Origin of the sequence: Sphingobium sp. 22B, from assembly GCF_001580035.1 — a bacterium.
Classification (GTDB): Bacteria; Pseudomonadota; Alphaproteobacteria; order Sphingomonadales; family Sphingomonadaceae; genus Sphingobium; species Sphingobium fuliginis.
Map to the genome: position 1 here is coordinate 1 of NZ_LTAB01000033.1, position 47,659 is coordinate 47,659.

53 protein-coding genes and 4 pseudogenes are annotated in these 47,659 nt (G+C 62.0%); 25 read left to right on the plus strand and 32 right to left on the minus strand.

Annotated elements, in window-relative coordinates; genetic code table 11:
- Window positions 1-179: 179 nt before the first annotated feature.
- From A0J57_RS21265 to A0J57_RS21285, 5 genes are all read left to right on the plus strand, one after another.
- Window positions 180-1,598, plus strand: coding sequence for an ISNCY family transposase (locus A0J57_RS21265; RefSeq protein WP_061939481.1), 1,419 nt, complete (start codon window positions 180-182; stop codon window positions 1,596-1,598).
- Between the two features lie 518 nt (window positions 1,599-2,116).
- Window positions 2,117-2,374 carry a type II toxin-antitoxin system ParD family antitoxin gene (locus A0J57_RS21270; protein WP_061939483.1) on the plus strand — a complete coding sequence of 86 codons (258 nt, stop codon included), beginning with the start codon at window positions 2,117-2,119 and terminating at the stop codon, window positions 2,372-2,374.
- Window positions 2,371-2,667 (plus strand): type II toxin-antitoxin system RelE/ParE family toxin, encoded by a 297-nt coding sequence (locus A0J57_RS21275; RefSeq protein WP_061939485.1) that lies wholly within the window; start codon window positions 2,371-2,373, stop codon window positions 2,665-2,667. The genes A0J57_RS21270 and A0J57_RS21275 overlap by 4 nt, the downstream gene beginning before the upstream one ends.
- A 119-nt stretch (window positions 2,668-2,786) precedes the next feature.
- Window positions 2,787-4,124 (plus strand): anti-phage deoxyguanosine triphosphatase, encoded by a 1,338-nt coding sequence (locus A0J57_RS21280; RefSeq protein WP_061939487.1) that lies wholly within the window; start codon window positions 2,787-2,789, stop codon window positions 4,122-4,124.
- Between the two features lie 54 nt (window positions 4,125-4,178).
- Window positions 4,179-4,427, plus strand: coding sequence for a DUF5818 domain-containing protein (locus tag A0J57_RS21285; protein ID WP_062733589.1), 249 nt, complete (start codon window positions 4,179-4,181; stop codon window positions 4,425-4,427).
- Between the two features lie 9 nt (window positions 4,428-4,436).
- Here the strand turns inward: A0J57_RS21285 and A0J57_RS21290 are convergent, their stop codons facing one another.
- Window positions 4,437-5,024 (minus strand): hypothetical protein, encoded by a 588-nt coding sequence (locus A0J57_RS21290; RefSeq protein WP_061939491.1) that lies wholly within the window; start codon window positions 5,022-5,024, stop codon window positions 4,437-4,439.
- A 174-nt stretch (window positions 5,025-5,198) separates the two neighbouring features.
- Between A0J57_RS21290 and A0J57_RS21295 the strand changes: the two are divergent.
- The 3 genes and pseudogenes from A0J57_RS21295 to A0J57_RS25550 all read left to right on the plus strand — a co-directional run.
- Window positions 5,199-5,354, plus strand: a pseudogene (locus A0J57_RS21295) (HU family DNA-binding protein); the annotation flags it as partial.
- Between the two features lie 620 nt (window positions 5,355-5,974).
- Window positions 5,975-7,447 carry a group II intron reverse transcriptase/maturase gene (gene ltrA / locus A0J57_RS21300; protein WP_061939493.1) on the plus strand — a complete coding sequence of 491 codons (1,473 nt, stop codon included), beginning with the start codon at window positions 5,975-5,977 and terminating at the stop codon, window positions 7,445-7,447.
- 138 nt (window positions 7,448-7,585) lie between these two features.
- A pseudogene (locus A0J57_RS25550) lies at window positions 7,586-7,705 on the plus strand (HU family DNA-binding protein); the annotation flags it as partial.
- A 121-nt stretch (window positions 7,706-7,826) separates the two neighbouring features.
- Here A0J57_RS25550 and A0J57_RS21305 read toward each other — a convergent pair.
- From A0J57_RS21305 to A0J57_RS21320, 4 genes are all read right to left on the minus strand, one after another.
- Complete coding sequence (locus tag A0J57_RS21305; protein WP_061939495.1) at window positions 7,827-8,159, minus strand: hypothetical protein; 333 nt, start codon at window positions 8,157-8,159, stop codon at window positions 7,827-7,829.
- A 277-nt stretch (window positions 8,160-8,436) separates the two neighbouring features.
- On the minus strand, window positions 8,437-11,469 hold the full coding sequence (mobF, locus tag A0J57_RS21310; RefSeq protein ID WP_061939498.1) for a MobF family relaxase: 3,033 nt from the start codon (window positions 11,467-11,469) through the stop codon (window positions 8,437-8,439).
- A gap of 3 nt (window positions 11,470-11,472) precedes the next feature.
- Window positions 11,473-13,767 carry a type IV secretion system DNA-binding domain-containing protein gene (locus tag A0J57_RS21315; RefSeq protein ID WP_061939499.1) on the minus strand — a complete coding sequence of 765 codons (2,295 nt, stop codon included), beginning with the start codon at window positions 13,765-13,767 and terminating at the stop codon, window positions 11,473-11,475.
- Window positions 13,757-14,047, minus strand: a complete 291-nt coding sequence (locus A0J57_RS21320) for a hypothetical protein (protein WP_061939501.1) — start codon at window positions 14,045-14,047, stop codon at window positions 13,757-13,759. Before A0J57_RS21320 ends, A0J57_RS21315 begins: the two co-directional genes overlap by 11 nt.
- A gap of 882 nt (window positions 14,048-14,929) precedes the next feature.
- On the opposite strand from A0J57_RS21320, the gene A0J57_RS21325 reads away from it, so the two are divergent.
- Window positions 14,930-15,148, plus strand: a complete 219-nt coding sequence (locus A0J57_RS21325; protein ID WP_061939539.1) for a hypothetical protein — start codon at window positions 14,930-14,932, stop codon at window positions 15,146-15,148.
- A 112-nt stretch (window positions 15,149-15,260) separates the two neighbouring features.
- On the opposite strand, the gene A0J57_RS21330 is transcribed toward A0J57_RS21325, so the two are convergent.
- From A0J57_RS21330 to A0J57_RS21355, 6 genes are all read right to left on the minus strand, one after another.
- Window positions 15,261-15,482 (minus strand): hypothetical protein, encoded by a 222-nt coding sequence (locus A0J57_RS21330; protein WP_061939503.1) that lies wholly within the window; start codon window positions 15,480-15,482, stop codon window positions 15,261-15,263.
- A gap of 365 nt (window positions 15,483-15,847) precedes the next feature.
- On the minus strand, window positions 15,848-16,486 hold the full coding sequence (locus A0J57_RS21335; RefSeq protein ID WP_061939541.1) for a hypothetical protein: 639 nt from the start codon (window positions 16,484-16,486) through the stop codon (window positions 15,848-15,850).
- Between the two features lie 576 nt (window positions 16,487-17,062).
- Window positions 17,063-17,362 carry a type II toxin-antitoxin system RelE/ParE family toxin gene (locus A0J57_RS21340; protein WP_061939505.1) on the minus strand — a complete coding sequence of 100 codons (300 nt, stop codon included), beginning with the start codon at window positions 17,360-17,362 and terminating at the stop codon, window positions 17,063-17,065.
- A complete protein-coding gene (locus A0J57_RS21345; RefSeq protein WP_061939507.1) occupies window positions 17,359-17,619 on the minus strand; it encodes a CopG family ribbon-helix-helix protein in 261 nt (86 codons plus the stop codon). Before A0J57_RS21345 ends, A0J57_RS21340 begins: the two co-directional genes overlap by 4 nt.
- A 61-nt stretch (window positions 17,620-17,680) precedes the next feature.
- A complete protein-coding gene (locus A0J57_RS21350; RefSeq protein WP_061939509.1) occupies window positions 17,681-18,259 on the minus strand; it encodes a hypothetical protein in 579 nt (192 codons plus the stop codon).
- 212 nt (window positions 18,260-18,471) lie between these two features.
- Window positions 18,472-19,482: a DUF2493 domain-containing protein gene (locus A0J57_RS21355; RefSeq protein WP_061939511.1), complete on the minus strand. Its 1,011-nt coding sequence runs from the start codon at window positions 19,480-19,482 to the stop codon at window positions 18,472-18,474.
- A gap of 484 nt (window positions 19,483-19,966) precedes the next feature.
- On the opposite strand from A0J57_RS21355, the gene A0J57_RS21360 reads away from it, so the two are divergent.
- Window positions 19,967-20,503: a hypothetical protein gene (locus A0J57_RS21360; protein ID WP_061939513.1), complete on the plus strand. Its 537-nt coding sequence runs from the start codon at window positions 19,967-19,969 to the stop codon at window positions 20,501-20,503.
- Window positions 20,504-20,567: 64 nt separating this feature from the next.
- On the opposite strand, the gene A0J57_RS21365 is transcribed toward A0J57_RS21360, so the two are convergent.
- The 19 genes and pseudogenes from A0J57_RS21365 to A0J57_RS21455 form a co-directional block, all read right to left on the minus strand.
- Window positions 20,568-20,774 (minus strand): hypothetical protein, encoded by a 207-nt coding sequence (locus tag A0J57_RS21365; RefSeq protein ID WP_061939515.1) that lies wholly within the window; start codon window positions 20,772-20,774, stop codon window positions 20,568-20,570.
- A gap of 73 nt (window positions 20,775-20,847) precedes the next feature.
- On the minus strand, window positions 20,848-21,177 hold the full coding sequence (locus A0J57_RS21370; RefSeq protein WP_061939517.1) for a hypothetical protein: 330 nt from the start codon (window positions 21,175-21,177) through the stop codon (window positions 20,848-20,850).
- Complete coding sequence (locus A0J57_RS21375) at window positions 21,178-21,558, minus strand: single-stranded DNA-binding protein (protein WP_061939519.1); 381 nt, start codon at window positions 21,556-21,558, stop codon at window positions 21,178-21,180.
- Window positions 21,559-22,110: 552 nt separating this feature from the next.
- Window positions 22,111-22,524 (minus strand): type II toxin-antitoxin system VapC family toxin, encoded by a 414-nt coding sequence (locus tag A0J57_RS21380; protein WP_061939521.1) that lies wholly within the window; start codon window positions 22,522-22,524, stop codon window positions 22,111-22,113.
- Window positions 22,521-22,787, minus strand: a complete 267-nt coding sequence (locus tag A0J57_RS21385; protein ID WP_061939523.1) for an antitoxin — start codon at window positions 22,785-22,787, stop codon at window positions 22,521-22,523. Before A0J57_RS21385 ends, A0J57_RS21380 begins: the two co-directional genes overlap by 4 nt.
- A 153-nt stretch (window positions 22,788-22,940) precedes the next feature.
- On the minus strand, window positions 22,941-23,135 hold the full coding sequence (locus A0J57_RS21390; protein ID WP_061939526.1) for a hypothetical protein: 195 nt from the start codon (window positions 23,133-23,135) through the stop codon (window positions 22,941-22,943).
- A gap of 46 nt (window positions 23,136-23,181) precedes the next feature.
- Window positions 23,182-23,490 carry a hypothetical protein gene (locus A0J57_RS21395; RefSeq protein WP_061939528.1) on the minus strand — a complete coding sequence of 103 codons (309 nt, stop codon included), beginning with the start codon at window positions 23,488-23,490 and terminating at the stop codon, window positions 23,182-23,184.
- A gap of 32 nt (window positions 23,491-23,522) precedes the next feature.
- Window positions 23,523-23,735, minus strand: a pseudogene (locus tag A0J57_RS27020) (hypothetical protein); the annotation flags it as partial.
- A 101-nt stretch (window positions 23,736-23,836) separates the two neighbouring features.
- Window positions 23,837-24,309: pseudogene (locus A0J57_RS21400) on the minus strand (DUF736 domain-containing protein).
- Window positions 24,310-24,456: 147 nt separating this feature from the next.
- Window positions 24,457-24,783, minus strand: coding sequence for a hypothetical protein (locus A0J57_RS21405; protein ID WP_061939530.1), 327 nt, complete (start codon window positions 24,781-24,783; stop codon window positions 24,457-24,459).
- Entirely contained in the window at window positions 24,780-24,965 is a 186-nt protein-coding gene (locus A0J57_RS21410) for a hypothetical protein (protein WP_062017400.1), read from the minus strand. The genes A0J57_RS21405 and A0J57_RS21410 overlap by 4 nt, the downstream gene beginning before the upstream one ends.
- On the minus strand, window positions 24,958-26,643 hold the full coding sequence (locus tag A0J57_RS21415; protein WP_061939532.1) for an ATP-binding protein: 1,686 nt from the start codon (window positions 26,641-26,643) through the stop codon (window positions 24,958-24,960). Before A0J57_RS21415 ends, A0J57_RS21410 begins: the two co-directional genes overlap by 8 nt.
- 56 nt (window positions 26,644-26,699) lie before the next feature.
- Complete coding sequence (locus A0J57_RS21420) at window positions 26,700-27,131, minus strand: antirestriction protein (protein WP_061939533.1); 432 nt, start codon at window positions 27,129-27,131, stop codon at window positions 26,700-26,702.
- Between the two features lie 127 nt (window positions 27,132-27,258).
- Window positions 27,259-27,495, minus strand: coding sequence for a hypothetical protein (locus A0J57_RS21425; protein ID WP_139111421.1), 237 nt, complete (start codon window positions 27,493-27,495; stop codon window positions 27,259-27,261).
- A gap of 15 nt (window positions 27,496-27,510) precedes the next feature.
- Window positions 27,511-28,128, minus strand: coding sequence for a hypothetical protein (locus tag A0J57_RS21430; protein ID WP_062017402.1), 618 nt, complete (start codon window positions 28,126-28,128; stop codon window positions 27,511-27,513).
- 362 nt (window positions 28,129-28,490) lie between these two features.
- On the minus strand, window positions 28,491-29,495 hold the full coding sequence (locus tag A0J57_RS21440) for a tyrosine-type recombinase/integrase (RefSeq protein WP_048578765.1): 1,005 nt from the start codon (window positions 29,493-29,495) through the stop codon (window positions 28,491-28,493).
- Window positions 29,492-30,850, minus strand: a complete 1,359-nt coding sequence (locus tag A0J57_RS21445; protein WP_048578766.1) for a tyrosine-type recombinase/integrase — start codon at window positions 30,848-30,850, stop codon at window positions 29,492-29,494. Before A0J57_RS21445 ends, A0J57_RS21440 begins: the two co-directional genes overlap by 4 nt.
- Window positions 30,847-32,079, minus strand: coding sequence for a site-specific integrase (locus A0J57_RS21450; RefSeq protein ID WP_048578767.1), 1,233 nt, complete (start codon window positions 32,077-32,079; stop codon window positions 30,847-30,849). Before A0J57_RS21450 ends, A0J57_RS21445 begins: the two co-directional genes overlap by 4 nt.
- Window positions 32,080-32,628: 549 nt before the next feature.
- Window positions 32,629-33,291 carry a hypothetical protein gene (locus tag A0J57_RS21455; RefSeq protein ID WP_235600929.1) on the minus strand — a complete coding sequence of 221 codons (663 nt, stop codon included), beginning with the start codon at window positions 33,289-33,291 and terminating at the stop codon, window positions 32,629-32,631.
- A gap of 307 nt (window positions 33,292-33,598) precedes the next feature.
- On the opposite strand from A0J57_RS21455, the gene A0J57_RS21460 reads away from it, so the two are divergent.
- From A0J57_RS21460 to A0J57_RS21480, 5 genes are all read left to right on the plus strand, one after another.
- The gene (locus A0J57_RS21460; protein ID WP_017183728.1) at window positions 33,599-34,903 is read left to right on the plus strand and encodes an SLC13 family permease; all 1,305 of its coding nucleotides are present in this window, start codon (window positions 33,599-33,601) and stop codon (window positions 34,901-34,903) included.
- A 167-nt stretch (window positions 34,904-35,070) separates the two neighbouring features.
- Window positions 35,071-36,255 (plus strand): Na+/H+ antiporter NhaA, encoded by a 1,185-nt coding sequence (gene nhaA / locus A0J57_RS21465; RefSeq protein ID WP_021245275.1) that lies wholly within the window; start codon window positions 35,071-35,073, stop codon window positions 36,253-36,255.
- Window positions 36,256-36,812: 557 nt separating this feature from the next.
- The gene (locus tag A0J57_RS21470) at window positions 36,813-37,754 is read left to right on the plus strand and encodes a DUF2493 domain-containing protein (protein ID WP_017182157.1); all 942 of its coding nucleotides are present in this window, start codon (window positions 36,813-36,815) and stop codon (window positions 37,752-37,754) included.
- 110 nt (window positions 37,755-37,864) lie between these two features.
- Window positions 37,865-38,500, plus strand: a complete 636-nt coding sequence (locus A0J57_RS21475; protein WP_017182158.1) for a hypothetical protein — start codon at window positions 37,865-37,867, stop codon at window positions 38,498-38,500.
- A gap of 432 nt (window positions 38,501-38,932) precedes the next feature.
- Window positions 38,933-39,340, plus strand: a complete 408-nt coding sequence (locus A0J57_RS21480; RefSeq protein WP_007682669.1) for a single-stranded DNA-binding protein — start codon at window positions 38,933-38,935, stop codon at window positions 39,338-39,340.
- 75 nt (window positions 39,341-39,415) lie between these two features.
- Here the strand turns inward: A0J57_RS21480 and A0J57_RS21485 are convergent, their stop codons facing one another.
- On the minus strand, window positions 39,416-39,850 hold the full coding sequence (locus tag A0J57_RS21485) for a thermonuclease family protein (RefSeq protein WP_025546704.1): 435 nt from the start codon (window positions 39,848-39,850) through the stop codon (window positions 39,416-39,418).
- 306 nt (window positions 39,851-40,156) lie between these two features.
- On the opposite strand from A0J57_RS21485, the gene A0J57_RS21490 reads away from it, so the two are divergent.
- From A0J57_RS21490 to A0J57_RS21525, 9 genes are all read left to right on the plus strand, one after another.
- Window positions 40,157-40,321 carry a hypothetical protein gene (locus A0J57_RS21490; protein ID WP_007682673.1) on the plus strand — a complete coding sequence of 55 codons (165 nt, stop codon included), beginning with the start codon at window positions 40,157-40,159 and terminating at the stop codon, window positions 40,319-40,321.
- Between the two features lie 93 nt (window positions 40,322-40,414).
- Window positions 40,415-40,936, plus strand: a complete 522-nt coding sequence (locus A0J57_RS21495) for a hypothetical protein (protein ID WP_017182161.1) — start codon at window positions 40,415-40,417, stop codon at window positions 40,934-40,936.
- 423 nt (window positions 40,937-41,359) lie between these two features.
- Window positions 41,360-41,752: a DUF3768 domain-containing protein gene (locus A0J57_RS21500; RefSeq protein ID WP_021245272.1), complete on the plus strand. Its 393-nt coding sequence runs from the start codon at window positions 41,360-41,362 to the stop codon at window positions 41,750-41,752.
- Between the two features lie 183 nt (window positions 41,753-41,935).
- Window positions 41,936-42,112, plus strand: a complete 177-nt coding sequence (locus A0J57_RS26695; protein ID WP_017182162.1) for a hypothetical protein — start codon at window positions 41,936-41,938, stop codon at window positions 42,110-42,112.
- A 13-nt stretch (window positions 42,113-42,125) separates the two neighbouring features.
- A complete protein-coding gene (locus A0J57_RS21505) occupies window positions 42,126-42,890 on the plus strand; it encodes a ParA family protein (RefSeq protein WP_021245271.1) in 765 nt (254 codons plus the stop codon).
- The gene (locus A0J57_RS21510) at window positions 42,890-43,822 is read left to right on the plus strand and encodes a ParB/RepB/Spo0J family partition protein (RefSeq protein ID WP_015449366.1); all 933 of its coding nucleotides are present in this window, start codon (window positions 42,890-42,892) and stop codon (window positions 43,820-43,822) included. Before A0J57_RS21505 ends, A0J57_RS21510 begins: the two co-directional genes overlap by 1 nt.
- Before the next feature lie 251 nt (window positions 43,823-44,073).
- On the plus strand, window positions 44,074-44,610 hold the full coding sequence (locus A0J57_RS21515) for a plasmid mobilization relaxosome protein MobC (protein WP_017182164.1): 537 nt from the start codon (window positions 44,074-44,076) through the stop codon (window positions 44,608-44,610).
- Window positions 44,603-45,709, plus strand: coding sequence for a relaxase/mobilization nuclease domain-containing protein (locus tag A0J57_RS21520; protein ID WP_017182165.1), 1,107 nt, complete (start codon window positions 44,603-44,605; stop codon window positions 45,707-45,709). The genes A0J57_RS21515 and A0J57_RS21520 overlap by 8 nt, the downstream gene beginning before the upstream one ends.
- A gap of 138 nt (window positions 45,710-45,847) precedes the next feature.
- Window positions 45,848-46,480 (plus strand): DUF6088 family protein, encoded by a 633-nt coding sequence (locus A0J57_RS21525; RefSeq protein ID WP_017182166.1) that lies wholly within the window; start codon window positions 45,848-45,850, stop codon window positions 46,478-46,480.
- Here the strand turns inward: A0J57_RS21525 and A0J57_RS21530 are convergent.
- Window positions 46,460-47,137 carry a hypothetical protein gene (locus A0J57_RS21530; RefSeq protein WP_007684587.1) on the minus strand — a complete coding sequence of 226 codons (678 nt, stop codon included), beginning with the start codon at window positions 47,135-47,137 and terminating at the stop codon, window positions 46,460-46,462. The two genes, A0J57_RS21525 and A0J57_RS21530, sit on opposite strands and share 21 nt — an antisense overlap.
- Before the next feature lie 122 nt (window positions 47,138-47,259).
- Between A0J57_RS21530 and A0J57_RS21535 the strand changes: the two genes are divergently transcribed.
- Window positions 47,260-47,529 (plus strand): hypothetical protein, encoded by a 270-nt coding sequence (locus A0J57_RS21535; protein WP_017182168.1) that lies wholly within the window; start codon window positions 47,260-47,262, stop codon window positions 47,527-47,529.
- Window positions 47,530-47,659 lie beyond the last annotated feature (130 nt).

Consider the following 47,659-nt stretch of genomic DNA (forward strand, 5'->3'; position numbering starts at 1 on the left):
AGGCCGGATAAATTTTGCCATCCGGGGTGGGGCTCGCCCCACCCCGGATGAAATGCTACGCATCACCTCGGGTGTCGCGCTTCAAATGGAAACCGCCAGCGCCRKWTAGAAATGTCACCCTCTGCAAAATAGAGATGTCACTGGTGGCATGGTGCTCCCTGGATGCAGGGAGTGCGCGGATGATGGTGGTGTCCATGAGCCATGGCGAGCTTACACGCTTTGATACTCTGCTACGTGTTGAACGCCGGGAGTTGCGGGCCGAGGATGCAGCAACGCTGCTCGGTTTGTCGCGTCGGCAGGTTTATCGATTGCTGATACGGATGCGCGCGGACGGTGCGTCGGGCCTGGTTTCCCGACGTCGTGGACGCCGTAGCAACCGCTGGCTCGGCGACGGAATTCGCGATCATGCGATTGCGTTGGTTCGGGAGCATTACCATGATTTTGGGCCGACGCTGGCTGCCGAGTATCTGGCGGAGCGGCATGATGTGCATATTTCCCGTGAGACGCTGCGCAAGCTGATGATCGAGGCTGGTTTGTGGAAGGACCGTGCGGCGCGTCGTCCGCGCCCCTATCAGCCGCGCTACCGCCGGGACTGCCGCGGCGAACTGGTCCAGATCGATGGCTCGAAGCATTGGTGGTTCGAAGATCGTGGTCCGCAATGCACCCTGCTCGTCTATATTGACGACGCGACCAGTGAACTGATGCATCTTCAGATGGTCGAGAGTGAGAGCACCTTTTCCTACATGGAAGCGACGCGCGAATATATCGAGCGGCATGGCAAGCCGGTGGCCTTCTACTCCGATCAGCACAGCGTCTTCCGTAATTCCCGCGCCAGCGCGGCGCGCGGGGATGGCATGACTCATTTCGGCCGCGCGCTGGACGCGCTGAACATCGAGATCATCTGCGCCAACTCGCCGCAGGCCAAGGGCCGGGTCGAGCGGGCCAACGGCACGTTGCAGGATCGGCTGGTCAAGGCGATGCGGCTGGAGGGCATATCTTCGATCGAAGAAGCGAACGCCTTTCTGCCGGGCTATATGGTCCGCCACAATGCCCGCTTCGCTCGTCCCGCTTTCGATAGTCGCGATCTCCACCGTCCGCTCGCCCTCCATGACGATCTGCGCGCGATCATGGTGTGGCGCGAACAACGGACAGTCACGGCGGCGCTGACACTCCATTACAACAAGGCGATGTTCATCCTGGAACCGACCGAGATCGCCAGGGAGCTGGTGCGCAAGCGAGTGATGGTGTGCGAATATCCTGATGGCCGGCTGGAGATCCAGCATGAAGGCCATGTGTTGCCCTATCGCCAGTTCGACAAGATGCGGCAGGTGAAGCAGCCGGCGATCGTGGAGAACCGCCATCTCGACGCGGCCTTGCTGCTGGCGAAGCAGATCCAGGCGATCGCCCCGCATCACCGGCAGCGCAACAACAATGCTCCTGCCCGTCGTGACCAGCCCACACATCTGTTCCCGGAACCGGAGGTGCCGGCGAAGATCGATGGGCGCCGGTTGGGCGGGGCCAAGCTCAAACGCGGYCCCCGKCTCAGCCAGGCGGAGTTACGGGCGCGCGGCACGCTCGAGTTCGTGAAAGCGCGCTAAGGCCGCGCTGACCGRGCCCGCTGCSTGCGCAGCGGGTCCATGCCCTTCCCCAYCWMWGTCRCGCYWCCAGCAGGGTCTGCGCTGCGCTATCYCGAGGGCTCCACGCAGCCCCTGCTGATCGAAAGAGTGTCATTTCTATTTGGCAGAGATTGTGACTTCTCTAAGTAGCAGGAACATTTTATGTACGCGTTGTCAACATGTTATATGGCTTCTTAGCCTTTGCGATTTACACTGCGTTCGCCGAACCCCTGTTTGGGCGGTATCACATCCCCCAGCCATTTCCTCGATCCGAACAGGAAAATCGCTCGGTTGCGGTCAGCTACGGCATTTCGGTAGCATGCTGCGGATCCATCCTTGAATGGCAAGCTCCGTTTTCCAGCGGTGCGGTAATTACCTCGGATGACGGTATTTTTTCGGCGCTGTGAGAAATGCCAGAGGTAGGCACAGCTACCGAAGCTGTCGAAGATCGCTTTATCAACTGTTGATAAGATGCTATCCTCGGGTCAGGAGGTATTTGGATGATCAGCGCGGATCTTGGACAGCAGCTTGAAACGTTCGTGACCAGCTTGGTCGCGAACGGTCGATACAATTCGAAAAGTGAGGTGCTCCGCGAGGGAGTGCGCATGATTCAGGACCGAGAAACCCGCCTTGCAGCGCTCGATGCTTCGATCGCGCGCGGGCTCGCCGACGCTGATACAGGGAACACAACTCCCGCAGAAGCGGTGTTTGATCGCCTTGAAGACAAATATCGCGCCATGGATACCGGCTCTCAATGATCGTCCACCTTTCGGCCGAGGCCGAGCATGACCTTGAGACGATCGGTGATTATATTGCGCAGGACAACCCCGCCCGGGCGATAAGCTTTTTGCGCGAGCTGCGCGAGAAATGCCTGGACCTGTCGAATCATCCTGAACGTTTCCCGCTCGTGCCACGCTTCGAAGGACTGGGCGTGCGGCGCCGCGGGCATGGAAATTATCTGATCTTCTATCGCGTGGAAGCGGACAAGGTCGTCATTGTTCACATCCTGCATGGCGCTCAGGATTACGGAGCGATGCTTTTTCCAGACTGACTATTAACTGCTTCAATGCCCCTCTCTTTTTACCAACTGTCTTTGGACCTGGACCACATCATGAGCCCACCGATGACGACCATCACCAGCGCCGCAGCAGGCATGGCCTGCCGCCGCCCATGAGCTGGTCAGCGCGCCGCGAGGGCTGGAATCCACAGAGTGAAGATGCCCGCGATGACGGGGATGTCTATTACTCTCGCGTCATCCACTCGGCCGCGTTCCGCCGACTGCAAGGCAAGACGCAGATTTTGAATCTCGGCGACAGCGACTTCTACCGGACGCGCCTGACCCACTCGCTAGAAGTCGCGCAGATTGCAGGCGGAATAGCCCGCCAACTCGGCAAGAGCATCCCCGATCACCCCGCCGCCTCGCTCCTGCCCGACCGCGGGACCATCCATTCGATCGGTTGCACCCATGATTTCGGCCATCCTCCCTTCGGCCATGGCGGTGAGATCGCGCTCAACTATTGCATGCGCGATGCAGGCGGGTTCGAGGGGAATGGCCAGACGTTGAGAATATTGGGCCGACTGGAGCATTTCTCCTCCCATGCCGGGGCGAACCTGACGCGCCGGACCATGCTCGGCATCCTGAAATATCCCGTCGCCTTCAGCCGAGTGAGCAATCCGGCGATCATCCCTGCCCTCGTCACCGGCCCGACCACCATCAAGATACTCGACGGCAAGGCGTGCAAGCCCCCCAAGTGCTATCATGATAGCGAGCAGGACGTTGTCGACTGGATTCTTGCGCCGCTGGACAATGAGGATCGCGAAACATTCCAGACGTTCGCGCCCCAGCCCGGCAAGCATGGTCGGTCCATCCACAAATCGCTCGATTGCTCCATCATGGATACGGCCGACGACATCGCTTATGGCGTCCATGATCTGGAAGATGCGATCGCCCTTGACCTCGTCACGCGGGAGCGTTTTGCCGCCGCGCTGCAGGATCGCTGCCCGACTTTTCTCGACGCCCTCAAGGAAAAATATCCGGGCGAGAGCGCCAATGACGTCTTCTCGCAGATGATAGACGGTTTATTCGGCGGCGCTGCCTCGCGCAAGCGCTTCATCGGACGGCTGGTCCACCATTTTCTCACCGCCGTGGAATATGTCGAACTGGACGCCTTTGCCGAGCCATTGCTGCGTTACCGCGTCCGGGTACGGGAAGGCGAGCGTCAGTTCCTCGACGTCCTGCAAAATTTCGTCGTGCGGGAAGTCATCACCAGCCCCGGGGTCCAGCATCTGGAGTTCAAGGGTCAGGGGATGGTCATCGCCGTTTTTGAAGCCATGCAGGCCGACCCGGTCCGGCTTCTCCCCCGCGAAGAGCTTTTGAAGTTTGAGGCAGCGGGCGGCGACCTGCGCATCATCTGCGATTATGTTGCAGCGATGACCGACACGCATCTGCTCAAAACATATGAGCGGTTGTTTTCCCCACGCTTGGGTTCGGTGTTCGACCGTCTCTGACAGGAGCGGTGTGCCTCGCTCCGTCCGCTTATTTGCACGCGCCGGGGATGCGTCATGGCGATGTCACAGGAGGCAGGCTACCTGCGCCACATGAATATCGGTTCATATTTCCGCCTCGAAGGCGTCCTCGTCGCAGGTGCGGTCAATCCCTATGTCCAAGCGCGCAATGGTGCGCTTTGGGAGGTCGGCCTTCTTAAAAATGTCGTTCATCTTCTTCAATCGAACGTGGTGGTCGAAGGCATCAGGACGGGCGCGGAAGCGATCGCGGTCAACTGGATTGAAGCGAACGGGCCGTTTCAATGAACCCTTTCCTCACCCGCCATGTAGCGGTATCGCTCGGTGTCGCCGAAGCGTCCGCCTAACCTCGGCGGTGATCGTGTAGACCGCTTCTCGCTGCGCACCGCGATTGGGATGATCGACGCGGTAGCCCTGATAATGCCGCCGCAGCAGGCCGGCCTTCACCAGATCCGAAACCGCCCGGCTCACACTGGTTCGACCGGAACGGATGATGCGCTCCTGAATCTGCGCCTCACATGCGCGCTCCAGCTCGGCTGGATCAGCGCCATCCTGCGCCATGCCTAGCACCTCTCCCCGCACGGCTTCCACCATGGCGATGCGCCGGCAATCGCGTTTCGCCAGCGGAGCCAAGGCCTGGCAGAGCCAATCGCGAACAGGCACCCTCCCCTCCTCGGTCCTCACATAAGGCCCGAGGCTTCCATTGGGTCCGGCTTCTCGTGCGATGAGTTCCAGTACCAGCAGCGCATAGCGCGGTCGGCGCGTGACGGCCGCAATACGATCGACCAGTTCCGGCTGCGTTGCGCTCGCTGGCGCGAGCGTCGGCCGTACAGGCTTCTTCGCAGACGGCAGAGGTTGCTCGAAACGGTCGGCCTGATAGAACATATCAGGAATCTAGCAGATGATGAGTCGCTGTGAATCCCCTTTTCTGCGCCGGTGCCAGATAAAACCCATGTGTCACTTTGCCCGGCTACGCCCCGTGTTCTGGGGCAATTCCCCTCTTCCGGTCGGCCATCTTCCAGCTTATGCCCTTGCGCATCATCAACGGGAGAATGCCCAATGAACAACACCGATCTCGCCGAAGCCCTGGCTGCCGACCAGGGCCTCACCAAGGCCGATGCCCGCAAATATGTCGACGCCGTTTTCAGCTCGATCGCCAATGCGGCTGCCAAGGGGCAGGAGGTGTCGCTGAACGGCTTCGGCAAGTTCAAGGTGAGTGCGACGTGAAAGTCGTCTAAATAATTGTTTGCGCATGAATAATCTCATGGATCAAACCTGATGTTCCGTCATCAGTAGCCTACCGGCACATGCGGGACTGGTAACGGTCCGGTATGAAGCTGCTGGGACAATGTAGCCGGGCCTTCGGGCCGTGCCGATGCCGTGAGGTGGCGGTATCTTCTGCAAGCATCAGAGCGGATGGGGCGCTAGGCTGGGTGGTATGACTAATTGAAGTGAACTGCTGATAAACGTCGTGAAATTTGACAAGCCAAAGATGCTGATAGGCTTGAACCAAAAGGTGCGCGGTCGGATGTCTCTCTTTACTTTGGAGACACACGGACAAGATAGACCGCCGGCGAATAGGCAGGGTCTAACCCACCCCCGTTATTTAGATGAAACACGGTAAGCCCGTATCTCCGCCCGGCAGTGGGCAGGCCAACCGCAAGGAAAGCTGTCGGTGGTGCGGGTAAAGGATGTCGGAGAAAGCGAAGGCCGGGCTGTAATGGTCTGGACAGGGGTTGCGGCTTGCCAACATCACCCCGCCTGAAAAGGAGCAGACTTCCGACGGGTCTCTCATCGCGAGAAAATATGCAGAACCCTCAAAGGAGGACAGGCAAATGACGGTCATAGCGACTGGTGCGGCCTCCCGCGAAACGGCGGACTGGAGCCAGATTGACTGGTCCTCGGTGCGTCGAACCGTGCGACGGCTGCAAATGCGTATCGCGAAGGCAGTTCGGGAAGGTCGCTGGGGTAAGGTGCAAGCCTTACAGCGGCTGCTGACCCATTCGTTCAGCGGCAAGGCTCTTGCCGTAAAACGAGTTACCGAAAATCGAGGTAAGAGGACGCCCGGAGTCGACCGGATCATCTGGGACACGCCGGGCAAATGCGTCAGAGGAGTATTGTCGCTCAGACGGCGGGGCTATCGGCCACTACCGCTGAGGCGGGTGTATATCCCGAAGGCAAATAGCAAAAAGCTGCGTCCGCTTGGTATTCCGACGATGAAAGACAGGGCCATGCAGGCACTTCACCTGCTTGCGCTACTGCCTGTCGCGGAAACCACGGCAGACCCTAACTCATACGGCTTCCGTCCCTTTCGCGCCGCGCGTGATGCGGCTCGCCAGTGCTTCATTGCACTGCGGGGACGGGGGACGGCGGGATGGGTTCTGGACGCTGACATTGCTGGCTGCTTCGACGAAATCAGCAAGGACTGGCTCACCGCCAACATCTCCATGGACAGGGCGGTGCTCCGGAAGTGGCTGGACTCCGGTTATATGCAGGACGGCGAATGGCACGCAACTCGAGCGGGAACTCCGCAAGGCGGAATAATCTCGCCAACACTTGCCAACATGGCCTTGGACGGAATGGAAACGATGTTAAAGGCTCATTACGGCCCCAAACATCGAAACATACGCACCAAGGTCAATATGATACGTTACGCCGATGACTTTGTCATTACTGGTGCATCGAGAGAAGTGCTGGAGGAGGCAAGGACTTTGGTAGAGGAATTTCTATCTGCACGGGGTCTATCCCTGTCTGAAGAAAAGACTCGCCTCGTGCGGGTCGAGGAAGGCTTCGACTTCCTCGGCTGGAACGTGCGCAGATATGATGGGCACACCCACATCAAACCCGCCAAGAAGAACGTGGCGGCGTTCATGCGCAAAATCCGAACGATTATCAAATCCGCCGCCAGCATAAGGCAGGAGCATCTGATATGGCGACTCAACCCTGTCATACGGGGTTGGACCAATTATCATCACAACCAGGTGGCGAAGGAAACCTTCCGAAAGGTCGATCACCTCATCTGGAAGTGTCTCTGGCAGTGGGCCTGTCGTAGGCACCCGAACAAACCGCGTCGTTGGGTGAAGGGGCGTTACTTCATTCGGGAAGGCACGCGCGACTGGGTGTTCCGCGCAGGCGTGAAGGACGACGGAGGAAACGTCACGTTCACACGGTTGCTGAATGCAGCCGACGTTCCCATCCGTCGCCATTGCAAAATCCGGGCTGCTGCCAATCCGTTTGATCCGGTCTGGGACGGTTACTTCGCCGCAAGGCGCAGCCGACCCACGGATCTACCGGCAGACCTCGGATGACCCGCATCCGCCCCTTGATCGAGGGGACTGGTGGCTCTGGTCACACAGGGCTTCGTGGAGGCTTGAGCTGCATGCAGGGAAACTTGCACGTGCAGTTCTAAGGGGGGAGCGGTCCGGTAACGGGTCGCTCCTACCCGACAGGACAGCCCGGCCCGCGAAGGCCGCAATCCTTCGACCGGTGCGACGATCCAGATCGCTGCGTCGAAGAAGCTGACCTTCACGCCTGGCAAGGCGCTCAAGGACCAAGTGAACGGGTAAGCCGTGAAGGGCCGCCGAACGACGGTTCAACGGCCCTTCCCATCACAAAATTGCATGTCACTTTTTCAACGCAGGTAAAGTGACACATGGGTCACTCAAGGCCAGACGTCGATCGCACTGATCAGAAGAAGTGCCACTCCAGCATCATGGCATCGACCAGAGCCCAGTCGATCTCCCCAAGCTCGAATTTCGTTCGATCAAAAATCCCGCCCGGATCGCCCGGCACGGAAATGTGACCCGGGGCATTAAGGTAGCGATTGACGAACTCCAGCTCGGTTTTCACCACTGCCTTGCGCCCTTCCAGGCACATATCCACCACGTAGCGTAACGCCGGCTCTTCGGCTCTGTCGATGACGCTCCTCAATTCCGGTGCATCGAGCTCGTCAGCGATGACGCGCGCATATTGGTTCGCGCCATGCTCAAGAATGAGGATGCGCTCGAGCGTCTCCTCCATGGTTTCGGGCCGATCATGCTCTGCGCCGATGAGCTGGGCGACTTCCGACCTGTTCTTTCGCGCATACCCGGCGGCAGTTGATCATCGAGCGCCGGCACCTTGTCTTCCACGAGCGCCACCGTACCCAAAGGCTGCGCGCATTGCGGGAGGCTGGATGTCTCATCGACGTGCCACCCTTGCCCAGCTTTTGCGCAGCGAGCGGGGAGGTCGCGAGGGAAAGGACAGCGAGCGCGGGAAATGCATATTTCATGACGATGCTCCTTCGTGAGAATCAAGGTCACAAATCTAGGCCCAGGCCGCGCTCGGGCAGCGGCGGCAGGAGGTCGGCGCGATCCTGGCCTTGTGCTGGCGGACCATGCCCGTCTCTGGGGTCGACTGGCTTGCCGCAATTGTCCGGCAGCGGCGGAAGATCGGCGGGGAAGTCCGCGGGATGGGAACCAGCGCCCGTGGTCACCCCTTCAACCGGACCAGGGTCGAACTTGGCAGGGCCTCGCGCCTGGGGTCCGTCAATTGCAAGCCGCCCCAGGGTCTCCAGCGCGGAGGTCTTGTTTCCCGGATTATGGTCGAGCTGGCGCGCCAGCTTTTCCTTGTCGTCGACGATCATGGTCAGTTCGTCACGCACGCGCGTGACCCCCACATTGAACAGGCGCTGGTTCGAGAGGTTGCGCTCATGGCTCGCCATGACCGTGATCGCCTTGTCGGTCGTGATCCCCTGGGCCATGTGCATGTTGAGGCTATAGGCAAGGTCAAGGCGCGAGAGCATCGGATCGCCCACCGCCAGGGTCAGCTGTTTGTCCTGCCCGAGATTGACGGTAACGCCGGTGGCGTCGACGCGGACAACGCGCGCGATGGCGGCGTTCCACAGTTCTCGCGGCTTGTCCTTCGCCGTCCAGCGGATCGTGTCGCCTTCTCGGAGATGCAGGCCCTTCTTTTCGGAAAGTTGCAACCGGTCGCGCTGCTCGGTGGGGGACAGCCGGGCGGGATCGAACCGGATCTTGCGGCGGCCATCGGTGAGATCGACCCGGCCATTGGCATGAACCTTGAGGACATCATAGCGTCCGGCCTTGAGCCCGACATCGTTCGCGCCGCCCCGCCCAACCTCCAGCACCTGTCCGGCACGGTAATTGGCGGCATAGCGCAATTCTTCGCGAGTCATGTTGACGCGCTCGAAGATGGTAAGGTGGATGCCCTCGCCCTTGAGGGTGCCCTCTGCGGAAAGGCCCGCCTGGATGCACTCATTGATCGCCTGCCGGGTTTCGCGTCCCGAGGCGAACACTGCCGTCGCGGCGCGCTCCTGTGGCGACAAAGACAGCCAGCGATCGGCGGCTTCGTCCGCTGGGGCAGCGCTCTCAACCACCTTGTCGCCCAGCACTTTCATGGCCTGGCTGGCCTTGCCGAGATTGGCCAGCGCCGCGACGGCGCGCAGTTCGTCGGTGCGCTGGCGGATATTCTGGTCCATGCGCGCCATCGTGCCGCCGCCTGCCTGGATCATGGCGAAGGCCTTGCCGGCATCGATCGAAGAGAGTTGCTGGCGATCACCGACCAGAACCAACTGCTCGATCCCCAGCGCCGCGACAATCTGGTGTAGGCTCAGCATGTCGCGGGACGACACCATCGAGGTCTCGTCCACCACCAGCATGGCGCCCTCCATACGCTCGCGGGCCACCTCATAGGCAGGACCCTCGCGCCGCGCCACGAAGCGTTCATGGGCGAGAACAAAGGAGGCGATCGTCTGTGCCTCGATGCCTGCGCCTTCCTTCATGTCGGCGACCATCTTGTTCTGAACGGCGAGGCCGAGAATCTTGCGCCCCTCCCCTTCCGCAACCCGTGCGACCGCCGAGAGCATCGTTGATTTGCCGGCGCCCGCGACGCCCTGGATCGAGATCGTCCGATCGGAGGAACTGACGATCAGCGTGGCGGAGCCCAGCTGACCAGGGTTGAGCGGATGACTGCTTGCCTGCTGCAGGCGCTGCGGCGCCTCGGCAGGATCGAGCATGGGCGCTGCCTGCCCCTTGCTCGCCTCCACCAGGGCCAGGATATTCTCTTCGGTCGCGAGCGCCTCCCTCGTGGTTAACATAGGGGCGGCGCGCTCCACCCCGCGGAGCAACAGTCCCTTGTCGACGAGCTGCCCGATCCGCCGTTCGACATGCTCGATGGTCACGCCCTTCAACCCGAGGTCGAGCGCGGTCTTGGCAAGCTTATGCTGTTCGAACGCGGCTTCCCGCTCGCCATGGATCCGCACCGCCGAGGCGACCGCCAGCTGCGCGCGGCCCGCCGCGGGGCTTTGCACGATGCGGGCGATCCGGCGATCGACCAGCGGATCATCATGGGACAACACGGCGCCCACCGCATGCCATGCTCCGGCAACCGCGTCGCGGATGGCGCGATAGCCGGTTTCCAGACGCCCGGCTGCTTCGTGGCCCGCGCTCCGCAGGATCGCTGCCTCCCGCAATTCCTGCCCGGTAAAGCCAAGGCCTTCACCCTTGTCCTTCCAGCCCTGAAGCAGGGCCGCGCGATCCTCGACGTTGAGCTTGGGATCACGGGTGCGCGTGGTAATTTCGCGCAGCGCCTCGGGAGATTTAAGGCCCAGTTCCGTCGCCTTCTCCAATATGTCCTGCCGCCGCTGGCTGTACGCGTCGATCACCGGTTGCGGGACACCGGTAATCTCGAAGGTGCCGTGCTTTCCCTTCAGGTCGACGCCATAGCCGAGCTTCTCGATCTCGCCGCGCAGATAGGCATGATAGATGGCGCCGATCACGCTGTTGTTGCTCCAGATCCTGTCGGCATGGAGCGCCTGCCATTTGCCATCCAGCATCTTGGTGAGGTTCGCGATGACGGCGTGGATATGCCCCTGCGGATCAAGCGCCCGGCTGGTATCATGCTCGAACAGGGCATAGACGAGATTGCCGGTCGGGATCGGAACCTTGCGCCCCTCCTGGTCCTTGCGGCCTTCCGCCAAATTCTTCTCGACCCAGGCCATGGTCGCCTTCACCGCGGACATATTGGCGGCGAGAATGCGGCGGTCGCCCGCGACATAGGCCATGACCGAGGCGGACTTGGGCATGGAGAAGGTGAGGTCATAGCCGGCGCGTCGGTTCTCGACCTGCCCGACCTGTTCGCCCGAGGGCAATTCTCCCTTGAGGATTGCCTCGAACGCATCCTTGCCAACCTCGCCCGCCAGGCCCAGGTCGCGGGCGCCCTCCCCTTCCCAGAGGCTGAGTTCCGACGAGCCCTCGACGGTGTAATAATTGTCCTGCGCGAAATAGTTGGCGGCGCCCGATGCGGAGCGGACAGAGGCGATCGACAGCATGGATCATATCCCCCAATCCGCGCTGTCGCCAAGATCCTTGCCGCCCGAAAAATCCTGCCGCATCTCAATGAGCGACTGATCCTCCGCCGGCGCGCGCGGGGATGGCTGACTGCTCCCCTGCCCTGCCCGTCCGACGGGCTGACCCGTTGCCGGATCGGCGCGGTCTGCGAGCGCCCGGTCCGCCGCATGACGAGGGGCCACTCTGCTAGGTTCGGGCTGGTCGCGATCGGCAGCCCGCCGGGCTGCTTCATGCTCTTCATTTCTCTCTCCGAACAGGATGCGGGCGGCCATCTCCTTGGCAAGATTGACTTCGGGATCGGGCACCTCCTCGACAATCTGCGCCGCGCCATCCCGGCCGCCTGCCTCACCCCCCTCTTCCGCGAACAGGGCGTCGGTTCGCTTCGAGCGAACCGGGTTCACATGGGCACAGCGGACGAACCCTTGCGCCACCTGCGGATAGTCCTTCCACTGGAGGAGAATCCGGGCCGCGGGAAATCCGTCGGGGAATTTCACAAAGCCGTGCATGGACGGCAGGTTGGTGATGTCGTCGGCGATGACGAGCGGCTCGACCTGCTTGCGCGGTGTCAGGGTGGAGGCATCGCGCGTCTGGTTGTAGCCGTAGCTATAGGCCTCATCCATCTGCCGTACTTCTCGATTGCCGATATAGCGCGCGCACTGCTCGGCCGTGTCGAGATCCGCCGTGGCGAGGATCAACTTGGTGCGCGCCAGAGATGCCAGATTACGGGCGCCCTGCTCGCCATACACTTCGACCAATTTCTCGAAACTGTGGATGCCGAGGATCATTGCTCCGCCAAAGGCGCGGGCGGTCTGAAGCCCGTTTTCGATCGCGGGCAACCGGTGCAGCGCGCCCAGCTCATCGAACATGAACCAAGTGCGTAAATTGCGCGTGCGTGGCATGGTCATGAGCGTGTTGATGGCAAGGTCCATCCACAGCGTCAGCAGCGCCTTGTTCATCGGCAGATCGACATAGTTGGAGGTGATGAACAGGATCGAGCCCGGACGCTTTTCCTGGGTCATCCATTGCCGGATCGAGAAGGCTTCCCCCTCTTCCGGCAAGAAGCGCAACACCTGCGCATTGGTGTTGAAAACCGCGCGGATGGACTCCGCCATGCGAGCCGCCTCCGGCGCGGTGAGAGGATCGGCGATGGTGTTGGTGAGGAAGCGATGGACGCGTTTCAGATCAGCGGTCATCAGATTTTCGGCCAGGGCCAGATTGGTGGCCTGGCCGCGCTCGATGAGGCGCACGCACATCTCAATGAAGAGGGTCCGTGCCGCCAGTGCCCAGAAGGGTTCGGAGGAGCCGCCGTCGGACGGGATCAGCGCGGCGGCGGCGGCGGTAAATTCGCTATGGGTGGCGCAGTCGTTGAAGATCGACCAGGCCGGGCATCGCGCATCCATGGGGTTGAGGATCGTGTCCCGCTCAGGTTCATAGAAGGCCTCGACATAGGCGCCGGTCAGGTCGAAAATCACTGCGCTGTCGGCGCGCGCCCGCATCTGCGAGACGAGGCTGCGCAGCTCCGTGGTCTTGCCCGATCCAGTGGTGCCGATCAGCATGGTGTGCGACTGTTCCATCCGGTGCGGATAGGGAACACCGGCGAGACTATAGGGGTGGTGGATGCCCCTGCCCTTCCGCTCGGCAAAGGGAAGTCGCAATACTTGGCCCGGCGACAGACCCCGGCACAGCGCTGCGACGTCCTCCTCATATTTCGTCAGATTATGCTGATTGATCTCGCCACGCAGCAGGTCGACATCGACCAGCATGGCACCGCGTTCATGCCGCTCCTGAAGGATCGATTTCCCGCGTCGGCGCGACAGGTCGACGAACCAGATCGAGAGCGGCGCGACGATAAACAGCGAGATGAAAAAGGAGCCGAGCAGACCCCGCATGGCGATCGCCCAAGCGGTCTTCACCGCCGGTATGGCCGGCACCATCGGCATGATCGTGCGTAGCATCTCGCCATTGGGCAGGGTGACATTGACCCGCTTCGTGGGATCGAGACCAACCCAGTTCCAGAGCGCTGAATAAAGCTTCATGCAGATGAGCTGGAAGCCATGCTCATCGAGCCGGATCGACATGATGGCGAACCAGGCCGCGACGAACACGAAGAACCAGATGATGAAGGGCAGTCTGACCCCGGAAAACCACATCAGCATCTCGTGGGTGAGAAGCTGGCTGCCGCGAGTGAAATTGCCTGAATTGCGCTGCACCCGGCCGCGTGCCGAATGATGGGTGAGCGGGATGTTCTGGCCGTTCGACCTTATGTCCTTATGCGCCATGATATTGCTCCAGGCGCTTGTCGGTTTCCGCGATCATCCGCTCCCACAATTCGGGATATTGTTCCAGGATGATGACGTCCAGGGCGAGGTTCTGAAACTCGGCCAACCGGGCCAGACGACGACGGCTGGAACCATGGTCATGGGCGCCGGCGAGATAGGCGTCGATGGCCCAGCGCACCACCTGCGAGGGCGACACATTCTGCTTGCGCGCGACATCCTCGATGAGCGTCAAATGGCGCGGATCGATGCGAACCGAAAGTCTTGGGGATGTGCCTGTCACGTCCAGCCTCCATTATGGTGGCTGGTGGGGATTAAAAAGGCAGGGCAAGGCATAGCGGATTTGCTTGCCTGAGGCAAGTCATTGAGCAATTTGCAGAAAATGCCGTCCGCAAATGTCTGACGCTCAAACCACTGAAATGCGTGGTTTTCTACGGCTTTCAAAACTGTCAGACACTGTCCGACCCATTATTTTGAGATTTATAGTTTATTTTCAATGACTTCTTGCACCAGCCGGTGCGTTCGGTGTGCTTAAATCCTTGGGCTTGAATCTGGTGCCTTGGGACGCTTTGATCGGTGATGTCATGGGAGGGTCAGCCGTTCCGGCGGGGGACTGGACCGCCCATCGGGCGGCCAGAAATGCGGCGTGGAGAAGGCGATCTTCGAGCCCTGGGGGCGGGCCTGAAACTGGCCTGCAAGTGGGCGGAGCAGGACCAATGTTCGGAAAATCCCACGCGGCCCTGGCCGCGTCGAGCCGGCAGGGGATCGTGACCCGAACGGGCGGCGACGGGGCATCGCCCCGGCGCCGTGAGCTCGGGGAGGCGACAGCCCTGCCAAGGGGTGTCTGCGGCCCGGCGAATAGAGCCCCGGTCGGCGGTGAGGAACGATCCGCCGAGCCGCCAAACTTGTCGCAGAGCGCCAAGGGCCGATGCCCATCCACGGTCCTGTTCATCATCATCCAGCCCCTCCGCCGCTGCCCCTGGCAGCGGCCCGGAGATGAGGGTTCGATGCCCTCATCTCCGGCATGACCTCACCCAGAAAGATGCCCCCCGATGACCGCTCATCCCGGGCCACGCAACCAAGGCCGGCATGGCTTCCTTTGCTCGTTCAGGTTGGATATAGAGAGGCTTGTCCGGAGCCCTATCTCATGGACAAGGAATACCCCATGGCAAAGACTGTGGAACAGGAACGCGCGGCGATTGAAGCCGAGCAAACAAGGCTCCAGGAGCGGTTGAAAGCGCTGGAGGAAAAAGAGCGGCAGATGGCGATCGCCGCCGTTGAAAAATCGGGATTGCTAAAGGCTGAGCCAAAGAAGCTGACGACCATTCTCAGCCGGATCAAGACGCTGGGCATCGATGAGGTTCAAAAGCGCCTGGCAGCGTGAAACCGATCGGCGCGGTCGCAGGCAGCACATGGACAGGCCGGGCTCGATGCCCGGTCTGTCCACATCTCGAAACATAAAATTGGGGGGAGAGCCATGAGGCCCTCCCCTGTCTTCAATATTCGTCTGTCATGGCGCTGGGCACTGTATGGACCACCCGGTCGATGATCGTCATCGGCAGGGCGTCATAATCCCCTTCGTCGATGGTGATGTAGGCGCCTTCTTCCTCTATAACGTGCTGGTCGAAGAAGCTGTGGAGCGCGCGGCGCTGCGCATTGGCAACAGCGGCGGTGAAGGCGGCGTGATCGGCAAGCGCATAGGTCGATGTGATCTGCATGGCGTCCTCCTGTCGTCTTGAATGACAGGGCATGGGCGTCGTGCGGGTCGGGGTCGGGTCAAGGACGCGGGGCACAGCCCCGCGCCGCGCAGCGGGGAGTGGGGGTGCCGATTTTGTCGGGGGTGGAGCGCAGCGAAGCGGAGCGTAGGCCGCGGCAAAATTGGGGGCACCGCTCATCCTTGCACGCGGCGCCGGCCCGCACGACATAATAGGAAGTCTGTGAGAGATTTTCCTTTCCTGTGGAAGCTCCGGCAAGGCGTAGCGCCGCGCGGTCCAAAGGGACCGTGCGACACGCGAGCGAGCAGGAAATAGGTCCGCGTTGAAGAAGGAATTGGACCGAGCGCGAAGCCCGGTCCCCGCTGCCGTCAGGGGTGACGTCCGCAGTGGCAATATTGTTCGTCGATGCCGGTGAGGGAGCATAGATCGGCACCAAAGTCGGCGTAACGCTCTTCTTCGTCCTCGACGTAACCGTGGTCATTCGCAATCACGACGGCATAGCGCTGGAGGTTCGGATCAAGCCGGTCGATGTAGCGCGCACATTGCTCACTGAACTGGCGGGCGTAGAGTTCAAAGGTAGCGCCTGCGGTGGCCCGCATCTCCGCCTCGGCGAGGCGCTCGGCGTCCGCTCGGAACTTCTCCAAAGCGATAAATTGCGGTGTGTCCTCGAAGCGCGAATCCGTGGACAGTAGGATGTGTTGGCGTTGTATGACCACGCGGTATGCCGGGCTGTCGACGGCGAGCGCTCGTAAGATTGTATAGCCGTTCGAGCGGGCGACCTGGTGTGCGATACGGCCGCTTAAGCGGTAGAGCCGGTCATATTCGGCCCTGAAGAAATCCCGTTCGATGCAAGTTCTGGCGACGCCGATTGAGCGTGCACAGGTCTGGGATAGGGCGAGATATTTTTCGAGGAGACGAATAAGGCGGAAGCCGGTAGCTTGCGCCGGCCAGTAGCCCGGTTCGTGTGAAGCGACGATGCGAACGCTTTGGGATTTTGTATTGGTCATGTGAGCCTCCATTACGTAGGTGCTCCCCATCTCCATCGGATGAGGATGAAGGCATCTGGGACGCGGTGTTGAGGCGGTCAGGGACGACGAAGTCGCCGCGAAGCGGGCAGCGGGGGAGCCGATTTTGTTGCTGCAGAGCGCAGCGAGGCGGCGGCAAAATTGGGGGGACCGCTGATCCTTGACGGCCGATCGACACCCAGCGTCATGCTTTGGCGATGAAGTCTCGTCTGATGCCGAGATGTGAGAGCCTGCTGCTTTGCCCCCGAACACCCTGCGGGGTTCGGGGTTAACAGCAAAGCACCGCATAATGGAAGTCTGTGAGAGATCCTCTTTAGCTGTGGAAGCGCCGGCAAGGCGGTTCGGCGCGGGGTTCGCAGGGACCGTGCAACATGCGCGCGAGCCGGTCTGACGATGACGGTCGCATTAGCCACAACCCGGTATCTGCGCCCCCGCTAGTGCCTTCCGTAGCTATAGCGATAGCGGTGACAAATCACAGATCGACATGGTGATCTGCGTTCGCGCTCGAGCGGGGATTCATAGCCAACATGCGCGGCTGCTCGACTATGCTCGGTCGCCCTATTCTGGCCAGCGTTCGTCCTGCCAGTCGCGCGAGGCGTGAATGACATGAAGGATTGAGACCACGGTCTGATCATTGGTCAGGGCATAGGCGATAATATATCGATAGCCGGTCACGCTTTTCTCGTAGGTGCCGGCAACGCGGCCTGGATGACCGGTTGCGAAATCACCGAGCGCAGCGCCTGTTTCACGGATACGCCGCGCGACCTTGGCGGCAGCGTCGGGATCATCGGCGGCAATATGGGCGATCTGCCGCCGAAAGTCTTCCAGCGCGGCAAGCGACCATTGGACACGCCTCACTGCTTAGGCGACCGCATACCCTCGATCATGGCATCGAGCTGGTCCATGGCTTCGTCGTGCGGAATGGTTCGCCCGTTTTCGACGTCAGCCAGGCCGCGCTGAATGCCCTCGATGATCTGGAGTTCGCGTTCGACATAAGCGGTCAGGGCTTCTGCCGCCAGAAAGGACCGGCTCCGTCGCATTCCACTGGCAAGACGGTCAAGTTTTGCGCGGGTTTCTTCGCTTACGCGGATCGTCATCGTCGTGGTTGCAGTCATGCGGTTTTCTCCGTTGTACACAAGCTAGCACAAACGCATCACTTTGTCATCTCTTGGGCGATTATGCCCATTCCAGGCGCGCCGTTTCATCCATGTCGGCAAGGACAAGGAGGTGCGTCAGGCGTTCGGCATTGGCGGCGACACCCGTCTCCAGGCAGCGCCGACGCACCGCCGGATGGGCGAGCCGCTCCCTGATCGGTTCGATGCCAATTTCACCAACATCATCGGGCGAAAGGCCAAGGCTTGCGAGCAGCGCGTGGGCATCGGTGGAAGCCAGATCGAGTTCCAGCCCGGCGTCGGAGGTCAGGGACACGCGCACCCGAATGTCGCGCGAATGGAGGCCGGGATAGATGGTCACGCGGCGCTGCCGAAATTGGGCCTCTTCCATCACCGCGACCACATCGGGATCATGGTCGAACAGAGTGCAGATGGTGGCGAGCGCGATGGGGCAGATGCACGCATCGAACTGGTAGGAGAGGAAATTATGCTGCCCGTTTTCCGGGTCGAGCAGCACGGTTCCGAGACGATCGCCTTGCTCTCGAAGCAACTGTCGAAAGGCCGCGAGCTGCCGCGCGGAGATCGTGGCGTGCCGAAAGGCGCCGTCATCGGAATTGGTAGCGATGCGGAATCTGATGGACATCTTGTCCTCCCTTGTTGGTCCGCTTTGCCGCGCCCCCTTTTCTCTTTGCTCTGGGAAAGCCGTTCATGGTGCCCACCAGAAGCAAAACCGTCGGACGGGGTGCCGCCTCGAAGCGGCGTCGAAGGGGTTCGATGCCCCTGAGCGCCGCATGATCAAGCAAGGAGAGGGACAAGAGGCCCCGGCCTTGGCCGGAGCCTCTCGGAACCGAGGCGTCAGCGCCCCTGGCGAACCCGAGCGGCCATGCGCTGCGGCGTCGGGCGGACGGTCTGATGGGCGAGCTTCACGACATGCAAAGGGACACCTGCCTGCCGCAGCTTCTGTGCGAGGTTCATCTGGATGCCGCTGCCTTCGCAGACCACGGCTTCAACCGGCTTGAGGGCCAACAGGCGATCGTTGCGCACGAACGCGGCCTTGGCGCCCAACCTTCGATCCAGTCGGAACATGATGACCTTCACGCCTCGCGCTGCCGCCCATGCCTGAGCGATGGCGTCGCAGCCTTTCGCCTGCGCGGTTGTTGCGAGCACCATCTCCGGAATTCGGGCTTTGATAGAGTCCAGACCCTTCCAGAGCAGGTCATGATCTTCCCACTGCTGGCCGCCCGAGAAGGCGACGATGGGGCCTTCGGGACTGAACTGCTCGCGGCGTTCCCGGCCACGCGCTGCAAGGAAGTCGCGGGCTTCGATCATCGATGCGGTGACGCCCTTCGAAACCCGGCTGCCACGCGTCGGCGCGTAGGGGCGTCCGGTCTCCACACGGTAGACCTCTGCCGCATGGTCGCGCATGCATTCCATGGCGTCGCGGCACCCTTGAAGGGTCTGGCAGAGCATCTGCGCTTCTTCGATCTGGGAAGCGTAGATTTCGCTGGGATCGAAGCTGCGCGCGAGGTCGCCGAGTTCCTTGGCGGCATCGTCTTCGCGGTCGTTGATGCGCTTCGCCACGACATGGAAGCTGTTGACGAAGCCCCAGGCGAGGTCGCCCGCGAAGGGTTCGAGACGGGTATCGCGGAACACGTCGAACAACGTCGCCATCACCATCTCGACTGCCGCGCGGGCTTGGTCAGGATCTGGCATTTCGAGCTGCTCGCTCTCGTCGACCGGCGAGAGCTTCGCGCGCTCGTCATGCTCGAGAAAGGCGTCGGCGTAGAGCGAACTGCGTTCGTCCGTACCCGTTTCGGTGGCGATGTGGCTGGCGAGATCGGCGAAGTTCGAGAAACTGTTGGTCATTTGAGCCTCCAAGGATTGGATGTCTCATCCGTTCGATGAGGCTTGCCTCAGGGCATGCGGTGGTCAGGGAGGTCAGGCACGGCGACCGGCTTGCCGTCGCCGCCGCCACGCGGGGAGCGGGGGAGCCGATTTTCTGACGGAGCCGCGCCAGCGGCATCGGGCTGAAAATTGGGGGGACCGCTCATGCTTGACGGACCGCCAACCCCGCATGCCACACTAGGCAGACACAAGAGAGGAATAGGGGTGTATAACCTCACCCTGCGTCACCATCCCGCAAGGGGATCGTGACCCGGATGGGCGGAGACGCGCTCGCGCGGCTCCGTGAGGTTAGCCGGGGTCGGCCACAGGCCGGCGGCGGCTTAGCGAATAGAGCCCCGGTCCCGTCCGGCGCGCTGCGCGGGGCGGGATGCGCCGAACGCGCAGACGGCTATTTCTGCGTCGGAACATCGTTGGAACTTTTCAGCGTCGATCATAGACTGAGGTGATGCAGGGGGAATCGAAAGCCTATCCAGGCGAAGTCGCGACACCGAACGATATCAGGCAGCTCGCCGACGAGTATCGCGGCGTGGCACATGATCTGATGGGCCGAGGCAAGCGCGGCAATCCTTCGAGCTGGGCGCCCGCGCGGATGACGGCAATCCAGGCAATCGAGCTTTACCTCAACGCGTTGCTGCTGGCGCGCGGCGTGAAGCCAGCCGAGATCAGAGGCTACCAGCATGACCTGCGCAAGCGCACAGCGAACCCCGCGGTATCCGCCCTGCGGCTGCGCCAACGCACGCTCGACCATCTCGGCAAACTAAGCGAAGGCCGAGAATATCTCTCGATCCGCTATGGCCCCGAACTGAGCGGCGACTTGTCCCAGCTCAATCGCCTGATGGCGACGCTCGACGAGGTCGCCATCAAGGTCGCAGGCGCGCTCGACAAGGCGAACGCTGCGCCGGCAACGGCCGCTCCACCGGCGAGGCCGGGACCGTCAACGGTCCCGGCCCGCGGGGCGGCGCCTGTCGTCACATCGGCCTGATCCAGTCGATGGCTTCGCGTCCCGATGCTGTCGCTGGCGGGGTCAGGCGCGTGGCTAAACGCTGCTATGCTTCCCGCGCGGCCGCGGCGCGTTCCGCCCGTTCATAGGCGCGCTTGAGATTGTAAGGATGATTGCCGGCGCGAACGCTCAGTTTGTGTTCGCCTATGGTGAGGTCAAGGCCAATGCCGAGGCGATTGCACAGCTTGGCGGCTTCGTCACAGACGTTTTCGATAACGACCGGACCTTCGACGTGGGCGGACAGGATGATCATGGCATGATCCTCAACACGGGCAATGCAGGAACGGCGAGCCCAGGGGTGGACTCGCCGGGAGGCGTGTGACGGGTCAGTGGACCGACCCGTCGTAGGAGAGGAGGAGATCGGGGCAGACGAGCTGATGTTCGGCGGCCACCAGCGACCAGGCGGCGGCGAGCTCGTCATGATATTCACAATCAACGATCGCATCGGCGCTGGCTTCGCCGAACTGGGCTTCCTCGAACGACCGGATATGGGCGGCGTCCGCAGCCTCGGTGATCGCGCCGGCGAGATGCGCGGCGATTTCATGACGGTTGAGCTGGTCGGCAGCCCGGCGGATGCGGGCGACCAGATGGGGGTTGAGGATTTCGATCCGGTGGGCGACCCCGGCGATCTCTTCAAAGCTGGCAAGCTGAAACATCTATCGTCTCCGTGAAGATGAGGGGGCGGCCCGAGGGCCGCCCGTCCGGGGCCAGAAGAACTCGATTTCCTCAGCGACGATGTCGGTGTTGTAGAAGGTACGGCCGTCCCGCTCGTTGCGGCTGTAGCGGATTTCGCCGACGACCATGAGCTTGTCGCCCTTCTTCTTGTGGTTGGCGACCGACTTGCCTAGGCCGTTGAACGCTTTGACGGTGTGGAATTCGTCGTAGGTTTCGGTGTAGCCGTTGTCGCCTTTTTGGACCTGGCCGTCCTTGATGACGGGCTTGCTGGTGACGAGGGAGAAGCTTACGCCGCCCTTGCTGTCGGTGCCGAAGCGGCTGATGTCCGAGGTGATCCGGCCTGAGAGAAAAACCTTGTTCATGATGCTGTCCTTCCTTTGCGCCAGCGGGCCGATCCCGCTGGGATGAAAAGACGACGAAGCCCGGGCATGAGGGGCTGGCGCACCGAAGCGTCAGCGCAGGGGAACCTGCGATCTTCCGGGTGGTGCGGGCAGAGGCCGTCAGGCCTCAACACGGCCGGAAGATCGCGGGTTGCGCCGGCCCCGCACGGGCGTAGTGTTCATCCCTTCAAGCGGGTGGCCGGATGGCCCATCGGGACAGGACTGACGGGAACGAGAGGTATGAGGAAGACGGCCGGATTTTGGACGGCCGCGACCAGGCGCCGATGCGGTTAGTCGCTGCCTCTTCGTTGCACAACCCGCGCAAGGCGCGCGTGGCAAGGCGGGAACAGGCTGGCCGGGTGCCGCGATGTTCTACCAAGGCGGGCGGTCTCCGGTATTGCAGCAAGGCGCGCGGAAGGCGCACGCGGCGTGACCGTCGGCCGCGAAAGCCCTCGCGGCCTCGGTGGTCCAAAATGAGCAGTGCAGATCACAGGCTGTAGACGCCCAGCACGGCGACGCATCGGCTCGCTGCGATCAATGTGGGTCTGTGATCCAGTTCTCCACTTTGAGCGCGCGTACGCGCGAGAACTCGCCCATGTTGGCTGTCACGAGCGTTGCGTCCAAAGCATAGGCGTGCGCGGCGATGAAGAGATCGTTGGGTCCAATGGGCTTCCCGGCAGCTTCGAGCTCAGCGCGAATTCCGCCATATTCTGTATCGGCCGGCACATCGAGGGCGAGAATTTGGACGCTGTCGAGAATGGCGTCGATTTGCGCGAGCAGCCTCGGCGACCCCTTTTTGGCGCAACCGTAGCGCAGTTCCGCCGCGGTAACGATGCTGACGCAAATGGCATCCGGCCCAACCTCGGCAATGCGCTTTGCGACACCGCCGTGAGGATTGCGAGCCAGTTCGGAGATGATATTGGTGTCGAGCATATAGAGGCTGCTCACAGGTCGATCGCCTTGGCCGGCAACAGCGTGTCGTCGATATCGGGGAATTGATCGTCAGGTCCCAGCGGTTCGAGACTGGCGAGAACCTCCAGGATATTCTTCCGGCGGATCGGCTCGATGATAAGGCGGGCGCCGTCGCGATAAATCATGACACTTGTCCCGGGGAGTTCGAAATCCGCAGGAATACGCACAGCCTGGCTCTTGTTGTTGCGAAACAGCTTTGCCTCACGTGCGGGCGTGGGATCGGAACGTCGGGGATCCATGAAGCCTCCTTTGCATATACATCAACATATACATAAATGATAAGCCGTTCAAGGCCGACGCTGACCATCGGCGCAGTCGGGGCGCCGACATTCTGAGTCCAACCTGGGCGAGGTAGGGAAGACAATCGGTCCGCGCGCCAAGCGCGGGGGGCGTTAGATCGTCTTGCGGCGCCGGGTCCGGCCGACATGGTCGGCTGATGCCTCGATATCGATGGCGAGCTGGGTCAAGGTGCGATGGGCGCCGAGGCGCTGCAGCCCGTCCATACGCGGGTCGCGATGGAGGTTGGCGATGCGTAAGCGGATGAGCGATGCAGCCACCCGCAATGTGTGGGGATCAAGCTCGGCCATGAGTCGCGTAATAGCAGAAATGCTGCTCTACCGGGAGCCAGGCGTGCTAATCGCCGTCAAATTGCCGCCAGCGCTGGACGAGCTCGACCATGTCGGTTTTTCGCCCGAAGGCATCTGGATAGATCGCGCCTTCGTGTTGGCCGAGAAAGCCGATGATCGTCGTCATATGGGTCGCGATCGTGGCATCGACACCAAAAAGGTCGGCGATGGGAAAATGTCCACAATCATCGCCGTTCCACCAGGCCAGGAGGAAATTGGCGACCCGGCGGGACTGCCCGGTGTCACACCGGGCAATCTCGATCAACCGATCAAGGGCCGCGGTCGCGGCTCGTTTGCCAAAGGGACCTTCTTCCATCGACCTTACACTCCATCATATTGCCAGGAGGATCATGCCTTAGCCGTCCTTTGCAAGGAAGAATCGAGGCCGGGCGAGCGGGCGGGATTGCCGCGAAGGATCCAGGGCAGCGGCTGTATGAGCCGGACCCAATCGGCGAACGAGGGAATGCGGCCCAGATCTTCAACCACATGTTGTTCGCCGATAAGGCGCACCGGCACCTCGGGCTGGTCACTGTTCGTGATGGTGACCCCGAATACCGTCTCGGCCTTTATATGCCCTCCCCTCGTCGGCCGGGGGCCGCGCGGAAACGAGAAAAGGCCCCCGCCCCTATGCGGAGCGAGGGCCCTATTGAGGGTGCGAAGGATCAGCCCGCGAAAGCGTGTTCGCTCGACGACTGGCCGAGGCCGGCCTCGGTGCGTTCGCGCGCCGCCTCGCCCACGCTGGCTTCGGCGCCTTCACCGGGCAGTGGCGGCAGGCTGTCGTCCGCCTTGGCCGCCATTTCGGCCGCGAGATCGCGGCGGCGGGTCGGGCGGGACCAGACGATGTTGTAGCTGCCGTCGTCTTTCGGAACGCTGAGATGTAGAGCGGCGCGGCCAGGCTCGGATCCTCGATCTTGCCGTTGAGGAAGGCCTCGCCGGTGCCGTTCGAGAAGAGTTCGAAGAGCGCGCCGACCTGCACCCATGCCCGTGAGGCGGAAAGCGCCAGCACTTCGTACTTGGGCGCCTTGGGATTGGAGGAGTGGAGCTCACGCAGTGCAATGGTCATGGCGATCGTGAGCGTCGCGATCTTGCCGACGTGGATGCCGGCGTCATTCTGCTTGATGGAACCGATGTTCATGGGGATTCTCCTGGATGATGGCTCGAACTCCCGTGTCCGAGACACCTTCCTCCCTCCCCCTCCTCTCCTCGGCCGTTCGGCCGAGCAGGCGCGTTAGCGCCCCAATCCGAGGTCCGCACTTCGCGGCCTCGGGGTCGAGGTTCCCGGTCAGTGGAGCGAGCCGAATAAACCGCGCTTGGCCTCAGCCTGGTACGCACCGTCTTTTACGCCGATGCTTGCGCGCATGTCGGCTTCGAGTTCGGCCGCGAGACCATTGGGTATCTCCGTGTAGGGGGCAATAATGGCGATCGCGGCCTCGGGCGTCGACAATTCTCCCGGTTCCGTGCCGAGCCAGATCGTTGCCTCACCCTCGTCCGGCTCGTTCTCGGTCGGAGTGAAGACTTGGGCGAAGAAGGTTTGGAGCGGTCGGTCCCATCCGACGACGACGCGACACGCGCCGCTGCCGGCCTTGGGCTTGAGGTCGTATCGGCTCATGATGGACTCCTGCGTAGGCGTTGATCGATATGGCGCACCGCACCGTCGGGGCTTTTGCGGACGGCTGCTGCGGCGCGCGGGAGCCCCGCCTCGACGAGCAGCTTACGTGCGAGCCGCAGATACATGGTTCCGGCGAGGACAGCGTCCCGGTCGGCAGGCGTCGCGGATTTGATGTCAGGCATTGGCGTCCCCAGCCACTGTCCGCTTGTTCTCTTGTGCAGGCTCGAGGCCGATATTGATCGTGTCGCGGGCAAGCACAATCGCAAAACGCCGGCCCTCCGGCACAAACCATTGCGCGCGATAGGCGAGAATGGCGTGGAGGCGCTCGATCAGCGCCGCGTCGTCGCCCAGGAGCAACCGGGTCGCCATCTCCTGGGCATCAAGCAGGAACCGGCTGTGCTGGGTGTCCCAGCTGTCGGCATCACGATCGTCGCTTGGGCTGAAGCAGGCCCCTTCAAGAAGGTCGACAAGTTCGGCCGGTGTAAGGGCATCGCGTGACGCGAGCAGAATGCGGGCTTCCTCAAAGCTCCAGTGCGTACGTTCGTCATATTCGATGGCGACCGGCGCGGGGATCCGGATCTGGTCCGCCTCTTCACCGCTAAACTCGAGCACCAGAGTGAGGCGATTGACGGTGCCACTGTCGAGGCCGGGAAATTCACCGGGATCAAGTATTGCCGTCGCGCCGTCCCGCTCTATCTCGAACCGCAACACCGCGATGTGCGGCAAGCAATTGTACCAGCTATAGCCCGCCATCGTGTCGTCGGGCTCTGCCAGTCGACCCTCGTAGCCGCCGTGCTTGCCGAGTGCAAAAGCCGCGCATTGCTCGAAGGCCGGTTCGAAACTGTCGACAATGATGTGGTCTTCACTTGCAATGCGCTCGCCGCTGGCTGCGGAACAATTGTGAGGGTCGGCGGTCGCGGGCGACCAGGGTCGAAGTAGCGGCTCGGCCTCGGGAAGCGCGATGCCGAGTGCTGCGGCCTCGCGCCATTGTTCGTGGGCTAGGCGATGGGTGCCGAGCGATTGAATATGGCGATAGATGACGCAACGAACCCTGTCGCGCAGCGCGTCAAGCGCGGCGTTCTCGACCATCTCCTTGCGCGCCGGCAGAACAAGCTGAAGGTCAGGCGCATCGACGATATCGACACGGGCCCACCAGTTGCGCCGCTTTTCGCCGACCGATGGCAAAGCGGTCGCGACGATGACTCCATGGAAATTGACGCAGGGACTGAACCGCGTCGCGCGCAGGTCGTTGAACAGGCCAATGCGCACGCCGGCCTCCTCGACCACAACCTCGGCGCCGGCAAGCCAGTCCTCCTGATGGAGCGAAATGCCGCGAAGGCGCACCGGCAATGGACAATAGAGTGCAGCTGACTTCGCTGCCGCGTCGAGCGATTCCTTCCAACGCATATCGAGCTGAAACCGGATCGTGGTGCCGCGCGATCGGTTGAGCGAAGCAACGGCGACCGGAGAGCGGGCTTCCCACGCGTCGGCGGCGACACGCACTATCCAGCCCGCCCCTTCGTCATTCGCGCAGGACTGGACCTCGACATCGCGGCCCGCGAGGCTGAACACGCCCATGCCGGCCGGATCCTCACGCTTTGCAATGTCGTCGTTCCAGCCCGAGCGGCCCAGCGCGAGTATTACGGCGGGATCAGCTATGCCGGCACCATCGTCATTCACCGAAAGCCAGACATCGTCGCCGATGGTATGAACCTCGAGGTCGACAACTGTGGCACCCGCGCGGCGGGCGTTCTGCAAAAGCTCGGCGAGCACATCGCCGAGCGTGTTGTTGAACAGACGCGTGACCTTGGCGATCGCCGCAGGGTCGATCTCGCTGCGGATGATAGCGGGAAGGGACATGGGAACTCCTCGGAGCGGATTTGCTCCCGGCCCCTGTTCCCACTCCCCTTTTCGCCTTAGTCGATCGCGCTGAAGATCTCCGCCGCCTCGGGATGGTCGAGCGCATGATCGCGCAGCCGGTGGAAGGCCTGTGCAATGTGGTCGTCGTCATCGTCGAATTCGAACGAGAGATAGGAGAAGGTGAAAAGCGTTGCGATGATCCCGGCTGCGTCTGCAGAGACCTCGCCATCATAGCCGTTGCTGCCGCATCGGATCCGGAACCGATCCCGACCGTTCGGAGCGAGATAGAGCGGTTGGTGACCGACCTCGAAGAACTGCCAATATCCGCCGCTATAATCGGGCGAAAGCGACTGCATGAAAGTGTAGAGCAGCGTTTCGCCCTTGAAGAAATGACGTCGGCCAAACAGCGTCGGGATGAAGTTGATGCGCCTCTCGTCGGGCACGAGGCTGGCAGCGCGGAAGGCGGCATTCGGGGCGATATCGGACATGAGGGTTCTCCAGAGGAAAGGTTCAGCGCCGAGCACCTTTCCCGGCCTCGAAACCGCCTGTCCCGTTCCCCCTCCTCTTGAATCGGATGCCCGACGGACTGGCGCCCTCTCCTTTGCCGATTACCGCTCAGTGAGACTCCGAGGATTTGAGGACGGCAATCACGGCTTTGACATTGTCGATGGCCACTTCGAGCCGCCGGACGGCCTCGTCACGGCTGTCACAATCTTCTGGGGAAGAGAGTTCGATCATCAGGAACGCGAACAGCGTGTCGCCGCAGGCGCCAGCCTCATCGAGATTTTCGACATGCGCAAAATCGCCGCCGTCATAGGTTTGCGCGCAGATGCGCTGGAATTGGTTCAGCATCGCATGGATTTCCATTCATAGGAGTGAGGGCTGGATGCAGGGCAGCCGGGTCGAGGCGGCAAATGACCGCAGCAACGCAGCCATTTCGGCGCGAAGCCGGGCTCGATTGCTGATCACGGCCTCGGGATCGAGCGGTTGACCCTGGACATCGAAATAGCCGGTCGCCGGACGACCACCATCGACCTCGATGACGATGCGGTGTCCTCGCGGCTGGGCAGGCCCAGCATAGCGCGCCGTAAATTCACCCAGCCGGCCGGTAAGCCCGCTGATAGCCTTGCCCCACCGGATATGCCCTGCGCCCGCGACCTGTCCCACCTCAAGGCCTCGGGCGATCCAGGTCCGCAATTGCGCGCGCTGGAGAAGCCTGGTGTGGCGCAAGCGTTCCATGGTTCGACACAGAGGCAGCGCGCCGGCATGGGCGTCGGCAACGGCCAGGTCGTGATCCTGCGCGGCGATCAGGATGTCCTCAAATTCACGGCCTCGGAGGAGGTCTCCAAGCGACCCAGCTTGCGCCGCATCGTTCGCATTGCGGAATCCCCGCGTCGGACAGATCATGATGATGGTCGCTTGATGCGCGCCTGGCGCCCGGCGGATCGTGTCGACCAGACCCTCCTCGGCCTCGCGGGCGCTCATCAGCACAAGCCGCTTTGACCAGGGCGTCGGCCGGGCCGCATCGGAAGGCTGTGGCCAGGTCGAGGGTAGTGGCCGGGATGCATGACCCTTCCTGGCCGGCGCTTCACTGCCATTATGGTGAACGGCAAGATTGGCGCGCCGCGCAGTATCGAACAGATCGTCGATATTGCCGCCGCCTTCGCGGAAGCCCTTATGATAGGCCGAAACGAACCGTGGATCAGGACAACCAACCAACGGTTTGACGGGACCGCGCACATCCCAACCGGCCTGCGCTGCATATTATCGCGAGGTTGTAATAATGCGAAGGAGCGCGGGACATAAGTGCAAAACCGCCATATTTTGCCACGCTCCTTCGCATTAATTTACAGGGTGTCCAGCCACTCCATCAAACTGGCCTCTCGTTTCCACGAAGGAGTAGCGGTGCCTGTTACTGGAACGCCAACCCGCTCCAGCGCCTTGCGCTTCGTTTCCAAATCGGCCTGGGCGTAGTGGTTAGTCGTGTCGAGGCTGACGTGGCCAAGCCAACTGCGGATGACAGTGATATCGACCCCGGCAGCAACAAGATGAACTGCCGTCGCGTGCCGAAAACTGTGCGGGGTTATATGCTTCGATCGCAGGGTCGGTACGGTTTTCGCTGCTTCCTTCACATAGGCGGCGAGCTTGAACCGCACCCCTGAGGCGCCCAAGGGCTCGCCATAGCGGTTGACGAAGATACGTTCATGGGGCGCTCGAGGCTGCCTTGCCAGCAGCGTTTCGAGCAGCATGACCGTTTCCGGCCAAAGCGGGCAGATGCGTTCCTTCTGGCCCTTCCCATAGAGCCGCACGAAATTAGGGGCGTCCAACCGGATTGCGTCTGGGCATAGGTCCAGCGCCTCCTGGATACGCGCTCCCGTGTTATAAAGAAACGAAAGCAGCACATGGTCGCGAAGCCCCGCGAGAGTTGACCGGTCAGGCTGTGCAAGAATGGCCTCGACCTCGTTAGGTTCGAGGTAGAACGGGGCAGAGGTGGGTTCCCGTTTCACCGGCACCGCAAGAACTTCCGCACAATGAACAATCAACTCGGGGTCCTTGCCCGATACGAAGCTGAAAAAGCTACGGATTGCGGAGAGCCGGCAATTGCGTGTGCCGATCGTGCCTTTGCGTTCATTCTCGGCATGATTGAGAAACGCCCGCACCTCGCTGGCTGAAATATCAGCCAAGGTCAGCCGCGCGACCACGCTCTTCTTTCGTTCTGCAACGAATCGGAGCAACAGCCTCCAGGTATCCCGATAAGACCGGATCGTGTGGATCGATGCGTTGCGTTGCTCAGCCAGCCACTCCTGGAAGAACGCTCGCAACAACGTCGGAAAGGGATCGCCCTTTTTCATGACGCCACCTCCAGGTTAAGGCATCGGATGCCAATGGCGCGGAAGCGCTCGTTCGCTTCGTGCAGGAGATCGCGCGTGACGGTTATGTAGACCAGCGTGGAATTGATGTCGCGGTGGCCCATATAGGTGGAAAGGAAGCGCAGCCTTTCCTGAGGATTTACGCCGGTTCTGTACCATTCGAGAATCCGGTTCACGACCATTGAGTGCCGAAGATCATGAACGCGTGGCCCCGCCCTCCCAGAAAGAGGTTTAAGCCCGGCTTGGCGCATGACTTCGGTGATCATTTTGGAGACCATATACGAGCTGTGGCGGCCACTCGGATGATCATGCCAGAACAGCGCAGACTGCGGATCTTGCGAGGCGCCGGCGCCTCGTCTCGCGTCGACAAAAGCGCCCAGCTCGCTCAAGGCGCTGTCGGACAAAGGTAGAATTCTGGTCTTGTAGAACTTCGTGTCCCGGATCGTGATCGTCCCGGAATTGAAGTCCACGTCGCCGAGATTCAGCCTGGCAATCTCCCCGCGGCGCAATCCAGCACAATAGGCCAGAATTATCATGTGCCGCGCACATAGCGGACGGTAGGAAAACGTCCGCGTCGAGTAGGAGCGTGACACGTCGAGCATCAACCGTACGTCACCAGGGCTGAGAATATGAGGTTTCCGATAAATCCGCGCGACCTGTTGCCCAACTCGCGGATCGCACGGTCTTGGGAGCATCTTTGCATCGATGCGATATCGGGCCTTGGTGAGCATCCGCTCCGCTTTTTGGCATTGTGCAGCGTGATGCGGTGTGCGCTTGGCGGCCGCCCATGCGGCTACCATCTTCTCAATACTCTCTCCCGCCAAATGCGGACTAGCCTGAAGAAAGCGATCAAATCTGAGCAGAAGGTCCGCCTCTGTCGTGTATTTGTAACCACGATTGCGCATCAGCGTCACATGGTTCTGCATAAAATCGCCCAAGAAGCTCCCGAAGGGAGCCGGCCGACGAAGCGCCACGAGGGCATCATCCGGATTTGGAGACGCAATAGCCCGCCACACTGGTCTATTGCCCCTTGCACCATGTTTTAACCGAAGGTCAGCAATGGGATTTTTGTCAATCAGGCCACGTTTAAGCAGATAATCGATGAAGTCGTCGACGATATGTATTTCCTGTACCTGGGACGACTTCGGCCAAAAGTTTACCTTACGCTCCCTCATCCATTCGGAGAGCATCTCGCGGCTTAACGCCTGATGCCTTTGAGATACTCGCTCAAAGCTGCGGATAACGGACCGATAAGCTCTGAAGCGCTTCTCCGTCAATTTGCGCGTCTTCAGAAATTCCTCGGCCACTGTATCGTCGGTATCCAGCCACGCGCTCATGACCGCACCCCCGATCCCGGTACTTCAAGCGCCACCCCCCTGAGATCCTCAGTCGCAAGCTTGAGGTAGGTATTTGAGGATTCGACCGACCGATGCCCAAGCAGATCCCCAATGATCTTTTGCGGAACCGAAGCGCGAAGCAACTCGGTCGCGCGCGCGTGCCGAAAGACATGCGGCCCTCGCCTGCCGGGCAGATGGACGCCTGCCGCCGCCAATCGCCTCGACGCCACGTTGTAAACAGTCGTCATCGGGGTGTAGGGCGCCAACGCCAGAACAAATATATTGCGTGATTCTACTTGCGGGCGTCCATGCCGCAGATATTCGATTAAAGCCTCTCCGACCGCATCGGATAGTGGGAGAATAGAAAATGTTCCTGTTTTCCGGTGGCTAACGCGCAATGTCGCCGCTCGCCAATCCAAGTCATCTATTGAGATTCTAACAATTTCACGATCCCTGAGCCCATATGTGGCCAGGATTTGGAGTATGGCATAATCGCGCAAACCCCGGGGCGACTTGTCCTTCGCAGTTTCTTCCAGGACGGCCCTGATCTGGGTGCTATCGATTATCGAAGGTACGCCCTCATAGGCATAGATGCTCGGCCCGATGACAAGGGGAGCAAGATCGGTCAAAACAAGCCTTGCTTGATACAGGTATCGGAGCAACGAGCGGAGCCGCGCCGCAATTCCTGAAATCGATTTACGGCTCATATTGGAGCTACGCATGTCCATATATGCGTCTATGTCACTTACACTCAACGATAAGACGCTATTATCCGACCCCCGGTCCAATTGCCATTTAAGGAAGGTTCTTGCTTCCCACATATTTCCTCGAACGGTTTGATCGGTAAATCCTCGTTCGTCTTCCATCCATCTTCTGTAGCCATTAGCTAAATCACCGTGCAGCTTGGCGGACTCCTCCGCAACTTCTGACTGCGGCGGCCATTGCCCCTGTGCAAGGCTGAGGATTTTACAAATCGCTGTTCGGGGAAGCCTATCCCATCGTGGCGAAGGATACCGACCATATTTGGCTTCGAAGCACTCAGTCGCATACCGAATATACTGATCGACATGTGACGGGGTCACAACCTCAATCGGCAGATCAATCTCCGAAAGATAAATCAGAAATTCGGACGCGTAGAGAACATTGTTCTGGGCAGCCACTGGATTGTAGCGCTTCTCGGTCAAAGATCTGGACAGGTCAGCGATCAGCTCATCATGGATATTCAGCACGTTTGTCTCCTCGGTCGTTTCAGACACCGGAGACGTTCGCAACAAAAATAATGCGCAGCAACGCGGTTAGAAAACGGCGTAATTCTCGTGCATAGCTGACTTCCTTCGCATTATTCCAACCTCGCGATAACTTTCGATCCTGCGCAGGGATAATCGTGCTCTGCTCACGGCGGCGGCGCGGGCAGAGGAGGCCGCAGGCTACTTGCTGCGCGCAACGGGTCTTGCCCGCGAGGATGTGGATGAGCAGGCCGCCGCTTGAGCCGGTCGATAGTATTGCCTGTTCATGTGATCATCGCGATGACGGATCCAATGACCACAGTCCGCGTCTTTCCGGGAGGGGTCGGCAAACGCCAGATGTCTGCTCCCGACCAAACTCAGTCATCCACTCGAACCGGCGCGAACGCCTGAGTCGGAGCGGAGCCGCCATTCGGCGAAAGCATGCCCATGCGCGGAAATAAGCGATGGCGCGGTGGGCGATAGGGAGAGGCAGCGTTCTGTTTTGGGATGAGCGAGTCAGAACTGCGTTTTGGAGAAACGGTGCAATCTGTCTCAATCGCGTTGGGTGGTCCCGCTGATCGACCACACGGCGAGCACATCGCCCGTCTTTGGATTTTCGACGCGCAACTCAGCAAAGTCGCCGACGATCATACATTGTGGTCTTTGCTGCCATCCCGTTCGCTGAAGACATTGTACCGGCCCGCCCGCCTCGACCGACTGCATGCGTCCGATGATCCTCAGCGCAAAGCCGCGCGCCGGATCAAAATCACCCGGCTCCATCCGCTTGACGATCTCGAGCCTGCGCGCACTTTTATCCGCGTCGCCTTCAATGAAGCGCGCGATCGCAACCTCGCCTTGAGACTGGCTGGGTACGGCGACGTGCGCCGCACCGCCCGGCGCGGACGCCGGACAATGTGTTGCCTTCGACCAGGGCCTGGCGATCCAGAAGCCTTCGAGCGCGGCCTTGTCTGCCTCGGTCTCTGCCGACAACCATGCGCTGCGTGCCCATCGCGTGGGATTAATCCACACGCGTAGCGTGGTCTTTGCTGCGTCATATTGCCATCCGAACGGCGCCGTCCGGTCGCTATCGACGAGCCCCTCGCAGCCGAACGGGAGCACCAGATCGAAGCGCCGGCCCGCCGCTGATCGTACTGCCTCCGGCAGAGGACGTGAAGCACTGGCAGCATCTACTGCGTCGGCGACTAGGTCGATCAAGCCTGCGCGTTCCAGAGTCGGTGGCGGCGCTATGGCTGCTGGCGGCGGCGGCGGTGCGGGCTGGGGCGTCGTAGCGGTCGACGTTGGAGCGGGGGGCTTAGGCGCCGTTGTGCGGCCGATCAAAAAGCCACCGCCGCCCACGAGCAGCAGCGCGATGAGCCCGCCGGCCAACGCCAATCGACTGGAATGAGGGGTCGGCTCCTGCATAGGACCCTCCTAGCAAAGCATCCGCTGCTCTCCCACCCCGAAGACCTGTTGGCGCGTCTTCCGTTGACAGACGGCGACCTTGGACCGAGGCAGAGACGCAATGACGCTCGATCAACTTCTTACTCTCCTGGTTCTGGCCACGGTCGTTGCCGCGCTCATCTGGGACAAGGTGCGTGCGGACGTAGTAGCGCTGAGCGGCGCGGCCTTTTTGCTGATTACCGGGGTGGTGAGGCCGGTCGAGGTGCAGAGCGCTTTCGCCAGCCCAGCAATCATGGCGCTCGCCTCGCTCTTTGTCATCGCTTACGCGCTGGAGCTTAGCGGCCTGCTCGACCGGGCGATCGCTTTAGGGGTGAGCCTGTGCAAGCGCATGGGGTCTAAGGGGATCTGGCTGCTCCTGAGCATGATTGGCTGCGCCTCATGCTTTCTTAACTCGACGCCCATTGTTGTGCTGGGCGCTCCTGTTATCCGCGATATCGCCCAGTCGCTGGGTCAGTCGCCCAAGCGCTATCTGATGCCGCTTTCCTATATCACCGTGCTGACCGGTTGCTGCACGTTGATTGGTACCTCCACCAACCTGCTTGTCGACGACATGGCGCGCGTCGCGGGACAGCCGCGCTTCGGCTTCTTCGAGATCACCCCTGTGGGACTGCCCGTTGCGATCGTCGGCGGTCTCTATCTTCTCCTGGTGAGCGGGCGCATGCTTGCCCGGCCCGAAGAGGAAACGCCGATACGCCCCAAGGCGATCGACCCGCATGCGATCCACAGCGCGCAGATCGGAGACGCCACTCTATTCGCAGAGCCGCGCGCCTTGCAACCACGCAAGGCCGCACTGGCGGCCGGTATATTCGTAGCCGTGATCACGCTTGCGGCCTTCAACATTGCACCGATCGCCGCAACGGCGCTTACAGGCGCTGTCGCGCTCATCCTGCTTCGCGTGATCAGCCCGGATGAAGCCTATGCTGGTCTCAAACCGGAAATCCTTATCCTGATCGCCGGGATGGTCGTGCTGGGCATAGCCATGGACCAGAGCGGATTGGCATCGCAGGCCTCGCGACTGCTTATCGCCAGCGTTGAGGGGCTGAGCCCGCTCGTTGCACTCATCGTGCTCTACGGCGTCACCATGGTGCTGACCGAACTGCTCTCCAACGCCACGGTCGCGGTGTTGGTGACGCCTGTTGCTGTTGCGCTGGCCGACAGTCTGGGGGTCAGTCCACGTCCGTTTCTTATTGCCGTCATGATGGCGGCCAGCGCGGCGTTCGCGACACCCTTTGGTTATCAGACCAATGTCATCGTCTACCAGATGGCGGGCTACCGCTATATGGACTTCGTCCGCGTCGGGCTACCGCTCAATCTGATCACGTTTGCAGTGGCGATCCTAGCGATCCAGGCGGCCTTTCCTTTTTAATGCCGCTCTCTTGAGCCGCTTAGGCTTCGAAAGGCCAAGCAGCTCAACTTGTGCGCTCACGCCATGGATGCAATAGCGTCCCTGGGTGTTCGCCCCCGATAAGGGACGGGCAGGACTTCGTGCTGGTCGGGCCGCCAGCACGATAGCTGTGCCTGGAGCCCCGTCTCATGAAGACTTTCCGTGTCTTACACCCCAGCGCCATTCGCGCCTTTCTCAACAGCCAGTCTTCTGCGGGCCTGGTGTTGATGGCGGCCGCTGCGCTGGCACTCATCATCGCGAACTCGCCCTTGCGCTCCGGATATGAGGCGGTCCTTCATTCAAACCTCGGTCCGCTTTCGCTGGCGCACTGGATCAACGATGGCCTGATGGCCCTCTTCTTCCTGCTCGTCGGGCTGGAAATTAAGCGTGAGATGCTGGACGGCCAGCTATCCACCTGGCCGAGGCGCGTCCTGCCGGGCATCGCTGCCGCCGGCGGCATGGCCGTGCCCGCGCTCGTCTACCTTGCTTTCAACCAGGGGCCAACTGCGGCAGGCTGGGCGATCCCTGCCGCTACCGACATCGCTTTCGCGCTCGGCGTGATCGCGCTCCTGGGCAATCGCGTCCCCGCATCGCTCAGGATATTCCTCGCGGCGCTGGCGATCATCGATGACCTGGGTGCTGTCCTTATCATCGCGCTTTTCTATACCGCTGACCTGTCTCTGCCTGACCTTGCCGGTGCCGGCATATTCACCGGCATGCTTTACGGCCTGAATCGCCTCCGTGTGCATCGCCTCCTACCCTATCTGATCCTGGGCGGAGCCCTGTGGTTCTTCGTCTATCGCTCGGGCATCCATGCCACGCTCGCCGGGGTTATTCTCGCGTTCACCATCCTTATGGACCGCACACCCGCGCGGCCTGATGGCGACGCGCGCAGTCCACTTCATCGTCTCGAACATGGGCTTCATTTGCCGGTTGGCTACCTGGTCGTGCCGATCTTGGGCCTCGCCAATGCCGGTGTGCCGGTGCTAGCACTCCCGGCGGGCGCCTTTGCCGCACCGGTGACGCTTGGGGCAGCGCTGGGTCTGCTGCTTGGCAAGGTCGCTGGCGTGCTCGGGGTTTCGATACTCGCGATCCGGCTTGGCATCGCGCATATGCCAGCCCATGCGACCCGTTTGCATATGCTCGGCGTCGCTCTCTTATGCGGGATTGGCTTTACGATGAGCATTTTCATCACGCTCCTGGCCTTTCCGGGCGCGCCGATGCTTCAGGCGGAGGCGAAGCTTGGCGTTCTCATTGGATCACTTGTCTCCGGACTCCTGGGGTATGGCGTGCTGGCCCTCGCCATCCGCCGGCAAAAATCCGACGCGGTCTGAGCAGCCCCACCGCATCGCACGCCGCCCGCAGAGGGCATGGGATCGATCTGAAGCCGAGAGGCACCACCAGCGATCACTGGATCGATGAACTCATCGGGTGGTGCAATCTCGCGGCTTGGTGCGGTATTTGAAGGGCCGATGGGCTTGGATCGCTAAGTTGGAAATGACGGGTTTCGGCAAAACCTGTCATCCAAGGACGCGCTTGGGAACGGCAGAAACGTCCCAAGCTCTGCCTGTTCGGGAGGCGTCGATCATGATGCGACGAGATCCAGCATCCGAGATTTGACACGATCGCTGGAAAATCGCTGCTCCTTGATTCCATGAAGCCTCAGCCCCTCGCCAGAGAATGCGCATGCTTGGGCCATCGCGCTGGCTGCCGCAATCCGGGGCCAATCCGGCCGTGTTGGCGCTTGCGCGCCTGCCCGCTCCACCCGGCATTGTCCCGGGTTTCCCTTGGGCTTTGCCCGGCGGTGCTGCCGCCGCTTCCTTCGATGGCCCGGAGGCTGCGCATCCGGCGGATGGGCCGCCGGCCCCAAGTGGAACGAAAGGCAAAGCTCATGACCAGCACTCTCTCGGCGATACTCTCCGCCCTCGAACTTGGTCATCTTGATCACACTGGCGACCTGCGCACCCTGGAGGCGCCGCCCCCCGCCGAAGCCATGGAACAAACCGTCAGCGCTGTCTGGAGCGATCTTTTCGCGCTTTTCCCCTTTAGTGCGCTCGAGCGCGACATCGAGGATCTGGGCTGGGGCCTGGTCAATCTCTTCCACCGCGCCGCCGCCAAGAAGCACCAGATGATCGACCGGCTGACGGACGAGATTCGGCTTCTGCTCGCCGAGCAGGATGGCTCGGAAGTCGCGACCGCCGACCTTGAGGACAAGATCGATCTCGCCCGCAAGATCGAACAGTCCGCCGAGGCCTATGAGACCATGCGCGACACGGCGGCCCGCCATTATCTCCACGAGACGGGCCGTTCCTGGGTGCCGGCGTCGGGCAACCGCATTTCGCTCGGCACGACCGCGGCGATCGTCGATGGCCGGTCCTATCTCCAGGCGCGGCGAGAAAAGGTGCGCGATGCCAATATGGTCCATGGCACGCCCGTGATCTTCGCCGGCGGGCGGCTGCGTTTCGCCAGCGACGACAACGCCAAGCAGTTTGCGGATAACCTGCTGCGAACGCTCAATGCCGTCCGCGAGCGGGTGGGCGACATGTATCTCGTCCATGGCGGTGACATGAAAGGCATTGAGCGCCTGGCCGCGTCTTGGGCCGAGCAGAACGGTATCCAGCAGCTGCGGTTCGGGCTCGATCGCAAGCTCGGCGATCGCGCCGGGTTCCGCCGCAATGAGCAGATGCTAGCGGTCAAGCCGCGCTACGTCATCGCCTTTCAAGGCAATGGTGTCACCGAAAGGCTGGTGATCGAGGCCAAGGCGCGCGGCATCCACGTCGTTGATCGTCGCGGACCGCTTGGCACACCGCCAGCGTCGCGACCCTGCGGCTGATCCGCCGCGCCGGCCGCTTCGGCGGCCGGCTTTCCCCGTTTCGAAATGCTGCGAATGCCGGAGGGGAGGATGGCAGGGCGGGTGCGTCCTGTTTCCCGGAGGTTTGCATCATGTTCATGCCCGATCATCCCACGGCGCGCGCACTCCTTGCCTTTCGCGCGGCGCATGGCCACCGCTGGAAAGCGAAGCTGCTATTCTTGTGGTCGACCGGCCGCGACGTCGAAGAGGCCAATGGCGCCTGCCTGCGCCAGTTGCGCAACCAAGGCGGCCCGGCATGGCTCGGCCAGCTGTCGCCACGCCGCTGGCGCGCGATCGAGAGATTGGCGGAGCCCGGCGATCGGCAGACCGCCTTGATCTTCCTTGATCGCGCGCGCGAGTTTCACGAAGGGGCATGCTTTGGAGCCACCGTTGCTCTTGCTCCCGCGCTGCACCTGCTGGCGATATCCTGCGAGCTGGGGCTCAAAGCCTATCTTATGAGCTGGGTCTGGTCGCACGAGGAGGTCGCGCGCGATATTCGTCACGACCTCATCGCCGCCTTCGACGAAGCGCGGCGGCTTGGCCTCCCGTCCCCTGGCCGTATTCTCGTCGATTTGCTTACAAGCCTCGGTCCCGCCTATGCCGGGCATCGTATCGACGCGCTGGTGGCGGATGGTTATGTTTGCGATTTCGCGGCCGTGCTGCGCGCGACTGGCTCGTTCCTCGATGCCGTGGCGGCCGGACTGAGCCTGCCGATGCCGACGCCGTAACTGCGCCTTCTTGCCCGTCCCCTAGCATGAGCATGCCATGGTTTGGGTTCCGCCGGACGGCGGCGCGGGATATGGTCCGTTTCGCCGCGCGGCTTGGGCGGCGGGCGGGGCAAAGTCGAGCTTGAGGTTCGCCAAGGCATTGGACCGGCGTGGCCCTATAGGTCGGGGATGCCCGTGATTACCATGAGGGGTTCCTGGCACGGCCAAGCGACGAGCCGTCTTTCTCCTCATCTGACCCCTAAGTCGGCCGTCCGGTCCATCCAACCCGCGATCCTTCGGGCCGAGTTGCCGTGTACCACGGCTGCCCGCACCACCCCTTGTCTCGGGGTTTCCCGGCGCTGCGCCTGCCGGTGGATGATCCGTCCTGTCCGCCTTGGCCGGGGATCAGTCGAAGGGACGGTCCCTTGGACCCAGTTCGAAGGAACTCCAGCCATGCAGAATCTCGTCATCCTCGCCGGCAATGTCGGCGCCACGCCCGAAGCCCGCACCACCCAGGGCGGCACCCGTATCACGCATTTCAGCCTCGCCACCTCGCGTCCGAAGCGCGACAGCAACGGCAAGATCCTCCGCGACGACAACAACCGCCGGCTCGAGGATACCGAATGGCACCGGATCACCTGCTTCAACGGGGTCGGCAAGACGGTCGAGCAGTATGTCGACAAAGGCATGAAGGTCATGGTCCGTGGCCGCATTCACTACACCCGCTGGACCGACAACGAGAATATCGAGCGCTACGGCGTCGAGATCATCGCCGATGAGGTGACCTTCCTCACCCGCGCCAAGGCGAACGACAATGCGGGCGGCGGCCACGAGCCCGAGGATGATGAAATCCCATTCTGAAATCGGTCCCATCAGGCCCGGCGGCCTCGCCGCCGGGCCTATTTCCCTGCTCGGGCGGGAAAGGAGGCAAGCGGATCAGCGGGATCGGCATCGCCCTTGGGCATAGCGATCCCAGCGCAGCACGGTGCCGGTGCGGATCATGGCGCAGCTCAGGTCGCCGATAGAGGGCGCGGCGCACCAGGCACCGGTCCTGTTGCCGCGTGCGTTGCCGGTTGAAAGGCAGCGCATGGTGGGACCATCGACCAGAATGTGGCCCGTGCTGGTCCGCCCCTGAGCGCCGCCGAGCAGATTAACAAGAGCGTCACGGGCGGCGAGGGCGCTCGCCTCGGGGCAGGGCTGACCTGGCCGGCAACTGCCGTCCATCTCGCGGGCCGCAATTCCGGCGAGACGGACATGCACACCTTCGCGGCACCAGATCGGCCCGTCTCCATCCCAGACGCGCGTCGGTGTGCAGGTGAAGACCTGGCCATCGGGAATGACGGTGGCGGCAAGCAGGAGTGCGAACAGCATCGCGGCGACGCTAGCCCAGCGGCGCGTGCTTGTCATGGGTATGCCATCGTCGGACCGGCGGGGCGGGGTGACCGCCGGGGCAAAAGTCGGCGGGATCATGGGGGTCATGGCCGGCGGGTCCACCCGCTCTCAATCAGGCGCGATCCTTGGTCCGACCGGCGGCCTATTGCGATCAACCCGCAAGGGGTCCGGTCGCTGCGCTACGGCTTTTTGGGCTGCGCCAAAAAAGTGATCGCGGCCGCCGGCTGGACACATCGGGCGCCAGTCGAGCGGGACGGACCCGCCGGCGCGCAAAGGAACCCCGACATGTTCACCGACATTGCAACCGCTCGTCGTCACGCCTTCAGTCTCTCGCGCAGCCTCATGGTGGTCACCTTCGTCATCGCGATCGGGCAGCAATATGGGGTCATCACCGCAGAGGATGCGGACGGCAGCGTTGCCCTGGTGGCCGAATATGATCCATTCGCCTGATGGCTTCTCCGGGAGCCTACGGCTCCCGGCTTTGCCATGGAGGGCGTGTCATTGATTCAAGGAAAATAAAGGCGGCAGCGCTAGGCGTTTGGCATGGATGAAGGTGCGCCAATCGAAATTGCCAACGATGATCCCTTGTGGAACCAGGCGATCCAAGATGTGAACGCGTGGCGAGGCGCGTGTTTGCAGCATTTCTCGGCGGCTGAAGCGGCCGTCACCGAAACGCTGCTCCTTCTCAAGGCCATTCCGGGTCGAGGGGAGACAGTACGGCTGCGGCATTTGATCGGTCAGCGGTTCGATGACCTCAGCAAACTTATCGAGGCAGAAGGCGCTTTCGCTCAAGAAGGCAAGGCGGCCGCCAAGGCCCTTTCGAATCTCCGCACACTCGAGGGCCTACGGTCGTTTCTTGCCCATGGTCAGGCGAAGATCGCGCTTGAACGAACCGGCAAATGGATCGTGATCTTGCGCCATGTCTCGATCCGCGGACAGCAGGCTGAACGCCTTATGCTGCTTTGCGAGCAAGCCGAAGCGGAAGAAAGGCTCGCTGATCTGAAGCGTAAAAGCCAGAAGCTGTGCTCTGTTCTCGGCAATTTCCGGAGAACCGTGAAGAGCTGAACGGGCGGCTCCGGCGAACCCGGATCGGGCTCTAGGCTTCGCCCTGAGACTTGGATTTCCAAGTCTCAGCCCATTAGGGTGACGATCCCTGCCGTGAGCGGTGGTGGCATCATTTGCCTGCTGCTTCGGCATTCCCACCGATCTCGAACTTCGGCTTGAGATGGGCGTAATCGAGAGGGTGAGTCTCCTGCAGTCCGAGAGCGCCAATCACACGGGTGCGACACCGGACAGGTGTCCACGCCATTGGGTCCTTTTCCGTTGTCGGCTTCCTGGTCGGCGCGCGGGGCCGAGCAAGCCCGCATAGGCGGGCTTCTCCACTGCGTTGCGACCCTCCGGGTGCACGACCCCGCTATGACGCCGCCCTTTGGGGCGCCTGTCGGAAGGCCCCGATGGGCGGGGCTGATCCAGACCGGAGTCACAGCCATGTCGCAGCCTTCTCAACAATCGGCAGACCGAGCCGAGCGGATCGACCGCATCGCCGCACTGAATGACAGCCTGCGGAGATCTATTTGCAGCCCTGGCCGAAACCAGATCGTCATGACCGCAGGCGTTGCCGCGCTGGTCGGGGATGTGTCCCTCTTCCGCGGATTTCGCAGACGCGCTGAGATCCTGCGCACGGTGCGAAACTATGACAGCTTCAATTCCGACAACGATCCATTGGGCGAGCATGATTTTGGTCGCTTCGAATATGACAGCGCCATTCTCTACTGGAAGATCGATTATTATGATCTCGAGCTTGCCTGGGGCTCACCCGATCCAGCCAATCCCGACGTCACCACTCGGGTTCTGACGATCCTACTCGCCGAAGAATACTGATCGGCACGGCCATCCCCCTGACCGGGGGGATGGCCGTGAAAAGTCTGCTTGAGCAGACTGCGCGCAAAGGATGTCCACGCACCAAGTGCGCTCGGGGAGGGGAGGGTGCACCGGAGCATCGCCCCCGGGCCGGTGCAAAGCCGTGAACCGCCGCGGGATCAGACCATTTGAGGAGTTAACGCCATGTCCGCTTATTTCGCCGCCCATCCCGATCACGCGATCCTCTTTGCGTTCGGCTGTTTTGCGCTCACCGTCTACCTGTTCCGCTATGTCGGTCCGGGCATTGGCGGTGGCGGCGACTGGTCATCGCGTGACCATTATGAGCGCAATCTGCGCGACGGTCCGGAAGACTATTGTTGAGCTGGCCGCCCCGATGAGGACGATCGCTGTGAGCCTTCTCAAGGGCGGGGTAGGCAAGACCTTCCTCGCCACGCATCTCGCCTGGTATCTGGCCGAAGCGGCGGGACGCAGGGTTGTGTTCGTTGACCTGGACCCGCAAGGTAGTTCCTCGCGCCGTCTGGCCGGCGAGCGGCCGGGTGGCTTCGCGGCCGATCTCTTCGATCCATCGGCGGCGCTTGCCGCCGATGGCCAGGTCGGGCTCACTTTGCTCGCTGCCGACCAGCGTTTGCAGATGATCAAGGCGGCACAGGATGTGCGCGACTTTCTCGGCCGCTTTCCTGCGCTCGCGCCTCATTTCGACCTGTGCGTGATCGATACCGGTCCCAAATGGGACGAGCTTACCCTGAGCGCTCTCGCGGTCGCCGACGCAGTGATCGCGCCGGTCCAGGTCGCCGAAGATTCAGTCGAATGCGCCAAGATGCTGCTGACCGCGCTGCGCAAGGCCGAGGCGGCGAGGGCAGGGCGCAAGATCGATTTCCTCGGATTGCTGCCATCAATGGTCAACCCGTTCGACCGGCGCGAAATAGACAATGCCGTCAAGCTCGCCCACGCGGTGGGCGAGCGGCTGATGTTCCCTGCCTTCATCAAGGCGCGACCGACCTATAAGCATGCCGCGGAAAATCATCGACCGGTCTGGATGGAAGGGGGTGGCGGCGCCAAGGCGGCGGCCGAGGAAATTCGGCCGATCCTCGCCGAGATCGAACGGCGACTGGGTTCAGCGCCAGCGGCCGCCGCCTGATGGGTAAGTTCGATGAACGCATCGAGGAGTTTGGCCTGTTGGTCGGCGCGCATGAAATGGCGCGCCGGGTCGAGGATATTCCTTTGGAGCGGGTCATCCCCGACCCCGGCAATCCCCGGCGCAGTTTCGACGACGACGCCCTGGCCGAGCTTGCGGCGTCCATAGCGGCCCGCGGGGTCTTGCAGCCGATCACGGTTGCTCCCGCCGACGCCGCTGGCCTGTATCGCATCCGGTTGGGCGAGCGGCGCTTTCGTGCCTCCGAGCTCGCGGGCCGGGTGACGATCCCGGCGATTATCGTGGCCGAGGGCGAGGGAACCCATCTGCTGGCCGATCAGATCGTTGAAAACGATCAGCGTGCGAACCTGTCTTCGGTCGAGCTCGCTCATGCGATTGCCCGTATGCTCAAGGGCGGCATGAGCCAGGTCGAAATCGCTGCTGCGCTGGGACGCTCCAAGCAGTTCGTCTCGCTCTATGCGGCCTATGGTGACATGCCTGCCTATCTCAGGGAGGCGCTCCCGCGCGCGCCGATCCGGCTGCTCTATGACCTGCATCGCACAGCCAGGGATTATCCTGCGGAAGTCGAGGCCTATGTGGGCGCCTGGGATGAGAGCGGCGCGACATTGGCGGAAGGCGCGCGGTTCATTGCCGGGCTGAAGGGTAAGGCGGACATTCCCAGCATCGAGGCAACGCCGATGCAGGCCGCGGCAGTGACCGTCGCTCGTCCGGAACCGCGGGGAGGGACTGAGCCAGTCGCGCGACCAGGGGAGCAAACGCCAGAGGCCAGCCTTGCCGTTGAAGTTGATGGCCGTCCCGCGCGTCTTGTCCTTGGCCCGCGTGTCGTCGTGATCTTCGGCGATGGTTCTCGGCAAGAGGTGGCGACCGAACGACTTTGCTCCGCGTCTGAGGGACGCCCCGACGCCGCGATGCTCTGACCCTCTTCCTCCGCGTTCGCATATCCTGTTCGTGTGTATGTCGGCCGTGCCCCTTTCGGGGTGCGGCCTTTTGCGCAGGTCCGAGCTGGGGCGGCGCCGTTGGCGCCGCCCTTCGTGGATCAGGCGTGAATGATAGGCGCATTTTCCCAAATATGGTCGAAGTCTGCTCAAGCAGACTATCAGATGAGTTGAGTGAAGGTGAGGGCCGGATAGGCGTGACGCCGGGGATGTATGACAATAGCCTTTGATGCATGCCCGTCTTCACCTTCCGTCTCGACGATGACATCGCCCAGCGCTTCGATGCTGTGGCGGAGAGCGCCGGTGGCCGCTCGGTTTTGCTGCGGCGCCTCGTCATGAATGCAGTGGACGCGGAGGAGGGCGAGAGGTCGGGGCCAGTCCGCCGGCGGGAGCGAGCAACACGGCGGTTTGAGATCCGGCTGACCGAAGCGGAAATTGCCGCGCTGGATGCCGAGGCCGATGCTTTGGGTATGAAGCGAACCGACTGGGTGACGAGGCTGGTGCGCTGCCGGCTGCATTCGGCGGCACCGCTGCCGCTTGAAGAACGGGCGGCAGTGGCCCAGGCGTGGCGCGAGCTCAACCGGATCGGCATCAATCTCAATCAGGCGACGCGGGCGCTCAACGCATCGGTGATGGTCGAATCCGGGCTCGATGTCGCGCGCGAGGCGGCACGGGTGGCAAGCTTTCAGACGGAAATCCGGATGGCGCTTGCCGGTCTCGGCACCGCGCTCAAGGGCGATCTTGCCTATTGGGATAGCCTCGATGCTTGAGGAGGAGGGCATCCTGCCGCTGCCCAGCCTCATGGAGGCATGGCGGCCGCCCACCGGCGGTAAACGGACACTGCGGGGGGCCTATGTCCGCATCGGACGAGGCGCACCGGGCCGGGGAGGGCAGGGGCGGTCCGTGCCGCTGAGCCAGGCCGAGGCTCGGGCCAAGCTCGAGCGGATCGTGCGCAAGGCCCCGGAGGTCATGGTCAAGGTCTCGGGCAAGCAATATGGCGCGCATCATCTATCGGAGCATTTCGGCTATGTTGCGCGGCACGGGAAGCTTGCGGTGCGCTCGAGCGAGGGTGAGATCATCAATGATCCCAAACGGCTGAAGGAGATCGCGCAGGACTGGGCCATGCTCGACGAGGCGATGAACGAGCATGGCCGCGACCGGCCGACCTCGCTGTCGCTGGTCCTTTCCATGCCCGGCGGTTCGACCGATCCCGAGACGCTGCAGGATGCCGCCCAGGCGTTCGCCCGCATCCTGTTTGAGGACAATCACGCCTATATGCTGGCGCTCCACACCGATACCGATCATCCGCACATCCATCTGGCGGTGGCCACCGAAGGTGCGGACGGCACGCGGTTCAATCCGCGCAAGGCCGACCTCCATCATATGCGAGAGACATTCGCGCATGAGCTACGGGCGCGCGGCATCGCGGCTGAGGCGACGCCCAGACGCGCACGCGGTCACGTTCAAAAGCGTGTGCGCTCTGCAGCGCTGCATCTCGATGCTCGGATCGGTCAGGAGGGGCGCCGGCTCAATATGGATGAACTCAACGTGCTGCGCGCCCGGGCCTTTGCGCACGCGCGCGATGAGGAACGGCGGCCGCAAGACGTGATGGCGCTGGTTCGCCAGAAGCAGATACGCGGTGCTTATGCGGAGGCGGCGGTGGCGCTTGCACGTACCGGCGAGGCCGACGACCAGGCGCTTTCCGACGAAATTGCGGGTTTCCTGGCGGCTATGCCGCCGGCGGTCTCCCGACGTCTGGCCCTGGCCCGCGAGATGATGCAGGGGCGGCAAGCGACACAGCCGGCGCGCGAGCTGGAGGGTGGAGCTGGTCCCGAGCGGCCAGTGCCGGAGCGTGGGCGGGAGCGTTGATTCGCATGGGTGGTTGATCTTGCGAAGGGATGCTCCCACTACCATGTGCTAGAATGTCTTGGAAAGTCGAGGGAACTGGCGCTTTCTGTGGTCATGTCTTGTTAGAAAAAACCATGCTATTATCTAACAGACAGGAGCATGGACATGTCTGCGGTGGCTGATCGGATTATGAAGCGTGTGCGCGGCAAGGGCCGTGGCTGGGTGTTTACGCCCAAGCAGTTTGTCGACTTCGGCACGCGCGGCTCGGTCGACATGGCGCTGTCGCGTCTCGCGCATGCCGGTGACATCCGTCGGATCGGCCGTGGTCTCTACGACTATCCCCGCCAGCATGACAAGCTTGGTGCCCTGAGCCCGGATCCCGGGCAGGTGGCCCAGGCGCTCTCCGCGCAGAGCGGCGATGCGCTCGCGCCGTCGGGAGCGGCGGCGGCCAATAGCCTTGGTCTCTCGACGCAGGTGCCCGCCCGGGCGAGCTACGCCACCAGCGGTCGCACCCGCACCGCCAAGGCTGGCGGCCGCAGCGTTACCTTGAAGCACAGCCGCGCGCCGGTGCTCGACGCGCCGGAGTCTGTGAATGCGATCGTTCAGGCGCTCGCGCATCTGGGGAAGGGCAATATCGACGCGGATGCGATCGGGCGCTTCGCCGCGCGGCTCGACGATGCCGGTACGCGTGCGCTCGTCGCGGGCCGCCCGGCCATGCCGGGCTGGATGGGCGACATTGTCCTGAAGATTCAGGCGTCGCGGAGAGATAGGTCATGCAGGGAGAAAGGGTAGCGCCGCTGGCGCCACCAGCAAATCTCCAGATGCAGGGTCGGGCACAAGGATGGGTACGGCCGGATAAAGTGTCGGCCATGTCGAATACTTGGCGATCCATGTCGCGGCGCTTGGCGACAGCCAGCCCGTCAAGGTCGTGATACTCGCATAGCGCTGCGCGAGCGGAAGCGCGATGATGGGTTCATAGTGGGCGACGCGGTTGCGCAATATACGCAGGTCGCGCAAGTCCCGCGCGATCACACCGCGCTGTACGCCTTTGGCCTGAAAGATGGGTCGCAGGCTTTGCCAGAGGTGGTGTGACTTGGGGCCGAAGAGTGACGCCCAGAAGCCGAAGTTCAACTCCGCTACGATCTGCGGACGGGTCGCTGCCTTCCCGTCTTTCTGTAGCGTTTGCCGTGCTTTTGCGATTGCGCCCGTCTGATAGTTCGTCACAAGGATCGCAGGATCGTCGATCCAGGCGGCGCCATGTTGGGCCGCAAGCCGCGCGTCCGCCATGTTACGCAGCACGACCTCGAGCATGTGTAGAGGGCCATAGAGGGCTGCGGAAAGCTGCACATTATAGGTGTACAGGCGCTCTGCGAGCGTCTGATCGGCTCCGGCCCACTTCAGATAAGTGTCGAAGCGGTCAGCGGACAAGGCATGAACGAACGTTGGCACGGGAACCTTTTCACTTGATTTTTAGGCACCCTTGCGCCATATGAACTGGGTATCCCCCGGCGGTCCCTGCTTTGCAAACCGTCGGGGCACTTTATTTCTAGACATCGTCGATTCGATCTTCAATGCCGTTGCTGGAGCAGCGCAGCGTGAATGAACTCGCGCGCCGCCGGCATGCGACGAGATTTTGCGTGATCACAGCGAAATACATCCCGTGGGACCCGATTGGCGCGATGCCCGACGACCGAAAGGACGGTCGCCTCATGCTGCTCTGGGAAGGAGATCGCCCCGTAATCGGCCGATGGGATGACGGGCGTAAGGGATGGGAAGCTCCGGAAGGCATGCACCTTTTCGAGGAGATCACCTATTGGGCGGATATCAATTCACCGGAATGACCCTTGCTCTTTCAGATGATAAATGATTGATATGGCGGTTTCCATTTGAAGCGCGACACCCGAGGTGATGCGTAGCATTTCATCCGGGGTGGGGCGAGCCCCACCCCGGATGGCAAAATTTATCCGGCCT

Excerpts from the sequence above, each read along its gene's own strand:
- A0J57_RS21270 (WP_061939483.1), top strand. The coding sequence starts at position 2,117 with ATGATCAGCGCGGATCTTGGACAGCAGCTTGAAACGTTCGTGACCAGC.
- A0J57_RS21275 (WP_061939485.1), top strand. The coding sequence starts at position 2,371 with ATGATCGTCCACCTTTCGGCCGAGGCCGAGCATGACCTTGAGACGATC.
- A0J57_RS21280 (WP_061939487.1), top strand. The coding sequence starts at position 2,787 with ATGAGCTGGTCAGCGCGCCGCGAGGGCTGGAATCCACAGAGTGAAGAT.
- A0J57_RS21285 (WP_062733589.1), top strand. The coding sequence starts at position 4,179 with ATGGCGATGTCACAGGAGGCAGGCTACCTGCGCCACATGAATATCGGT.
- A0J57_RS21290 (WP_061939491.1), bottom strand. The coding sequence starts at position 5,024 with ATGTTCTATCAGGCCGACCGTTTCGAGCAACCTCTGCCGTCTGCGAAG.
- ltrA (WP_061939493.1), top strand. The coding sequence starts at position 5,975 with ATGACGGTCATAGCGACTGGTGCGGCCTCCCGCGAAACGGCGGACTGG.
- A0J57_RS21305 (WP_061939495.1), bottom strand. The coding sequence starts at position 8,159 with ATGGAGGAGACGCTCGAGCGCATCCTCATTCTTGAGCATGGCGCGAAC.
- mobF (WP_061939498.1), bottom strand. The coding sequence starts at position 11,469 with ATGCTGTCGATCGCCTCTGTCCGCTCCGCATCGGGCGCCGCCAACTAT.
- A0J57_RS21315 (WP_061939499.1), bottom strand. The coding sequence starts at position 13,767 with ATGGCGCATAAGGACATAAGGTCGAACGGCCAGAACATCCCGCTCACC.
- A0J57_RS21325 (WP_061939539.1), top strand. The coding sequence starts at position 14,930 with ATGGCAAAGACTGTGGAACAGGAACGCGCGGCGATTGAAGCCGAGCAA.
- A0J57_RS21330 (WP_061939503.1), bottom strand. The coding sequence starts at position 15,482 with ATGCAGATCACATCGACCTATGCGCTTGCCGATCACGCCGCCTTCACC.
- A0J57_RS21335 (WP_061939541.1), bottom strand. The coding sequence starts at position 16,486 with ATGACCAATACAAAATCCCAAAGCGTTCGCATCGTCGCTTCACACGAA.
- A0J57_RS21345 (WP_061939507.1), bottom strand. The coding sequence starts at position 17,619 with ATGACTGCAACCACGACGATGACGATCCGCGTAAGCGAAGAAACCCGC.
- A0J57_RS21350 (WP_061939509.1), bottom strand. The coding sequence starts at position 18,259 with ATGTCCATCAGATTCCGCATCGCTACCAATTCCGATGACGGCGCCTTT.
- A0J57_RS21355 (WP_061939511.1), bottom strand. The coding sequence starts at position 19,482 with ATGACCAACAGTTTCTCGAACTTCGCCGATCTCGCCAGCCACATCGCC.
- A0J57_RS21360 (WP_061939513.1), top strand. The coding sequence starts at position 19,967 with ATGCAGGGGGAATCGAAAGCCTATCCAGGCGAAGTCGCGACACCGAAC.
- A0J57_RS21365 (WP_061939515.1), bottom strand. The coding sequence starts at position 20,774 with ATGATCATCCTGTCCGCCCACGTCGAAGGTCCGGTCGTTATCGAAAAC.
- A0J57_RS21370 (WP_061939517.1), bottom strand. The coding sequence starts at position 21,177 with ATGTTTCAGCTTGCCAGCTTTGAAGAGATCGCCGGGGTCGCCCACCGG.
- A0J57_RS21375 (WP_061939519.1), bottom strand. The coding sequence starts at position 21,558 with ATGAACAAGGTTTTTCTCTCAGGCCGGATCACCTCGGACATCAGCCGC.
- A0J57_RS21385 (WP_061939523.1), bottom strand. The coding sequence starts at position 22,787 with ATGGATCCCCGACGTTCCGATCCCACGCCCGCACGTGAGGCAAAGCTG.
- A0J57_RS21390 (WP_061939526.1), bottom strand. The coding sequence starts at position 23,135 with ATGGCCGAGCTTGATCCCCACACATTGCGGGTGGCTGCATCGCTCATC.
- A0J57_RS21395 (WP_061939528.1), bottom strand. The coding sequence starts at position 23,490 with ATGGAAGAAGGTCCCTTTGGCAAACGAGCCGCGACCGCGGCCCTTGAT.
- A0J57_RS21405 (WP_061939530.1), bottom strand. The coding sequence starts at position 24,783 with ATGAGCCGATACGACCTCAAGCCCAAGGCCGGCAGCGGCGCGTGTCGC.
- A0J57_RS21410 (WP_062017400.1), bottom strand. The coding sequence starts at position 24,965 with ATGCCTGACATCAAATCCGCGACGCCTGCCGACCGGGACGCTGTCCTC.
- A0J57_RS21415 (WP_061939532.1), bottom strand. The coding sequence starts at position 26,643 with ATGTCCCTTCCCGCTATCATCCGCAGCGAGATCGACCCTGCGGCGATC.
- A0J57_RS21420 (WP_061939533.1), bottom strand. The coding sequence starts at position 27,131 with ATGTCCGATATCGCCCCGAATGCCGCCTTCCGCGCTGCCAGCCTCGTG.
- A0J57_RS21425 (WP_139111421.1), bottom strand. The coding sequence starts at position 27,495 with ATGCTGAACCAATTCCAGCGCATCTGCGCGCAAACCTATGACGGCGGC.
- A0J57_RS21430 (WP_062017402.1), bottom strand. The coding sequence starts at position 28,128 with ATGAGCGCCCGCGAGGCCGAGGAGGGTCTGGTCGACACGATCCGCCGG.
- A0J57_RS21440 (WP_048578765.1), bottom strand. The coding sequence starts at position 29,495 with ATGAAAAAGGGCGATCCCTTTCCGACGTTGTTGCGAGCGTTCTTCCAG.
- A0J57_RS21445 (WP_048578766.1), bottom strand. The coding sequence starts at position 30,850 with ATGAGCGCGTGGCTGGATACCGACGATACAGTGGCCGAGGAATTTCTG.
- A0J57_RS21460 (WP_017183728.1), top strand. The coding sequence starts at position 33,599 with ATGACGCTCGATCAACTTCTTACTCTCCTGGTTCTGGCCACGGTCGTT.
- nhaA (WP_021245275.1), top strand. The coding sequence starts at position 35,071 with ATGAAGACTTTCCGTGTCTTACACCCCAGCGCCATTCGCGCCTTTCTC.
- A0J57_RS21470 (WP_017182157.1), top strand. The coding sequence starts at position 36,813 with ATGACCAGCACTCTCTCGGCGATACTCTCCGCCCTCGAACTTGGTCAT.
- A0J57_RS21475 (WP_017182158.1), top strand. The coding sequence starts at position 37,865 with ATGTTCATGCCCGATCATCCCACGGCGCGCGCACTCCTTGCCTTTCGC.
- A0J57_RS21480 (WP_007682669.1), top strand. The coding sequence starts at position 38,933 with ATGCAGAATCTCGTCATCCTCGCCGGCAATGTCGGCGCCACGCCCGAA.
- A0J57_RS21485 (WP_025546704.1), bottom strand. The coding sequence starts at position 39,850 with ATGCTGTTCGCACTCCTGCTTGCCGCCACCGTCATTCCCGATGGCCAG.
- A0J57_RS21490 (WP_007682673.1), top strand. The coding sequence starts at position 40,157 with ATGTTCACCGACATTGCAACCGCTCGTCGTCACGCCTTCAGTCTCTCG.
- A0J57_RS21495 (WP_017182161.1), top strand. The coding sequence starts at position 40,415 with ATGGATGAAGGTGCGCCAATCGAAATTGCCAACGATGATCCCTTGTGG.
- A0J57_RS21500 (WP_021245272.1), top strand. The coding sequence starts at position 41,360 with ATGTCGCAGCCTTCTCAACAATCGGCAGACCGAGCCGAGCGGATCGAC.
- A0J57_RS26695 (WP_017182162.1), top strand. The coding sequence starts at position 41,936 with ATGTCCGCTTATTTCGCCGCCCATCCCGATCACGCGATCCTCTTTGCG.
- A0J57_RS21505 (WP_021245271.1), top strand. The coding sequence starts at position 42,126 with ATGAGGACGATCGCTGTGAGCCTTCTCAAGGGCGGGGTAGGCAAGACC.
- A0J57_RS21510 (WP_015449366.1), top strand. The coding sequence starts at position 42,890 with ATGGGTAAGTTCGATGAACGCATCGAGGAGTTTGGCCTGTTGGTCGGC.
- A0J57_RS21515 (WP_017182164.1), top strand. The coding sequence starts at position 44,074 with ATGCCCGTCTTCACCTTCCGTCTCGACGATGACATCGCCCAGCGCTTC.
- A0J57_RS21520 (WP_017182165.1), top strand. The coding sequence starts at position 44,603 with ATGCTTGAGGAGGAGGGCATCCTGCCGCTGCCCAGCCTCATGGAGGCA.
- A0J57_RS21525 (WP_017182166.1), top strand. The coding sequence starts at position 45,848 with ATGGACATGTCTGCGGTGGCTGATCGGATTATGAAGCGTGTGCGCGGC.
- A0J57_RS21535 (WP_017182168.1), top strand. The coding sequence starts at position 47,260 with ATGCCGTTGCTGGAGCAGCGCAGCGTGAATGAACTCGCGCGCCGCCGG.